Source organism: Streptomyces sp. FIT100 (assembly GCF_024584805.1).
Lineage (GTDB): Bacteria > Actinomycetota > Actinomycetes > Streptomycetales > Streptomycetaceae > Streptomyces.
Map to the genome: position 1 here is coordinate 6,038,868 of NZ_CP075715.1, position 55,285 is coordinate 6,094,152.

Consider the following 55,285-nt stretch of genomic DNA (forward strand, 5'->3'; position numbering starts at 1 on the left):
AGTACGCGTACTCGAGGAAGGAGCCCTGCATTTCGTCGACGACGTCGATGTCGAGGATCCTCTCCTCGAAGTCGTCGGGCGGCGGCGTCTTCGTGCTGCGGCGGGCCATCGCTGCTGCGGCTCCTTCACCAACATGAACCATGAACGTGATCTGACGCCGACCATTGTGGACCGTCCCGCTGACATCGCCGACCCCGACCCGATCCCACCGGGCCGAACGCCCCGGAACCGGCAGGTGGCGACGGCCCCGACGACCGGGCGGAACCGGCGGGAACTTCGCCAGGTGTCGGCGGCCTTGCATACAGTGGCAGAACATCCAGCAACGCGATCGAAGGGACCACATGCCCATGGGTCACACGGCCACAGCGCAGGCCGGCTCCGGCGGCCTGACAGCGACCGAGCACCGCCTGGCCAACGGTCTGCGCGTGGTGCTCTCCGAGGACCACCTGACCCCGGTCGCCGCGGTCTGCCTCTGGTACGACGTCGGCTCGCGCCACGAGGTCAAGGGGCGTACGGGCCTGGCTCACCTCTTCGAGCACCTGATGTTCCAGGGCTCGGCGCAGGTCTCCGGGAACGGCCACTTCGAGCTCGTGCAGGGAGCGGGCGGCTCGCTCAACGGCACCACCAGCTTCGAGCGCACCAACTACTTCGAGACGATGCCCGCCCACCAGCTGGAGCTCGCGCTCTGGCTGGAGGCCGACCGCATGGGCTCGCTGCTCACCGCGCTCGACGACGAGTCCATGGAGAACCAGCGGGACGTCGTGAAGAACGAGCGCCGCCAGCGCTACGACAACGTTCCGTACGGCACGGCCTTCGAGAAGCTCACCGCGCTCGCCTACCCCGAGGGCCACCCGTACCACCACACCCCGATCGGCTCCATGGCCGACCTGGACGCGGCGACGCTGGAGGACGCGCGGAGCTTCTTCCGCACGTACTACGCGCCGAACAACGCGGTGCTCTCGGTCGTCGGCGACATCGACCCCCGGCAGACGCTCGCCTGGATCGAGAAGTACTTCGGCACGATCCCCTCCCACGACGGCAAGCAGCCGCCGCGCGACGGCAGCCTCCCCGACACCATCGGCGAGCAGCTGCGCGAGGTCGTGGTGGAGGAGGTGCCCGCCCGTGCGCTGATGGCCGCCTACCGGCTGCCGCACGACGGCACCCGCGAGTGCGACGCCGCCGACCTGGCGCTGACCGTCCTCGGCGGCGGCGAGTCGTCCCGGCTGCACAACCGCCTGGTGCGCCACGACCGTACGGCCGTCGCCGCCGGCTTCGGGCTGCTGCGGCTCGCCGGGGCGCCCTCGCTCGGCTGGCTGGACGTGAAGACCTCCGGCGGGGTCGAGGTGCCCGGCATCGAGGCCGCGGTCGACGACGAGCTGGAGCGGTTCGCCGCCGAGGGCCCTACACCCGAGGAGATGGAGCGGGCCCAGGCGCAGCTGGAGCGCGAATGGCTGGACAGGCTCGGCACGGTCGCGGGCCGCGCGGACGAACTGTGCCGGTACGCCGTGCTGTTCGGCGACCCGATGCTGGCGTTCAGCGCCGTGTCGCGGGTCCTCGACGTCACCGCCGAGGAGGTGCGGGCCGTCGCCCGGGCCCGGCTGCGCCCGGACAACAGGGCGGTGCTGGTGTACGAACCCGTCCAGGCCGCCGAGGGCACCGAGGGCACCGAGGACAACGACGACGCAGAGGGGGCGGACCAGTGACCGACGCTGCCGCGACCACCATGGAGTTCCACCCGCAGCCGACGGCCGGCGAGGCGAAGCCGTGGGCCTTCCCCGCCCCCGAGCGCGGCACGCTCGACAACGGGCTGACCGTGCTGCGCTGCCACCGCCCCGGCCAGCAGGTGATCGCCGTCGAGATCTTCCTCGACGCCCCGCTGGACGCGGAGCCCCAAGGGCTCGACGGTGTCGCCACGATCATGGCCCGCGCCCTCTCCGAGGGCACCGACAAGCACACGGCGGAGGAGTTCGCGGCCGAGCTGGAGCGCTGCGGCGCCACGCTCGACTCGCACGCCGACCACCCCGGCGTGCGGGTCTCCCTGGAGGTGCCGGTCTCCCGGCTGCCGAAGGGGCTCGGCCTGCTCGCCGAGGCCCTGCGCGCGCCCCTGTTCGCGGACAGCGAGGTCGAGCGGCTCGTACAGAACCGGCTGGACGAGATCCCGCACGAGACCGCCAACCCCGCACGCCGCGCCGCCAAGGAGCTCTCCAAGCAGCTCTTCCCGGCCACTTCCCGGATGTCCCGGCCCCGCCAGGGCAGCGAGGAGACCGTGGAGCGCATCGACTCCGCGGCCGTGCGCGCCTTCTACGAGGCCCACATCCGGCCCGCCACCGCCACCGCCGTCATCGTCGGCGACCTCACCGGTGTCGACGTGGACACCGTGCTGGCCGACACCCTCGGCGACTGGTCCGGCGGCGCCGCCCAGCGCCGCCCCGCGCCGCCGATCACCGCCGACGACACGGGCCGCGTCGTCATCGTCGACCGCCCCGGCGCGGTCCAGACGCAGCTGCTCATCGGGCGTATCGGCCCGGACCGCCACGACCGCGTCTGGCCGGCCCAGGTCCTCGGCACGTACTGCCTGGGCGGCACCCTCACCTCCCGCCTGGACCGTGTCCTGCGCGAGGAGAAGGGCTACACGTACGGGGTCCGGGCCTTCGGCCAGGTCCTGCGCTCCGCTGCGCCTTCTTCCCCGGGAGGGGCTACGGGCGCGGCGATGCTCGCCATCAGCGGCTCCGTCGACACCCCGAACACGGGGCCGGCTCTGGACGACCTGTGGAAGGTGCTGCGCACCCTCGCGGCGGAGGGTCTGACGGACGCCGAGCGCGATGTCGCCGTGCAGAACCTGGTGGGCGTGGCCCCGCTCAAGTACGAGACGGCGGCGTCCGTCGCGGGCACGCTGGCCGACCAGGTCGAGCAGCACCTCCCGGACGACTTCCAGGCGGAGCTCTACGCCCGGCTGGCCGAGACCGGCACCGTCGAGGCGACGGCCGCGGCCGTCAACGCCTTCCCGGTGGACCGGCTCGTCACCGTCCTCGTCGGTGACGCCTCCCAGATCGCGGAGCCGGTGCGGGCGCTCGGCATCGGACAAGTGACGGTCGTCACGGGCTGATTGTCCGAGGAGTGGATCCCGGCTGACCGGGGAGCGGCTCCCGAGCAGAGGGAAGGGCCCCGTTGGCGGTGCGCCAACGGGGCCCTTCCGTATGTCCGTTTTGTTGGCGAGACGGCGTGTCTGCCCTGTGGCATGAACAACAATTCCGGGTGTCCGTTTGGTGATTGAAAGATGACCGGCTTAGCGTCATCTGCGCTGTCCGCCGGTTGCACCAGCCGCGCCCGCGGCATCGGGCAGCCATCGCCGAGTCCCCGTCGGGCGCGAGCCTGGGGAACCGGGGACCCACATGTCCCCCTTGGGGTGAATCGGACGCCTTCGTCTGTGCGGAGGGGCCCGTAGGAGACCTTCCTGCTCCGAACCCGTCAGCTAACCCGGTAGGCGAGAAGGAAGGAAAGGATCAGCCTCTTCATGGCGTTCACCCGTGCCACCGGGAAGCATCGTGGTCCGAGCCGGCTGGCGCGCAAGCGCGCGGGCATCGCCGGAGCGGCGGCCATCGCCACCACCGGCGTCATCGGAACCCTCGCCTCCCCGGCGCTCGCCGCCGACACGGACACCTTCGCCGTCGAGGACACCGGCCTGCTCCAGGCCGTCGTCGCCGACGACACCACCCTCGCCGACCGGATCGACGCCCAGGCCGACGCCCAGCAGCAGGAGGCCGATCTGGCCGCCGCCCGCGCCAAGGCCGAGGCCGAGGCGAAGCGCAAGGCGGAGGCCCGCGCCAAGGCGGCGCGTGCCGCCAAGGAGCGCGCCGCCCGTGAGGCCGAGCGCAAGCGCCTGATGTCCTACACGCTCCCGGTCGCCGGCTCCTACGTCTCCACGGGTTACCAGGCCGGCGGCGCCGTCTGGTCCTCCGGTACCCACACCGGTGTCGACTTCCACGCCGCCTCCGGGACCCCGGTCGTCGCCGTCGGCATGGGCGAGGTCGTGGAGGCCGGCTGGGGCGGTGCGTACGGCAACAACATCGTGATCCGTATGAAGGACGGCACGTACACCCAGTACGGCCACCTGTCCTCCATCGGCGTCTCGGTCGGCCAGACCGTCACCCCGGGCCAGCGGATCGGACTCTCCGGGGCGACCGGCAACACGACCGGACCGCACCTCCACTTCGAGGCCCGCACGAGCCCCGAATACGGCTCGGACATCGACCCGGTCGCGTACCTGCGCGGCCACGGCGTCAGGGTCTGACGGCCGCTCCGGGCGGCACTGACACCAGCGGGGCCCCGGGTCCGGTCACGCCGACCGGACCCGGGGCCTTCGCCTTCGGTCCACCCCGGGGCCTTCTCCTTCGTCGTCTTCCGGCCAAAAGATATCCATGCATTACCGTGAACCGCCGTAGACCATCGGAAATTCCGGTCCGCTGCAATAGAGTCACCGAACAGACAACCCTTCGGCTGGGTTTCGCGCGGATAAAAGGCGGAGGTTCGGTATGCGCATTCCTGCGCGCTCGGTATGCACGGCGATCCGCGACGACATCGTCTCCGGCGTCTTCGAGCGCGGCAGCCGGCTCACCGAGGAGCAGCTGGCGCGCCGCTACGGCGTCTCGCGTGTCCCGGTGCGCGAAGCGCTGCGCACCCTGGAGTCGGAGGGGTTCGTCACCACCCGGCGGCATGCCGGCGCGTGTGTGGCCGAGCCCACCGAGCAGGAGGCGGCCGACCTGCTGGAGATCCGGCTGCTGCTGGAGCCCCTCGGCGCCGCACGCGCTGCCCAGCGACGCACGGACGCGCATCTCAAGGTCCTGCGTGGCCTGGTCAGACTGGGTCAGGAGCGGGCCCGGCGCGGCCAGGGCGAGGATCTGCGCTCGCTGGGCGGCTGGTTCCACGAGACGCTCGCGCAGGCGTCCGGCAGCCCAGGACTGATCGCGCTGCTCACCCAGCTCCGCCACAAGATCGCATGGATGTACACCGTCGAGGCGCCCGCCCAGCCGGTCGAGTCCTGGGGCGAGCACGGCGCCATCGTGGACGCGGTCGCGCGGGGCGACGTGGAGCGGGCACGGGCGCTCACCACCCTGCACGCGGAGCGCACGACGGCGGCGCACCGGCTGCGAATTGCGCCGCAGAGGGCCGTGAGGACTTCGCAACATGCCGTAAACACGGCGAGCGTCCGCTATTAACAAAGGCGCCGTATACAAAGGTCGGCGCTTTTGTTTCTTCGTTTTCCCGGGGCTTTTGCCGAGCGCATAGGGACGAGCGCATAGGGACGAGCGCATACGGACGAGCGTGTACCGCCGAGCGCATACGACGGAGCCGCGGTCACCGGTGAATTCCGGTGCCGCGGCTCAGTCGTGTGCATGCCTTGGCCGGCCGATGGCCGGGCGACCGTCTCAGACGGTCTCGGGAAGCTCCTCAAGACCCTCGGCGACCAGCTTCGCCAGACGGTCGAGAGCGGCTTCGGCGCCGTCCGCGTCCGAGGCGAGGACGATCTCCTCGCCGCCCTCCGCGCCGAGGCCGAGCACCGCGAGCATCGAGGCGGCGTTCACCGGGGTGCCGTCGGCCTTGGCGATCGTGACGGGAACGCCGGAGGCCGTGGCGGCACGGACGAAGATGGAGGCGGGGCGGGCGTGGAGGCCCTCGGCCCAGCCGACATTGACGCGGCGCTCAGCCATGGTGATGCCCTTCAAGTGCTAGGGGTTGTCTAGACCATTGTGTCATGTGTTGCGGAGTGCTCGTACCGGCCTACGGCCGTGCCGCGAATCCGTGGACCCAGCGTGCACCTGCACTTCGGGCTTCGCGACCCGTGTCCGGGTCGTAACCTTGCCCCATGCAGACCCCGTCGGACCACGCGTACCCCGACCACTGGGAAGCAGACGTGGTGCTGCGCGACGGCGGCACGGCCCGGATCAGGCCCATCACCACCGAGGACGCCGAGCGGCTCGTCAGCTTCTACGAGCAGGTCTCCGACGAGTCCAAGTACTACCGCTTCTTCGCGCCGTACCCGCGGCTCTCCGCGAAGGACGTGCACCGCTTCACGCACCACGACTACGTGGACCGGGTGGGGCTCGCGGTGACGGTCGGCGGGGAGTTCATCGCGACCGTGCGCTACGACCGGATCGACGGCACCGGAAGGGCGGCGTCCGCGCCCGCGGACGAGGCGGAGGTCGCCTTCCTGGTGCAGGACGCGCACCAGGGGAGAGGTGTGGCGTCCACACTGCTCGAGCACATCGCGGCGGTCGCGCGGGAGCGGGGGATCAGGCGGTTCGCGGCGGAGGTGCTGCCCGCCAACAGCAAGATGATCAAGGTCTTCACGGACGCCGGATACACCCAGCGGCGCAGCTTCGAGGACGGCTCCGTCCATCTCACGCTCGACCTGGAGCCGACCGCCAGGTCCCTCGCGGTGCAGCGCGCCCGGGAGCAGCGGGCCGAGGCGCGCTCCGTGCAGCGGCTCCTCGCGCCCCGGTCGGTCGCGGTGATCGGGACGGGGCGGGCGCCGGGCGGGGTCGGCCGCACCGTGCTGCGCAATCTCCTGGCTTCCGGATACACGGGGCGTATCCGTGCGGTGAACCGCGCCCTCGGTCCTGAGGCGCGGGAGCTGGACGGCGTGCCCGCGTACCGCTCGGTCGCCGAGATCGTCGCGGAGACCGGGGAGCCCGTGGACCTCGCTGTCCTCGCCGTCCCCGCCGACCGGGTGCCGGACGCCGTCGCCGACTGCGGCGAGCACGGGGTGCAGGGGCTGGTCGTCCTGGCCGCGGGCTACGCGGAGAGCGGCGAGGACGGACGCGGCCGGCAGCGCGAACTGGTGCGCCAGGCGCGTTCGTACGGGATGCGGATCATCGGCCCCAACGCCTTCGGGATCATCAACACCGCCGAGGGGGTCCGGCTGAACGCCTCGCTCGCGCCCGAGAGCCCGGCCCCCGGGCGGATCGGGCTCTTCACCCAGTCGGGCGCGATCGGCATCGCGCTGCTGAGCGGGCTGCACCGACGGGGCGCGGGGCTCTCGTCGTTCATCTCGGCGGGCAACCGGGCGGATGTCTCCGGCAACGACTTCCTCCAGTACTGGTACGAGGACGAGGGCACCGACGTCGTCCTGCTGTACCTCGAATCGATCGGCAACCCGCGGAAGTTCACGCGTCTCGCCCGGCGCACGGCGGCGGTCAAGCCCGTCGTGGTGGTGCGGGGCGCGCGGCACAGCGGCAGCGCGCCCCCGGGGCACGCGGTCCCGACCACGCGCGTGCCGTACGCGACGGTCTCCGAGCTGCTGGCACAGGCGGGCGTGATCCGCGTCGACACCGTCACGGAGCTCGTCGACGCGGGGCTGCTGCTCGCGGGGCAGCCGCTGCCGGCGGGGCCGCGGGTCGCGATCCTCGGGAACTCCGAGTCGCTCGGGCTCCTCACCTACGACGCCTGCCTGACGGAGGGGCTGCGGCCGCTGCGGCCGCGCGACCTGACGACGGCGGCGACACCGGACGCCTTCAGGGCGGCGCTGGCGGAGGCGTTGCGGAACGACGCGTGCGACGCGGTGGTCGTCAACGCCATCCCGTGGGTCGGGGACGGCGGAGTCACCGAGTCCGGCGACGGCGAGATCCTGGCGGAGGCCCTCCGCGACGCGGCGGCCTCGTCCCCGCCGAAGCCGGTCCTGGTGGTCCACGTCGAACTCGGCGGCCTGGCGGAGGCCCTCGCCGCGGCGACGAGCTCGGCCCCGGCTCCTGCAACGGCTCCGGCTCCGCCGACTGCCCCTCCCCCTCCCCCTGCCTCTGCTCCGGCTCCGGCTCCGGCTCCGGCTCCGGGCCCGGGCCCGGGCCCGACGGCTCCCGCAACGGCCCCGGCTCCGGCGACTGCCCCTGCCCCTGCCCCGGCTCCGGCTCCGGCTTCGTCTCCGGGCCCGACGGCTCCCGACACGCCCGGCCGGTCCGGCCCGTCCGCGGCCGGTCCCGGCGAAGGCGCCCGCGCCGGCGCGCGGATTCCCGCGTACCCCGCGGCCGAGCGGGCCGTTCGGGCGCTGGCCGAGGCGGTGCGGTACGCGCAGTGGCGGCGGGAGGCGGCCGAGCCCGGGAAGGTGCCGGAGTACGAGGACATCGACGAGGCCGGCGCGGCCGCCCTCGTCGGACGGGTGCTGGAAGGCGTTCCGGGCGAGCGGGGCGTCACGCTCCACCAGGAGGACGCGCGCGAGCTGCTCGCACGGTACGGGATCCCTGTGCGGCCCACCCTTCCCGCACCCGCCCCGGACGCCGCCGCCCACGCCGCCGCGCGCCTCGGCTACCCCGTCGCCCTCAAGACCACGGCCCCGCACCTGCGCCACCGCCCCGACCTCGGCGGCGTCCGCCTCGACCTCGCCGACGAGCAGCAAGTGCGCCAGGCGTACGCCGAGTTGACGGAGGCGCTCGGGAAGGCGGAGGAGCTCCAGCCGGTCGTGCAGGCCATGGTGCCCCGCGGTGTGGACACCGTCGTACGCGCCGCCATCGACCCGGCCGTCGGCGCCGTGCTGTCCTTCGGGCTCGCGGGGCCCGCCACGGAGCTGCTCGGCGACACGGCCCACCGCCTCGTCCCCGCGACCGACCGCGACGCCGCCGCGATCGTCCGATCCATCCGGACCGCACCGCTCCTCTTCGGCTGGCGCGGCTCCGCGCCCGTCGACACCCGCGCCCTCGAAGAACTGCTCCTGCGCGTCTCCCGGCTGGTCGACGACCACCCCGAGGTGGTCGCGATCAGCCTCGAACCGGTCGTCGTCGCCCAGCACGGCCTCTCCGTGCTCGGCGCGTCCGTACGCCTGGCGCCGCCCCCGCCCCGTACCGACCTGGGCCCGCGCACGCTGCCCAGCTACTGAGCCGCCCGCCACGCGCCGGTCACGAGCGCACCACGAGCGGACTCCCAGGGTCCCGCGGGCCCGTAGGATGGAGCCCATGGCGAAGACCGGTACGACGACCCAGGGGCTGCGCGCGGCGATCGAGCGCAGCGGCTACTACCCGGCTCTCGTGGCCGAGGCGGTGGAGGCCGCCGTCGGCGGCGAGCCGATCGCGTCGTACCTGGTGCACCAGGAGACCACGTTCGACGCGAACGAGGTCCGCCGCCATGTCACCGTCCTCGTCCTGACCGGCACCCGGTTCATCGTCAGCCACACCGACGAGCAGGCCGCCGACACCAGCTCCCCGACGCCGTACGCCACGACCTCCACCGAGTCGGTCAAGCTCGGCCGGATCTCCTCCGTCGTCGTCAGCCGCGTCGTGGCCAACCCCGAGTCGTACACGCCGGGCACCCTGCCCCGCGAGGTCGTCCTCACCATCGGCTGGGGCGCCGTCTCCCGGATCGACCTGGAGCCTGCCGCCTGCGGCGACCCCAACTGCGACGCGGACCACGGCTACACCGGAAACTCCACCGCCGACGACCTCAGCCTCCGTGTCAGCGAGGCCGGCGACGGCCCCGACGCCGTCCGGCAGACGCTCGCCTTCGCACAGTCGCTCTCCGAGGCCACGGTCGCGACCGCCGCACCGGCGGCCGGCCACTGATGACCTTGCCCGACTGGCCCGACGACCTCGTCCCGCTCGCCCTCGACACCGCCCCCGCGCCGGCGTACGGCTCCGCCTCGCTCTGCGACCTGCTGCCGACGATCGCCGCAGGGCAGGGCGTGCCCGGACTGCACACGACCCTCACGGGGCTCGCCCCGGCCGACCGGAACTGCGTCTTCCTTGTCGACGGCCTCGGCTGGGAGCAGCTCAGGGCCCACCCCGAGGACGCGCCGTACCTCACGTCGCTGCTCGCCACCTCCCACGGCGGCACGGGCGCACCGATCACCGTCGGCTTCCCCGCCACCACGGCGACCTCCCTCGCCTCCTTCGGCACCGGACTGCCGCCCGGAGCCCACGGCCTGCCGGGCTACACGGCCCGCAACCCGGAGACCGGCGAGCTGATGAACCAGCTGCGCTGGAAGCCGTGGACCTCGCCGCGCGTCTGGCAGCCGTACCCAACGGTCTTCCAGCTCGCCGACGAGGCCGGGGTGCACACCGCGCAAGTCTCCTCCCCGGCGTTCGCCGACACCCCGCTCACCAAGATCGCACTGAGCGGCGGAACGTTTCACGGGCGTCTCACCGGCGAGGAGCGTATGGACTTCGCCGCGGAGCAGCTCGCCGCCGCCGACCGCTCGCTGGTCTACACGTACTACAGCGAGCTCGATGGCAAGGGCCACCGCTTCGGTGTCGACTCCGACGCCTGGCGCGGCCAGCTGATGTACGTCGACCGGCTCGTCCAGCGCCTCGCCGAGCAGCTCCCGCCCCGCACCGCGCTCTATGTGACCGCCGACCACGGCATGATCGACATCCCCTTCGACGAGGAGTCGCGGATCGACTTCGACGAGGACTGGGAGCTGCGCGCCGGCGTCGCCCTGCTGGGCGGCGAGGGCCGGGCCCGCCATGTGTACGCCGTCCCGGGCGCCGAGTCCGATGTGCTCGCCGTCTGGCGCGAGGTCCTCGGCGACCGCTTCTGGGTGGCGAGCCGGGAGGAGGCGATCGCGGCGGGCTGGTTCGGCCCGCGGGTCGACGAGCGCGTCCACCGACGCATCGGCGACGTCGTCGCCGCGGCCCACGCCGACGTCGTGATCACCGCCTCCGTCAACGAGCCGAACGAGTCCGCCATGGTCGGCATGCACGGCTCGATGACCCCCGTCGAGCAGCTCGTCCCCCTCATCGAAGTCCGCTCGTAACACATCTCCCAACACATCTCCCAACACATCTCCCACAACAACTGAAAGGCCGTCACATCCCCATGTCCGAGCTGGTGTTCTTCTCCGGAACGATGGACTGCGGAAAGAGCACCCTGGCGCTGCAGATCGAGCACAACCGTGCGGCGCGTGGCCTGCAAGGTGTCATCTTCACCCGTGACGACCGGGCGGGCGAGGGCAAGCTCTCCTCCCGGCTGGGGCTGGTCAGGGAGGCGGTCGAGCTCGTCGAGGGCATGGACGTCTACACGTATCTGGTCGACCGGATGACCAGGGGCGGCCGGGCGGACTACGTCATCGTCGACGAGGCCCAGTTCCTCGCGCCCGAGCAGATCGACCAGCTCGCCCGGATCGTCGACGACCTGGAGCTGGACGTCTTCGCCTTCGGGATCACCACGGACTTCCGGACCAAGCTCTTCCCCGGCTCGCAGCGGCTGATCGAACTGGCGGACCGGATAGAGGCGCTCCAGGTCGAGGCCATGTGCTGGTGCGGCGCCCGCGCCACCCACAACGCGCGCACGGTCGGCGGCGAGATGGTCGTCGAGGGCGCCCAGGTCGTGGTCGGCGACGTCAACAGGCCCGCGGAGGAGATCGGCTACGAGGTGCTGTGCCGGCGCCACCACCGCCGCCGGATGACGAGCGCGACCGCCCGCGCAGGGGTGCTGTCCCCCGACGTGCTGCCCGTGACATCCGGCTGAGCCCGTGATGTCCGGCTGAGGCCACAGCTTCCGGCTGAGCTGCAGCCCGGGCCAGGGGACGGCCGGGCTGCTACAGGTCGGTCGCCGTCCGTACGATCGTGAAGACCGCGCCCTCCGGGTCCGACACCGTCGCGAGCCGGCCGCTCGAACCCTCCCGCGGCGCGTGGAGCACATGCCCGCCGAGGTCCATCAGCCGGGCCGCGGTCTCGTCCGGGTCCTCGACCTCGAAGTACGTCATCCAGTGCGAACCGCGGTCGCGGGGCAGGGCATGGCCCACACCGTGCAGGGAGGCCACCGGGCGCCCGTCCAGGTGCAGGGTCAGATAGTCGAAGTCGGCCGAGACGACCGGCTCGAGCTCGTACCCGAAGACCGACTGGTAGAACTTGCTGACCGAGGAGGTCTCCCGCGTCACCAGCTCGTTCCAGACCGGGGTGCCGTGCGTCCCCAGCAGGGCGGTGCCGTGGTGGGCCGCGGCCTGCCAGATGCCGAAGACGGCGCCTTCCGGGTCCGCGGCGATCGCCAGCCGCCCCGCGTCCGCCGCGTCGAGCGGCCCGACGCCGACGGTGCCGCCGCACATTCTGATCTGCTCGGCGGTCGCGTCGGCGTCGTCGGTGGCCAGATAGGTGGTCCAGGCGATCGGCAGATGACGTTCGGGAGGAAGCCGGCCGATCCCCGCGACTTCCTTGCCGTCGATCAGCGCGCGGACGTACGGACCGAGCTGCTGGGGGCCCGGGACGAAGTCCCAGCCGAACAGCGCCTTGTAGAAGTCCTGCGTCGCGGCGAGTCCGTGCACCATCAGGCTCACCCAGCAGGGCGTGCCGGGCCTGCGGCGGGTCGCCTCGGTCATCGTGACACTCTCCTCGGACCATCGTCGTGGCCGTGCGGCGGGGGACCGGATCCGGACCGTGTGCGGCGGCTGCCCGGCGCCCCGTGCAGATGCTTGCACCACCCGGCGTGCGGCGCGGCCCGCCCGCGCCGAGTGTCCGGGGATCCCACAGGAGGATGCCCGTTCTGGCGATGTCCATCCGTGCCGCCTCCCAGGACTCCGCCCTGGGGACCCTCAGCCGTCGCGGGCCCGTCGCGGGCCGCACTTGCGCGAGGATGGCTGCTATGACCCCCATCATCACCGCAACAGAACTCGCGAGCGAGTCGGCCGGTCGGCGGCCGCCGGTCCTGCTCGACGTGCGCTGGCAGCTCAGTCTGGCCAAGGCGGCCGGCGCCGCGCCCTTCGACGGGCGGGCGGAGTACGAGGCCGGGCACATCCCCGGCGCCGTCTACGTCGACCTCGACACGGAGCTTGCGGGACCGCCCGGTCCGGGCGGCCGGCATCCGCTCCCGGACATGGCCGTCTTCGGCGCGGCGATGCGGCGCGCCGGTGTCTCGTGCTCCGTACCGGTCGTCGTCCACGACGGCGGCCAGGGATGGGCCGCGGCACGGGCGTGGTGGCTGCTGCGGTGGGCGGGCCACCCGGACGTCCGGGTCCTGGACGGCGGTCTCGCGGCGTGGGACGGCCCGCTGACGACCGAGATCCCCGCACCGCAGCCGGGCGACTTCACCCCGGAGCCGGGCGGCCTTCCGCTGCTCGATGCCGACGGCGCCGCGGCGCTGGCCCGCTCCGGACTGCTGCTCGACGCGCGGGCCGCCGAGCGCTACCGGGGCGACGTCGAGCCCATCGACCGGGTCGGCGGGCACATCCCCGGTGCGGTCTCGGCGCCGACGACGGATAACGTCGCACCGGGAGCCACCACCTTCCTCCCCGCGGAGGAACTGGCCGAGCGCTTCAAGCACCTCGGCGCCGTGGACGCCTCCGAGGTCGGCGTCTACTGCGGCTCGGGCGTCTCCGGCGCGCACGAAGTGCTCGCCCTGGCGGTCGCCGGCGTACCCGCGGCCCTGTACGCCGGCTCGTGGTCGGAATGGTCCTCCGACCCGGCACGCCCGGTGGCGACGGGCCCCGACCCCAGCTGAGCGGCGCGCGGGGGCCGAGCCTCGGCACAACGGGCCCGCACAGGAGGACGCGCCCGCAAGCACGACGGGCCCGCACAGCACGACGGGCTCGTACGGAAATCCCGTACGAGCCCGTCGTGCTGTGCGAGCAGAGCGCGTCAGTCCTGCTTCTTGCGGCGCGTCCCGAACACGATCTCGTCCCAGCTCGGCACCGCCGCACGCCGCCCGGGCCGCACCCCGTCCGCCTCGGCCTGGCGGTCCGTCGTGCCGACGAGCCGGTCGCGGTGGCCGCTGACCGAGCGCGGCATGAGGACATCGGCGTACGCGGATCCGGCGCCCGCCGATGCCGCAGGGGCCGGGGGCTCCTCGGCGTCGGGCTCCTGCGCCGGCTCGGAGGTGGCCGGCGGGTCCACCGGAGCGGGCCGCTCCGGGACGACCATGTCGCCACGGAAGCTCGGCACCGCCTCCAGCAGGCTGGTCAGCGAGTCCCGCTCGCTCTCGTCGGTCTCCGCAGCCGGAGGCGGGGCGGGCGCCGGCAGGGCCGCCCGGTCGAGCGGGCGGTCGCGCGGCAGCCGCGCGATCCTCGGAACGAACGGGAAGCTCGGCTCCTGCGCGACGGCGATGGCGTCGTCGGTCTCACCGATCAGCGCGCGTGCCTCGTCGTCGACGGCCTGCACGAGCCGCCGCGGCGGGTCGTACGTCCAGCTCGCCGAGTGCGGCTCGCCCGCCACCCGGTAGACCAGCAGTACCTCCCAGGTGCCGTCGTCGCGGCGCCAGGAGTCCCACTGGACGGTGTCCTTCTCGGCGCCGCGCAGCAGCAGCCGCTCCTGCACCGCCTCGCCGAGCTGCGGGCCCGCGTTCTCGCCGGGGCGCCGTACGGGAGTCTTGCGCGCACGCTCGGCCATGAACGCCCGCTCCGCGAGCACCGGGCCCTCGAAGCGCCGCACCCGGTCGACGGGGATCCCGGCGAGCTGCGCGACCTCCTCGGCGGAGGCGCCTGCCCGTATACGTGCCTGGATGTCGCGGGGGCGGAGGTGGCTCTCCACCTCGATCTCGATCTGGCCGAGGCGGGCACGGTCATTGCGCACGGCAGCGCGCAGCCGCTCGTCAATCGGAAGCGTGTACTCCGTGCTGTCCGCAGCCTTCAGCACCAGTCGTGTGCCGTCGTTGGAGACGGCCACGACACGCAGTTCGGGCATGGGGACCTCCCGGGTGGTGCCTGCCGACGTCACGTGCGTCGCTGCTTCCGCTAGTCGAGTGTGGCCTGCCCGGGTGCAGCCTGCCACAACCTTGCCGAGTTGCCCGGCGTGTCGGGCATGGGCCCTGGATCGCCGTTATGGCACGGTTACCTGTTTGCAACGCAGCGTGACGAGCTTCGTCACGCTGTGCAGCAGGCGCCCGTGCGGTGCCGCGGCGCCGCCGGTTCGAGTGCCGCTTTCGGCCCCCTCCCGTAGTCCGGACACCCGTGAGGGAGGCCGGTCCCAGGGCTCGCCACAGTACTCCATTCGGGCCACGGGGGTGGACCGGCGCGCCGCCGAACTTCTCGTGGGGGGTGGGAGTTGGACGCCTGTACCCACCATCGGGGAGTGTCAAGCTTCACAGAATCCCCTGAATCGGAACTATTCGCTTTGCCTATATGTCCCTTCCTGGTGCATGGCTGGACAAGTAGGCAAACAGGGGCAGGAGATGCAGCAAAAGGAGCAGCGGCTCGATCTGAGCCTTCCCCAGGTTGCGGGCAGCGCGCTCGCGGCGGTCGCGGCGGCGGTGCTCGCCTCGCAGCTCGGTGTCTACGGAACGTTCATCGGCGCGGGCGTGGTCAGCATCGTCGTGACCTGTGGCGGCCCGGTTCTCCAGCAGTTGTTCCGGCGCACGGGCCAACAGCTCCGCGTCGCCGCGCAGTCGCGCGATCCTGCGGCGCGTACGCCGCAGGAGGCGTCCACCGAAGGGGAGTTCGGCGAGTCCACGACGTACGGCACGCGCGTCCGCGGATGGAAGCGGTCCGCTCTCGCGGCCGCCGTCGTCTTCGCCGTGGCGATGGCCGGTATCACGGCGTACGAGCTCGCCTCCGGCAGGGATCTGAGCGGTGGCACGGGGACGACGGTCGGCTCGGTCGTACGCGGGGGCGGGGGCGGGGGCGGCGGTGACTCCTCGCCGTCCGGGACGAACCCGCAGGAGGACCAGGTCGACGAGCCGAACCGCACACCGGGCGGCGGCTCCGTCGGCCAGAGCCCCGACGGCGAAGAAGGCGGTCAAGGGTCCGCCGGCAAGGACACGGATCCCGGAACGGGCGGGGGTACGGGCACCGGAGGGGAGTCGGACGGCGGCCAGGGTGACGGCCGGGGCGACGGCGGCGGTGCCACCGAGCCGCCGTCCGGGACAACGTCGTCCTCCGACGGCGAAGCCGCGACGCCGACGTCCACACCCACGCCGCCCGCCACATCCACGCCGACTCCGCCCGCCCGCGAGGACGCGGCGGATAACGACGCGGACACCCCCTAGGAGGTGTCCCCCTAGAAGGCTGCTGAAAATCTCGTGTTCTGGCCCCGGCTCGGTGGAGTCGGGGCCAGTCTTGTAGGCATGCAGGGGGAATGGGCCGGGGAGATGGTCGGGCCGGATGTGTGGGAGACCTGCCGGGAGTTGATCCCGGTGGGGACTGTGTTCGCGTTCCTGGCCGAGCATCGTGAGGTGCTGTTCGAGCCAGGGATGTTCGCCGACATGTATCCCTCGCCCAACGGCCGTCCGAGCCTGCCACCGCAGGTGCTGGCCGCGACCGTGGTGCTGCAGAGTCTGTACGGGTTGTCGGACTTCGAGACGGTCCAGGAACTGCGGTGTGACCTGCGATGGAAGGCGGCCTGCGGGCTCGGCCTGTATGACACGGCGTTCGACCCGTCGCTGCTGACGTACTTCCGGCGCCGACTGCGTCACTCGGCCGATCCGACGCGGATCTTCACCAAGGTCAAAGAGGTCGTGGCCGCGACCGGCGTGCTCAAGGGCAAGCAGCGGCGGGCTCTGGACTCCACCGTGCTCGATGACGCGGTGGCCACCCAGGACACCGTTACCCAGATCATCTCCGCGGTCCGCCGGGTAATCCGCGAGGTCCCCGGAGGCGGGGAGACCGTGGAGCAGTGGTGCACGGCGCACGATTACACCGACCCGGGCAAGCCGAGGATCGCCTGGGACGACGAGCAAGCGCGTGCCGCGTTGGTCGACGCGCTGGTCGCCGACGCCCTCAACCTGCTCGGACGCCTGCCTGAACAGGAACTCGGCGAGAGGGCGGCGAACGCGGTCGGTTTGCTGGCCCTGGTCGCGGGCCAGGACGTGGAGCCGGCCGATGACTCCGACGGGCGTGACGGCCGCTGGCGCATCGCGAAGCGCACGGTGGCGGACCGGACGGTGTCCACCGTCGATCCCGACGCACGGCACATCCACAAGAACCGAACCCGCCACCAGGACGGCTTCAAAGGACATGCGTCCGTCGAGCCGGAGACTGGACTGTTCACCGCGGTTGCCCTCACCAGCGGCAACGGCCCCGACAACCACGAGGCCGCTGTCGCCTGCGATCTGCTGGCCGACGAGGACGAGGGCCAGGAGTTAACCGTGCTCGGCGATTCCGCCTACGGCACCGGCCATCTGCGCGCACAGTTGCAGGCCGACGGCCACACCCTGGTGATCAAGCCGCCACCGCTGCGGCAGGCCGTCCCCGGCGGCTTCACCATCGACGACTTCCACATCGACACAGCGGCCGGCACCGCGACCTGCCCGGCCGGCCACACCGCCAACCTCGGACAGGTCAAAGCAGACGGTGCCCGCACCGCCCAATTCAAACGCCTCTGCACCGACTGCCCGCTGCGCGGACGCTGCACCACATCCAAGACCGGACGCACCCTCAACGTCCACCCCAAGCACGAACTGCTGGCCACCGCCCGGACACAGGCTGCCACCGATGTGGCCTGGCAGGACGAATACCGCAGATGGCGGCCACCAGTTGAACGCGCCATCGCCTGGCTGGTCGCCAAAGGCAACCGCCGCGTCCCGCACCGGGGCGTCATCGCCAACAACATCTGGCTCCATCACCGCGCTGCCGCCCTCAACCTCCGCCGACTGATCAACCTCGGACTCACCCGAGCCAACGGCAACTGGCACCTCACCCCGGCCACCGCATAACGAAAGAGCCGCCCGGCCCACAGCCGAGCAGCCCCTCAACCAAGATTTTCAGCAGCCTTCTAGGCCCCCAGCACCCGCCGCAGGTAGTCGTTCCCGAACACCCGATCGGGATCGAGCCGGTCGCGCAGTGCCGTGAACTCGCCGAAGCGCGGATACACCCGATCGAAGTACTCCGCGTCGCGTGTGTGCACCTTGCCCCAGTGCGGACGCCCCTCATGCGCGGTCATGATCCGCTCGACCGCGGTGAAGTACGAGCGGTACGGCGTCCCTTTGTACATGTGCACCGCGATGTACGCGCTCTCGCGGCCCGAGGCCGTCGACAGTGTGATGTCGTCCGCAGGGGCGGTCCGCACCTCGACCGGGAAACTGATCCGCAGCGGCGAGCGCTCGATCATCGTCTTCAGTTCGCGCAGCGCGCCGACCGCGGCCTCCCTCGGAAGCGCGTATTCCATCTCGACGAAGCGCACCCTGCGGGGACTTGTGAAGACCTTGTAGGGAATATCCGTGTACGTGCGGGCGGAGAGCGCGCGGCTGGAGAGCCGCGCGATCGCGGGGATCGAGGCCGGCACCGCACGGCCGACCGAATTGACCACCTGGAAAAGACCGTTGGAGAGCAGCTCGTCCTCGATCCAGCCGCTGACCGACCCGGGCGGGGCGAGGGGACCGGTGCTGCGGTTGTTGCGCTTGGTGTTGCAGTTGCCCGTGTGGGGGAACCAGTAGAACTCGAAGTGCTCGTTCTCCGCGTGCAGCTGGTCGAACTCGGCCATGACCCGGTCGAACGGCATCGGCTCCTCGCGGGCCGAGAGCAGGAACAGCGGCTCCACGGCGAAGGTGATCGCGCTGATGACCCCCAGTGCGCCCAGGCCGATCCGGGCCGCCGCGAAGACCTCGCGTTCCTCGGCGGTCCCCTTCTCGGAGCAGCGCAGCAGCGAGCCGTCCGCCGTGATCAGCTCAAGGCCCCTGATCTGCGCGGCGATCGAGCCCGAGTCGCGGCCGGTGCCGTGCGTCCCGGTGCTGGTCGCGCCCGCGGCGGTCTGCTCCATGATGTCGCCCATGTTCGTGAGCGACAGGTCCTCGCGGGCGAGCGCGGCGTTGAGCCGCTTCAGGGGTGTGCCCGCCTCGACGGTCACCGTCATCGCCGTACGGTCGATCTCGCGGATGCCGGTGAGCAGGTCCGGGCGGATCAGGACGCCGTCGGTCGCGGCGATCGACGTGAACGAGTGCCCCGTGCCGACCGTCTTCACCCGCAGGCCGTCCTCGGCCGCGCGGCGTACGGCGTCGGCCAGTTCACCGGCGCTGGCGGGGAACACCTCCCGCATCGGACGGGCGGACACCGTACCCGCCCAGTTACGCCACGCGTTCCCCGCCCTGGTGCTGGTCCTGGATGTGCCCGTCATCCTGCCCCTCCCGCGTCGGCACCGGCCTGCGCAGCCGGCGGTACCCCAGGAACGCCACGACCGCCGCGAGCGCTCCCGCCACCGCGGGCACCGCGTACGCCGCACCGGCGCCGTGCGCGTCCACCACCCAGCCGGCGGCCGACGAGCCGAGCGCCACGCCGACCGCGAGCCCGGTACCCGTCCAGGTCATGCCCTCGGTCAGCTTGGTGCGCGGTACGTGCGCTTCGACAAGGGCCATGGTCGTCACCATCGTCGGTGCGATGGCCAGGCCGGCGACGAAGAGCGCCACGGCCAGGATCGGCAGGTTCCCGGCCAGTTGGAGGGGGATCATACTCACGGCCATCGCACAGACACCCAGGACCCACCTGCGCGACGCCTCGCCCTTGAGATGGAGCAGCCCGAAGACCGCTCCGGCGAGGCAGGAGCCCAGCGCGTACACCGCGAGGACCAGGCTCGCGGCCGCCTTGTGGCCCTGCTCCTCGGCGAAGGCGACCGTCACCACGTCCACCGCACCGAAGATCGCTCCCGTCGCCACGAACGTCGCCACCAGGACCTGCAGACCGGGGGAGCGGAGCGCCGAGCCGCTCGTGTGCTGCTCGCGCGGGTGCGGCACGGGCTCGGTGGCGCGCTGTGCCGTCAGCCACACCACGCCGACGACGAGGAACGCGGTGGCGATCAGCGGCCCCGCCTCCGGGAACCAGATCGTCGACAGCCCGATCGAGATGATCGGGCCCACGATGAAGCACACCTCGTCGGCGATCGACTCGAATGCGTACGCGGTGTGCAGCTCGCGCGGCGAGCCCCGGTAGATCTCCGCCCAGCGCGCCCTGGTCATCGCGCCGACGGCCGGGATGCAGCCCGCACAGGCGGTGAACGCGAACAGCGTCCAGTCCGGGGCGCCCTGCTGCGCGCAGACGAGCAGCCCCGAGACCGCTGCCACCGACACCAGCAGCGCCGGCCGCATCACCCTGCGCTGACCGTGCCGGTCGACCAGCCGGGAGACCTGGGGGCCGAGCACCGCCGCCGAGAGCGCGAGCGTCGCGGAGAGCGCGCCGGCCAGGCCGTAGCGGCCCGTCAGCTGGGAAATCATGGTCACGATGCCGATGCCCATCATGGACAGCGGCATCCGGCCGAAGAAGCCCGCTGCGGTGAACGCGAGGGTGCCGGGCGCGGCGAATATCGCGCGGTAGGGACTGGCCAAGGGGGGCGCTCCGTAGATCCATGTGGCGCGGGCGCGGAAGAGCGCTCCGTAAGGCGTGTGACGTGCGCGTACAGCTTACGGGTTAGGCAACCCTTACTCCAGTGCGGTTTCCTGCCTGTCAGCGGCGGGTGGGAGGATCGCACCATGGCCGAACAGCTCGATCCCGCTCCGTGCGACCCAGCTCCCTATGACGCCCTGCTGCTGCTCTCCTTCGGCGGACCCGAAGGCCCGGACGATGTGGTTCCGTTCCTGGAGAACGTGACGCGGGGCCGGGGCATCCCCAAAGAGCGGCTGAAAGAGGTCGGCCGGCACTACTTCCTGTTCGGCGGGGTCAGCCCGATCAACGACCAGAACCGGGCCCTGCTCGAAGCCCTCCGGAAGGACTTCGCGGGCGCCGGTCTCGAGCTGCCGGTCTACTGGGGCAACCGGAACTGGACGCCGTATCTCACCGACACCCTGCGGGAGATGGTGCTCGACGGGCGCCGCCGCGTCGCGGTCCTCGCGACCAGCGCCTACGCCTCGTACTCGGGCTGCAGGCAGTACCGGGAGAATCTCGCCGACGCGCTCTCCGTCCTGGAGGCCGAAGGGCTCCCGCTGCCGCGCGTCGACAAGCTGCGGCACTACTTCAACCACCCCGGATTCGTCGGGCCCATGGTCGAGGGCGTGCTGAAGTCCCTCGCGGACCTGCCCGCAGAGGTGCGGGCCGGGGCGCACCTCGCCTTCACCACCCACTCCATCCCGGACGACGCCGCCGACGCCTCGGGTCCCGTCGCGGAGCACGGCGAGGGCGGGGCGTACGTGAAGCAGCACCTCGACGTCGCACGGGTCATCGCCCGGGCCGTGCGGGAGGAGACGGGGACCGAGCACCCCTGGCAGCTCGTCTACCAGTCGCGCAGCGGGGCCCCGCACATCCCCTGGCTGGAGCCGGACATCTGCGACCACCTGGAGGAGCTGCACGGGGCAGGGGTCCCGGCGGTCGTGATGGTGCCGATCGGCTTCGTGTCGGACCACATGGAGGTCCTGTACGACCTGGACACGGAGGCCGCCGCCAAGGCCGCCGAGCTGGGGCTGCCGGTGCGGCGCTCCGCGACGGTGGGCGCGGACCCGCGGTTCGCGGCGGCGGTGCGGGAGCTGGTCCTGGAGCGCGCCGCGACCGAGCGTGGCGCCGTCGTCGAGCGGTGTGCGCTGGGGGCGCTCGGGCCCTCGCACGACCTGTGTCCGATCGGCTGCTGCCCGGCCCGCAGCGAGCGGCCCGCCGCGGCGGGCGCCGACAGTCCGTACGCCTGAGGAGTCCTTCCCATGACCGACCCGCTGTTGGGTGAGCTGCTGTCCCTGGCCCTGGAAGCCGGCGGCAGGGCCGGGGCGCTGCTGCGTGACGGCAGGCCGGACGATCTGGCCGTGGCGGCGACCAAGTCCAGTCCGATCGACGTCGTCACCGAGATGGACATCGCCGCGGAGAAACTGATCACCGGCTTCCTGTCGGACGCCCGGCCGGACGACGGCTTCCTCGGCGAGGAGGGCGCGTCGGCGGAGGGCACCAGCGGTGTCCGGTGGGTGATCGATCCGCTCGACGGCACCGTGAACTACCTTTACGGGCTGCCCACATGGGCGGTGTCCATCGCGGCCGAACGGGACGGCGAGACGGTCGCCGGGGTCGTCGTGGTGCCGATGCGGGGCGAGACGTACCACGCGGTGCTCGGCGGCGGCGCGTTCTGCGGGGACCGGCGGCTGCGCTGCCGGCCCGCGCCGCCGCTGGACCAGGCGCTGGTCTCGACCGGTTTCAACTATGTGCAGTCCGTCCGCAGCCACCAGGCGGACGTCGCGCAGCGGCTGATCCCGCGCCTCCGGGACATCCGGCGCGGCGGCTCGGCCGCCGTCGACCTGTGCGATGTCGCGGCAGGCCGGCTCGACGGCTACTACGAGCGGGGTCTGCACCCGTGGGACCTCGCCGCGGGTGACCTCATCGCCCGCGAGGCAGGCGCCCTCACCGGCGCGCGCCCCGGCGAGCCGCCGTCCGGCGATCTGACGATCGCGGCGTCCCCGGGCGTCTTCGAGCCGCTCCAGCGGCTCCTGGACGATTTCGGCGCCTGGCACGACTGACCCTGCGGGGCGGGGCCCGGGGGGTGCGGCTCGGCCCCACGTGCCCGGCACTCCGCGTGCCCAGCACCCCGGTCGGCCCCGGGCCCGGTCGGCCGGTGACTGGTCGGCCCGGTTGCCCGTGCCGGGCGGGCGTGGTGCGGCTGCCGCCGGTGGGGGGCGGGGGCGGGGCCCCTCCGGGCTCGACGTCTCGGCGGCGGCGCGCAGCTCTGCCGGGTTGTGCACCGGCGCAGGCCGCCGCCCGTACGGGGTAGCCCTGCACGGCCCCGCCCCGGGGTGGTCGCCGACTGCGGACCGTGGATCCTCCACCTGTCCGCGGGTATGCGTCCCGCTGCGCGGAAGCCAGGCTTCTTGCACCCAGCGGCGTGCCCCGGGCGCTCCGGGCATGCGGAAGGGCCCGGCGCCACAGGGTGGCGGCGGGCCCTTCCGGAGGTGGTCAGGCGCTCGCGGCGCCGACTTCCACGCCGTGCTCGGCGGCAAGGCGACGCAGGTCGTCCAGCTCGGCCTGCTCGACATCCGCCAGGAAGTCGTCGCCCGTTTCGCGAGCCCTCGTGAGGTCGGTTTCCGTGGCCTTGATGCGCTGCAGAAGACCTGCGGTGAATGCGTCCATGGTTTGCGCCCCCTCGTCGTGGGTCGGTGGCACACGGGGTGTGCCTACGGCGGGTTGATCACGCTCCCTCTCTGGGGGACAGAGAGCGGGCTGTGGCGTGCCACATACATGGCGTGATCGCGGGTGTGCAGTCGTCCTCCCCAGGCACACCCTCAGAGAAACCTCAACTCGAGCGGCAATCCATTCAATTCCCGGTGCCCCCAGGAGGCCTGCATCCGCCTTACATCCGGTTTACGCGCGTAAGGGGCAGGATGGAGACACACAGTCGGTGCCGGCCCGTACGACACGGCTGCCCTGATCACGGCGGCAGCGGGACGGGTCCCAGAGGAAGGATCAACCACGTGCGCGTACTCGTCGTCGAGGACGAGCAACTGCTCGCCGATGCGGTGGCCACCGGGCTGCGCCGGGAGGCCATGGCGGTCGACGTCGTGTACGACGGCGCCGCCGCCCTGGAGCGCATCGGGGTCAACGACTACGACGTGGTCGTACTCGACCGCGACCTCCCGTTCGTCCACGGCGACGACGTCTGCCGCAGGATCGTCGAACTGGGCATGCCCACGCGCGTCCTGATGCTCACCGCCTCCGGTGACGTCAGCGACCGCGTCGAGGGCCTGGAGCTCGGTGCGGACGACTACCTTCCGAAGCCGTTCGCCTTCACCGAGCTCACCGCCCGCGTGCGGGCGCTCGGCCGGCGTACGACCGTGCCGCTGCCGCCCGTCCTCGAGCGCGCCGGCATCAAGCTGGACCCGAACCGCCGCGAGGTCTTCCGCGAGGGCAAGGAGGTCCAGCTCGCCCCGAAGGAGTTCGCCGTGCTGGAGGTCCTCATGCGCAGCGAGGGCGCGGTCGTCTCGGCCGAGCAACTGCTGGAGAAGGCATGGGACGAGAACACGGACCCGTTCACCAACGTCGTACGGGTCACGGTCATGACCCTGCGTCGCAAACTCGGTGAGCCGCCCGTCATCGTGACGGTCCCCGGCTCCGGCTACCGGATCTGATCCCGTGGCCGCGGCACCCGCGCCCCCTCAGGCGCCCCCGAAACCCACCTGGGCCCCCGGCGAGCCGGTGCGGCCCTGGTTCAGGCCCACCATCCGGATACGGCTCACGCTGCTCTACGGCGGCATGTTCCTGATCGCCGGGATCCTGCTGCTCTCGATCATCTATCTGCTCGCCGCCCAGGCCGTGCAGGTGGGCAGCCAGCTGCCGTTCAAGATCGTCGACGGCAGTGTGACCAGCGAGGTGTGCAACTTCCCGGACAAGGCGCCGCCCGCCCAGTTCAACGAGGCGATGAACTCCTGCGTGAACGAGCAGCGCCAGCACGCCCTGGACGAGCTGCTCACCCGCTCCCTCTTCGCCCTCGTCGGCCTCAGCGTCATCGCGTTCGCCTTCGGCTACGCCATGGCGGGCCGCGTCCTCTCCCCGCTCGGACAGATCACCCGCACCGCGCGCCGCGTGGTCGGCTCCGACCTCTCCCGGCGGATCGAGCTGGACGGCCCCGACGACGAGCTGAAGGAGCTCGCCGACACCTTCGACGAGATGCTGGAGCGGCTGGAGCGGGCCTTCACGGCGCAGCAGCGGTTCGTGGCCAACGCCTCGCACGAGCTGCGTACGCCGCTGGCGATCAACCGCACGCTCCTGGAGGTGCATCTCTCCGACCCCGGCGCCCCCGACGAGCTGCGGCAGCTCGGCAAGACCCTGCTCGCCACCAATGAGCGCAGCGAGCAGCTCGTGGAGGGCCTCCTGCTGCTCGCCCGCAGCGAGAACCAGATCGTCGAGCGCAAACCGGTCGACCTCGCCGAGGTCGCCACCCGCGCCGTCGACCAGGCCCGCAGTGAGGCGGAGGCCAAGGGCGTGGAGTTCCGCGGCAGGCGTGCCCCCGTCGTCGTCCAGGGCAACGGCGTCCTGCTGGAGCGGATCGCCCTGAACCTGGTCCAGAACGCCGTGCGCTACAACGTGCGGGAGGGCGGCTGGGTGGAGGTCACCACCGAGCTCTCGCACGGGCAGGCGGTGCTGGTGGTGTCCAACACGGGCCCGGTGGTCCCGGCGTACGAGATCGACAATCTCTTCGAGCCGTTCCGGCGGCTGCGCCAGGAGCGGACCGGCAGCGACAAGGGCGTCGGGCTCGGCCTGTCGATCGCCCGATCCGTCGCGCGCGCCCATGGTGGCCGTATCATCGCGGAGCCGCGCGAGGGCGGCGGTCTCGTGATGCGTGTCTTCCTGCCCGTCTGACGTCGTACGACGTGCTACGACGGGTGACCGGGGGACACGGCAGCGAAGCCGTCGGCAGCCGTCGGCAGCCTTCGGCCGAAAAAACTTCTCTGTTCGCTTTACGCGGAATTTTCGGGACTCGCGCCCGTGAATCCTCTGTGTGATCGATCACAGGAGCGAATTTCCGGCCATCTACTCTCCGTGATCGGAAATCCTGCGGAACGCCGGTAAAAGTCCGGGTTTTCAGGGGTCCGAATCACGGGAAGTACACGGGGTGGCGCCCGTGCAGTGCGACATTCGGACCGTGTACGGTCCCGATCGCCATCCAACCCGATCACTCTTGAGGGGTCCGGTTGGGTGTCGATTGAGTAACAGACCTTGATGTGAGGCAAAATCTCCGCCTCGGGTCGGGCACAAGTCCGGCCTCTCACGCGTTACGTGCGCTGGAGACACCGCAGACACCCAGAGGGGGAGAGCGACATGGCAACGGATTACGACACCCCACGCAAGACCGATGACGACCTCAACGAGGACAGCATCGAAGAGCTCAAGGCTCGTCGGAACGACAAGACGACGTCGACCGTCGACGTCGACGAGTTCGAGGCCGCCGAAGGTCTGGAGCTGCCCGGGGCCGACCTCTCGAACGAGGAGCTGGCCGTCCGGGTGCTGCCCAAGCAGGCCGACGAGTTCACCTGCATGAGCTGCTTCCTCGTGCACCACCGCAGCCAGCTGGCCCGCGAGAAGAACGGCCAGCCGATCTGCCGCGACTGCGACTGAGGTCCGGCCGGCCGTGGCAGGCGAGACACCGCCCGGGAAGCGCTCCAGGAAGCTGGGGTTCCGGCGGAAGGGTTCCCCGGAGCCGGAGGCGCCCCAGGGCGGCTCCGCGCCGTGGGACGGCGCAGAGGTGCCGGACGGATCCGAGCAGGGGCACGCCGGCCGGCCGACCCTGCCCGGCGACGCACGTGACGACGAGCGGGGCCTCCCGGCCTCGCTCGAGGAAGAGACCCGGCCGGGGTCCCCGACCAGGGCCCGGCGCCGGGACAAGGTGCTGCACGGCGTGCGCAAGAGCGGCGACGCCGCCAAGGCGGCGCTCGGATTCGTGGCCGACCGGATGATCGACATCGCTCCGCGCATCCCGGTCCGCGACCTCGAGACGCTGCGCCGGCACTTCCCGGGCCTCGGCCCCGAGGAGATCGCCGACAAGCTCGTCGCGGGCGCCGCCAACGCCAGCTCGACCGTCGGCGCCGGCGTCGGCGCGGCGGCCATGCTGCCCGTCCCGCCGGCGATGCCCGCCGAGCTGGCCACGGAGATCATCGGCGTCGGCGCGATCGAGCTCAAGCTCATCGCCGAGCTGCACGAGGTCTACGGCCTCCGGCCGCCCGGCAATCTCACCGAGCGGGGCACCGCGTATCTGAGCTCCTGGTCGGACGAGCGCGGCATCGACGTGAAGAAACCGGTGACGATCAACGCGGCACTCGGCGGCCACATGAAACGCGAGCTGCGCCAGCAGATCATGAAGCGCACGGTCCGCAACATGCCGACCCTGATGCCGTTCATGGTCGGCGCCGCCGTCGGCGCCCTGATGAACCGGCGGGACACCAGGAAGCTCGCCAAGCGCATCCGCGAGGATCTGCGCCGTCACCAGGTGCCCTGGGACGCGCTGCCCGAGCTGCCCGGCCTGGAGAAGCCCAAGGGCGAGCTGCCGCCGGAGGTTCCGCCCGAGGCCCGCAAGTACCTGGGCCGCTGACACCCCGTGGCCGTTCCGCGCCGCCCCGGTGTCGACCGGCCCCGTGCCGCCCCGGACTAACCGGCCCGCACGGCCTCCAGCGCCGCCGCCAGCGACCGCGGGTCGCGGGTCGAGACGTAGACGTACGGGGTCGGGTCCTGCGGGTCCGTGACCGGCACACGCAGCGCCGTCGGTACGTAGCTGCGCAGGAGCATGTAGGCGCGCGGGTCGGCCTTGTAAGAGCGCCAGGCGCGCGCCTCCTCGGGGGCCAGGACCTCGGGCGCGCCGAGTGCCGAGACCGGGATGCGGGCGTCACCGGCGACCAGGGAGTCCGCGACCACCCTGATCCGCGCCGAGCCGTACGCGCTGACCGCGACCGCCGCCAGTGCGCCCGCGCCGATCAGCCCGGCGAGCATCGCCACCGTGCCCAGCGGAAGCAGCACCAGACCGCCGGAGAGCGCGACCATGACGGCGATCAGCCACCAGGAGCGCGGAGCGGTGAGACGTTCGTCGTAGCGCAGCGCGGACGGCTGGCCGTTGGGCGTCGCGGGAGGCGTGGCGGAGGACGGCATGGAACCAAGCTTGGCACGGCGCGACCTGCCGCAGGCCGCGCGGGTAAGGTCTGCGCCTGTGAGTACTGCACTGACCCCTCCGGCCGGCGCCCTACCGCCGGTACGGCACCCCGACGCGCCCGCCCCAGGCGAGCTCCTCGGCGCCCACTACGAGCACTGCTTCGGCTGCGGCGGCGAACAGCCCCACGGGCTGCACCTGGAGGCACGGGCCGGCGAGGGTGTGAGTCTCACCGCCGAGTTCACCGTCACCGCCGCCCACCAGGGGGCGCCGGGTCTCGCCCACGGCGGCGTACTGGCCACGGCGCTGGACGAGACGCTCGGCTCGCTGAACTGGCTGCTGCGCGTGATCGCGGTGACCGGACGGCTGGAGACCGACTTCGTGCGCCCCGTGCCGGTGGACACGGTGCTGTTCCTGGAGGCCGAGGTCACCGCGGTCAGCGGCCGCAAGATCTACTCCAGGGCGACCGGCCGGATCGGCGGCCCCGACGGCCCGGTCGCCGTGCGCGCCGAGGCCCTCTTCATCGAGGTCAAGGTCGACCACTTCATCGACAACGGCCGCCCGGCGGAGATCCGGGCCGCCATGGCCGACCCCGACCAGGTCAGGCGCGCCCGCGCCTTCGAGGTGAACCCCTGATGCGCACCCCCGTCGACGTACTGATCCGGCGCCTGGACCCGGAGGTGCCACTTCCGGCATACGGACATCCTGGCGATGCCGGTGCCGATCTGGTGACCACCGAGGCCGCCGAGCTCGCCCCCGGCGAACGGGCCGTTCTGCCCACCGGAGTGTCGATCGCGCTCCCCGACGGGTATGCGGCGTTCGTGCATCCCCGTTCCGGTCTGGCGGCCCGCTGCGGAGTCGCCCTCGTGAATGCCCCAGGGACGGTGGATGCCGGGTACCGTGGGGAGATCAAGGTGATCGTGGTCAATCTGGACCCGCGCGAGAGCGTGCGGTTCGAGCGGTTCGACCGGATTGCTCAACTGGTCGTCCAGCAGGTCGAGAAGGTGCGCTTCCACGAGGTGGCGGAGCTTCCCGGCTCGGCTCGGGCCGAGGGGGGCTTCGGGTCCACCGGCGGTCATGCCGCAGTGGGCGACTCGGCCGTGGGCGCACAGGGTGGGAATCGATACGCTTCGGTCGTATCCGACCGGGAAGGACAGTGACGTGTTCGGACGTCGCAAGAAGAGCGGTACCGCCGATGACGTGGCGGGCGAGGCCGAGCAGGTCGTCGACGAGCTCGACACGGAGGACACGGCGGCGGAGCAGGACGCGCCGCGCCGGGTGAACCTCCCGCCGGCGCCCAGGCCCGACGGCCCGTGGGACGTCTCCGAGGTCTCCAAGCCCGGTGAGGGCCGAGTGGACCTGGGCGGACTCTTCGTGCCCGGAGTCGAGGGCATGGAACTGCGCGTGGAGGTCGCCGGCGACGCGATCGTCGCCTCGACGGTCGTGCTGCGGGACAGTGCGATCCAGCTGCAGGCGTTCGCCGCGCCCAAGAAGGAAGGCATCTGGGGCGAGGTCCGCGAGGAGATCGCCTCCGGCATCACCCAGCAGGGCGGCGTCATCGACGAGGTCGAGGGCCCGCTGGGCTGGGAGCTGCGCGCCCAGGTCCCGGTCCAGCTGCCGGACGGCACCGGCGGCGTACAGCTGGTGCGCTTCGTCGGCGTCGACGGGCCGCGCTGGTTCCTGCGCGGAGTGATCTCCGGGCAGGGCGCGGTGCAGCCGCAGGCCGCCGGGCTGCTGGAGCAGATCTTCAAGGACACGGTCGTGGTGCGCGGCGAGGGCCCGATGGCGCCTCGCGACCCGATCGTCCTCAAGCTGCCGAACGACGCCCAGATGGTGCCCGAGGGCGTCCAGCAGGAGGAGCAGGAGTCGTCCCGCTTCTCCGGCGGGATGGGGCAGCTCCAGCGCGGACCGGAGATCACCGAGGTCCGCTGAACCAGTCGGCACAGCGGCACAGAACGTGTGAGCCCGGTGGGCCGCACTCCGGTCACGGGGTGCGGCCCACCGGCGTACGCGCTCGTGCCTGATACGGGGTGCGGGGTGCAGGGCGCGCGCGGCACACGGGCCGTACGAGGCCGGTGGCGCGACCCGCACCGGGCGTTGCCGCATCGAGTGCGGCCTGCACATACTGGCGCCCGCAGCGCTGCGCGCGCCCGCGCGGCTCCACGACGGGGGACGTATGACCGAGAGCACGACCGGACGCTCCACAGGCACCGCCGTCGCCGACGGGCGTCCCGCAGGACCCATGGTCCGGGTCGAGGACGTCCACCGCACGTACGGCGGCGGCGCCGCGGCCGTCCACGCCCTGCGAGGGGTGTCCTTCCAGGTCCCGCGCGGTGAGCTCGTCGCCCTGAAGGGCCGGTCGGGGTCCGGCAAGACCACGCTGCTCAATCTGGTCGGCGGCCTCGACACTCCGGACCAGGGCCGGATCACGGTCGACGGCACGGACCTCGCCGGGCTGGGCGAGGACGGGCTCCTGGAGCTGCGCCGGGACCGCATCGGCTTCATCTTCCAGTCCTTCGGGCTGATCCCGATCCTCAGCGCCGCCGAGAACGTCGGCGTACCGATGCGGCTGCGCAGGACCGACCCGGCCGAGCGCGAGGAGCGGGTCGCGCTGCTGCTCTCGCTCGTCGGCCTGGCCGAGCACGCCGCGCAGCGGCCCGGCGAGCTGTCGGGCGGACAGCAGCAGCGCGTGGCCATCGCCCGCGCGCTCGCCAACCGTCCGGCCCTGCTGATCGCCGACGAACCGACCGGCCAGCTCGATGCGGAGACCGGACTCGCGGTGATGGAGCTGCTGCGCGCGGTGGTCCGCAGCGAGGAGGTGACCGCTCTGGTCGCCACGCACGACGCCCAGCTGCTCGGTCTCGCCGACCGGGTCCTCGAACTGAGCGACGGCGAGATCGTCGAGCACTGATCGTCGAGCAGCAGGGGTGTCCGTTCTCGCCTTGCCCTTGCCCTCGCTCCCGCCCCCGAGTGGGAGGCGCGCGTCAGAATCGCGTCAATACGCCCCTGGCCACCACATCGTGTCCGTTTTGTCGGATTTGCTGGCTGTAGCTTCGACAGAGCGTCCGCACGGGGCGCGGCCACCGTCACCGGACGGTGACTGAAGGACAATGGGGCCATGGCACGCGGCAAGCTACGTATCTACCTGGGCGCGGCACCGGGCGTCGGCAAGACGTACGCGATGCTCTCCGAGGCGCACCGGCGCGTCGAGCGCGGCACGGACTGCGTCGTCGGCTTCGTCGAGCACCACGGCCGCCCGCGCACCGAGGTCATGCTGCACGGCCTGGAGCAGCTCCCGCGGCGTGAGATGGAGTACCGCGGCAGCGTCTTCATGGAGATGGACGTGGACGCCGTACTGGCCCGCAAGCCGGCCGTCGCCCTCGTCGACGAGCTCGCCCACACCAACGTGCCCGGTTCACGCAACGCCAAGCGGTGGCAGGACGTCGAGGAGCTGCTGGCCGCAGGCATCGACGTCGTCTCCACCGTCAACATCCAGCATCTGGAGTCGCTCGGCGACGTGGTCGAGTCGATAACCGGCGTACGGCAGCGGGAGACCGTGCCCGACGAGGTGGTCCGCCGCGCCGACCAGATCGAGCTTGTCGACATGTCGCCCCAGGCGCTGCGCCGCCGTATGGCCCACGGCAACATCTACAAGCCCGACAAGGTCGACGCGGCCCTGTCGAACTATTTCCGGCCAGGAAACCTCACCGCCCTGCGCGAGCTGGCCCTGCTCTGGGTCGCCGACCGGGTCGACGAGTACCTCCAGGAGTACCGGACGGAGCACCGGGTCTCGAAGATCTGGGGTTCGCGCGAGCGGATCGTGGTGGGCCTCACCGGTGGTCCCGAGGGGCGCACCCTCATCCGCAGGGCCGCGCGTCTCGCCGAGAAGGGCGCCGGGGGTGAGGTCCTCGCCGTCTACATCGCCCGCAGCGACGGGCTGACCGCGGCGTCGCCCAAGGAGCTGGCGGTGCAGCGCACGCTTGTCGAGGACCTCGGCGGAACGTTCCACCATGTCATCGGCGACGACATCCCCTCCGCGCTGCTCGACTTCGCCCGCGGCGTCAACGCCACTCAGATCGTGCTCGGCTCCAGCCGGCGCAAGTCCTGGCAGTACATCTTCGGACCGGGCGTCGGCGCCACCGTCGCCCGCGAGTCCGGACCCGACCTGGACGTCCACATCGTCACGCACGAGGAGGTCGCCAAGGGACGCGGGCTGCCCGTCGTCCACGGCGCCCGGCTCGGCCGTCCCCGGATCATCTCCGGCTGGCTCGTCGGTGTGGCCGGCCCCGCCCTGCTCGCCCTGCTGCTGACGAACGTCGACGCGGACCTCGGCCTCGCCAACGACATGCTGCTGTTCCTGGCGCTGACGGTGGCCGCGGCGCTGCTCGGCGGGCTGTCCCCGGCGCTGGCGTCGGCCGCTGTCGGCTCACTCCTGCTGAACTACTACTTCACCCCGCCGCTGCACAAGTTCACGATCGCCGACCCGAAGAACATCGTCGCCATCGTGATCTTCGTGGCGGTCGCGGTGTCGGTCGCCTCCGTGGTGGACATCGCCGCGCGCCGTACGCAGCAGGCCGCCAGACTGCGCGCGGAGTCCGAGATCCTGTCGTTCCTCGCCGGCAGCGTGCTGCGCGGCGAGACGAGCCTGGACGCGCTGCTGGACCGGGTCCGGGAGACCTTCTCCATGGAGTCCGTGGCCCTGCTGGAGCGCGCGAGCGACGTCGAGCCGTGGACCTGCGCGGGCAGCGTCGGACCGGCCCCGGCGGACCGCCCAGAGGAGGCGGACGTGGACATGCCGGTCGGCGAGCACATGGCGCTCGCCCTGTCGGGGCGCCCCCTTCCGGCCGCGGACCGCCGGGTGCTCGGTGCCTTCGCCGCCCAGGCCGCCGTCGTACTCGACCGCCAGCGGCTCGTCGACGAGGCGGAGGAGGCCCGCAAGCTCGCCGAGGGCAACCGGATACGCACCGCGCTGCTCGCCGCCGTCAGCCATGATCTGCGCACCCCGCTCGCGGGCATCAAGGCCGCCGTCACCTCGCTCCGCTCCGACGACGTCGAATGGTCCGAGGAGGACCGGGCGGAACTCCTCGAAGGCATCGAGGACGGCGCCGACCGCCTCGACCACCTCGTCGGCAACCTGCTCGACATGTCCCGGCTGCAGACCGGCACCGTGACCCCGCTCATCCGCGGGATCGACCTCGACGAGGTGGTCCCCATGGCGCTGGTCGGCGTCCCCGACGCCGCCGTCGGGCTCGACATCCCCGAAACGCTGCCGATGGTCGCCGTCGACAAGGGCCTGCTGGAGCGGTCCGTCGCCAACATCGTCGAGAACGCCGTCAAGTACAGCCCGGACTCGACCCCCGTCGTGGTCTCCGCGAGCACGCTCGGCGACCGTGTCGAGGTGCGGGTCGTGGACCGCGGCCGCGGCGTACCGGACGAGGCGAAGGAGCGGATCTTCGAGCCATTCCAGCGGTACGGTGACGCCCCGCGCGGCTCGGGCGTGGGCCTCGGCCTCGCCGTGGCACGCGGCTTCGTCGAGGCGATGGGCGGCACACTGTCCGCCGAGGACACCCCGGGCGGCGGGCTGACGATGGTCCTCACCCTCCAGGCCGCGCCGGGAGCGGTCCCGGCCGGCCCCGAAGTGCCCGCCCGGGCCGTCGGCTGAACCGACGCCCCGGCCGACCGACGACCCGCCCCCCTGCCCGCGCAGCCGCGCACCCCGTATCCCGTATCCCAGAGCCACTTCACGCAGACCCACTGCACCGCCCCGCCCGACGCACGGACGAGAGACGAAAGGAAGGCACTCCATGACCCGAGTGCTCGTGGTCGAGGACGAGCCGCAGATCGTACGCGCCCTCGTGATCAACCTGAAGGCGCGCAAGTACGACGTCGACGCGGCCCCCGACGGGGCGACCGCGCTGCAGCTCGCCGCCGCGCGCCACCCCGACGTCGTCGTCCTCGACCTCGGCCTGCCGGACATGGACGGCGTCGAGGTGATCAAGGGCCTGCGCGGCTGGACCCGCGTGCCGATCCTCGTGCTCTCCGCCCGGCACACCTCCGACGAGAAGGTCGAGGCGTTGGACGCCGGCGCCGACGACTACGTGACCAAGCCGTTCGGGATGGACGAGCTGCTGGCGCGGCTGCGCGCCGCGGTCCGCCGGGCCGAGCCGGCGGGAGGGGGCGACGACGAGATCGTGGTCGTGGAGACCGAGGGCTTCACCGTCGACCTCGCGGCGAAGAAGGTCAACCGGGACGGCAAGGACGTACGCCTCACGCCCACCGAGTGGCATCTGCTGGAGGTGCTGGTCCGCAACACCGGCCGGCTCGTCAGCCAGAAACAATTGCTCCAGGAGGTGTGGGGGCCGTCGTACGGCACCGAGACCAACTATCTGCGGGTCTACATGGCCCAGCTGCGCCGCAAGCTGGAGGCGGATCCCTCGCACCCGAAGCACTTCGTCACCGAGCCCGGCATGGGGTACCGCTTCGAGCGCTGACAGGCGGCCGATCGGAGGCCGGGGAGGGCCCCGGTACGCTTTCTGTATGAGTGCCGAACCTCGATCACCTCGATCAGCTCGATCCGGGAACGCCGGGAGCGCTGGGAACGGCGAGAAGCCGGCCGGCCGGTTCCGGCGGATGCTCGACCGCCTCTCCAGCTCCCAGCAGGACCTCGAGTCGGAGGAGCTCCAGGAGGACTCGCAGGCATCGGGCTGCACCCGGATCTGCGACTGCGGGGACCGCCAGATCGTCAAGGTGACTGGTACCTTGCGCACGGTCACCCTGCGACCGAGGGCCGGTGTGCCGGCTCTGGAGGCGGAGCTCTTCGACGGCTCCGCCGCCCTGGACGTGGTGTGGCTGGGCCGGCGCTCCATCGTGGGCATAGAGCCGGGCCGCAAGATGATCGCCTCGGGCCGGATCGCCATGAGCCACGGCCGACGGGTGCTGTTCAATCCCAAATACGAGCTGCGACCGCTCGGACAGGAGTAGCCGGTGACGTCCCTCGACAAGCCGACCACGCAGGAACAGGAAGACGGCGGCCATGGCGACGGTCACGGCCCGCAGCACTCCAGGGCCGTCACCGAAGCAGCCCTGTTCGAGGCCTTCGGCGGGTTCCGGGGCATGGTGGAGACGGTCCTGCCCGGGCTCCTCTTCGTCACGATCTACACGATCAACAAGGACCTGCACCTCTCGGCGATCGCAGCCCTCGGGGTGTCGCTGCTGCTCGTGGCCGTACGGCTGATCCGCAGGGACACCGTGAAGCACGCGTTCAGCGGTGTCTTCGGAGTGGCCTTCGGTGTCGTCTTCGCGATGATGACCGGCGACGCGAAGGACTTCTATCTGCCGGGCATGCTGTACACGCTGGGCCTGGCGCTCACGTACATCATCACGACGCTGGCCGGTGTCCCGCTGATCGGCCTGATCCTCGGCCCGGTCTTCAAGGAGAACCTCTCCTGGCGCACCCGCAACCCCGGCCGCAAGAAGGCGTACGCCAAGGCGAGCTGGGCGTGGGGGCTCATCCTGCTCGCCAAGTGCGCGATCCTCTTCCCGCTCTACTGGTGGGCGGACACGACGCAGTTCGGGTGGGTGCTCGTCACCCTGAAGATCCCGCCGTTCCTCCTGGCGGTGTACCTGACGTGGCTGTTCCTGGCGAAGGCGCCGCCGCCGATCGACGTCTTCGCCGAGATGGAGGCGAAGGAGCGCGAGGAGGCGGCCCGGGAAGGAGCAGCCCGCGAGGCCGCGACCCGCGAAGGCGAGGCGTAGTCCCCGGAGATCCGGGCAACGGCCGGGCCCCGCTCCGCAATGCGGAGCGGGGCCCGTCGGCGTGGTACGTCGTACGTCTAACGTCGTACGGACCTCAGCTCGTCCCTCAGCTCGTCCCTCAGCTCGTCGTCGGGGTGTCGCGGCGGACCGACAGCAGGTCCTCCAGCTGCTCCTCGCGCGCCTGGGCCGCCACGAACAGCAGCTCGTCGCCCGGCTCCAGCGTCTCCTCGCCGTGCGGGGTGAGCACCCGCGGACCGCGGATGATCGTGACCAGCGAGGTGTCCTCCGGCCAGGCCACGTCCCCGACCTGGGTTCCCGCGAGCGCGGACTCCGGCGGCAGGGTCAGCTCGACGAGGTTCGCGTCGCCGTGGCTGAAGCGCAGCAGCCGGACCAGGTCGCCGACGCTCACCGCCTCCTCGACCAGCGCCGACATCAGACGCGGCGTGGACACGGCGACGTCCACGCCCCACGACTCGCTGAACAGCCACTCGTTCTTGGGGTTGTTCACCCGGGCGACCACGCGCGGGACGCCGTACTCGGTCTTGGCCAGCAGCGAGACGACCAGGTTCACCTTGTCGTCACCGGTGGCCGCGATCACCACGTGGCAGCGCTGGAGCGCCGCCTCGTCCAGCGACGTGATCTCGCAGGCGTCGGCCAGGAGCCACTCCGCCTGTGGCACCCGCTCCACCGAGATGGCGGTGGGCGCCTTGTCGATCAGGAGCACCTCGTGCCCGTTCTCCAGCAGCTCGCCCGCGATGGAACGCCCCACCGCGCCGGCCCCTGCAATCGCGACCCGCATCAGTGACCACCCTCCTCGGGACCCTGGGCGAACGCCGCCTCGACCTTCTCGATCTCGTCCGTGCGCATCATCACGTGGACCAGATCGCCTTCCTGCAGCACCGTCTGCGACGTCGGCAGCACCGCCTCACCGAGCCGGGTGAGGAACGCCACGCGGACGCCCGTCTCGTCCTGCAACTTGCTCACCTTGTGCCCGATCCACGCCGCTGACGTGTGCACCTCGGCGAGTTGCACGGCCCCGCTGGGGTCCCGCCACAGGGGCTCGGCGCCGGACGGCAGGAGCCGCCGCAGCATCTGGTCGGCCGTCCACCGGACCGTGGCCACGGTCGGGATGCCCAGTCGCTGGTACACCTCGGCCCGGCGGGGGTCGTAGATACGCGCCGCCACGTTCTCGATCCCGAACATCTCGCGCGCGACCCGCGCGGCGATGATGTTCGAATTGTCACCGCTGCTGACCGCGGCGAAGGCCCCGGCGTCCTCGATCCCCGCCTCGCGGAGGGTGTCCTGGTCGAAGCCGACGCCGGTGACACGGCGCCCCCCGAAACCGGAGCCCAGCCGACGGAAGGCCGTGGGGTCCTGGTCGACGACCGCGACCGTGTGCCCCTGCTGCTCCAGGGTCTGCGCGAGCGCCGCGCCCACCCGGCCACAGCCCATGATGACGATGTGCACCTATCTACCCCGCAGTCCTGGTTGCCCCGATGACCTGCGCAAACACCCTGCTCACTCTTCTCTCTCGGCTCTGCCGGGCAACGATGGGGCAACAGCGTGCGGAGTTGCCCTTGACGAGCTTATGACGCGACGACGGCGTTGCCCGCATCAGCGGTGTGTATGAACGGTGGCAGGCCCATGACGGGTGGCGGGTGGGCGCCGCCAATACGAAACGCTTACGATCCTCTGCGTGTCCAAACTGACCGACATCCCCAAACGGATCCTGATCGGCCGGGCCCTGCGCAGCGACAGGCTGGGAGAAACACTCCTGCCCAAGCGCATCGCACTCCCCGTCTTCGCCTCCGACCCGCTGTCCTCGGTGGCGTACGCCCCGGGCGAAGTCCTGCTGGTCCTGTCCATCGCGGGAGTGTCGGCGTACCACTTCAGCCCGTGGATCGCCGTGGCCGTCGTGGTGCTGATGTTCACCGTCGTCGCCTCGTACCGGCAGAACGTCCACGCGTACCCCAGCGGCGGCGGCGACTACGAGGTGGCCAACACGAACCTCGGCCCCAAGGCCGGCCTCACCGTCGCCAGCGCGCTGCTCGTCGACTACGTCCTCACCGTCGCCGTGTCGATCTCCTCCGGCGTGGAGAACCTCGGCTCCGCCGTCCCCTTCGTCGTCGAGCACAAGGTCCTCAGCGCGATCGTCATCATCGTGCTGCTCACGCTCATGAACCTGCGCGGCGTGAAGGAGTCCGGAAAGCTCTTCGCCATCCCCACCTACGTCTTCGTCGCCGGTGTCTTCGTCATGGTCGCGTGGGGCGCCTTCAAGGGCCTGGTCCTGGACGAGACCATGCGGGCCCCGACCGCGGGCTTCGAGATCAAGCCGGAACAGCAGGGCCTGGCCGGCTTCGCCCTCGTCTTCCTGCTCCTGCGCGCGTTCTCCTCCGGCTGTGCCGCGCTCACCGGCGTCGAGGCGATCAGCAACGGCGTCCCGGCCTTCCGCAAGCCCAAGAGCAAGAACGCCGCCACCACGCTGCTGCTCATGGGCGCGCTGGCCGTCACCATGTTCTGCGGCATCATCGGCCTCGCCATGGCCTCGAACGTGCGGATGGCCGAGAACCCCGCCCACGACCTGCTCGACAACGGCACCCCGGTCGGCGAGGACTACGTCCAGGACCCGGTGATCTCGCAGGTCGCCGCCGCCGTCTTCGGCGAGCACACGTTCTTCTTCGTCCTCCTCGCCGCGGCCACCGCGCTCGTCCTCTTCCTGGCCGCGAACACCGCGTACAACGGCTTCCCGCTGCTCGGCTCGATCCTCGCGCAGGACCGCTACCTGCCGCGCCAGCTGCACACCCGCGGCGACCGGCTCGCCTTCTCCAACGGCATCGTGCTGCTCGCCGGCGCCGCCATCCTGCTCGTGTGGATCTACGGAGCCGACTCCACCAAGCTGATCCAGCTCTACATCGTCGGCGTCTTCGTCTCCTTCACGCTCAGCCAGACCGGCATGGTGCGGCACTGGAACCGCCACCTCGCGACCGAGCGCGACCCGGCCAAGCGCCGCCACATGCTCCGCTCCCGTGCGATCAACACGTTCGGTGCCTTCTTCACCGGACTGGTGCTGGTCGTCGTGCTGGTCACCAAGTTCACGCACGGGGCCTGGGTCGCCCTGCTCGGCATGGTGATCTTCTACGTGACGATGAGCGCGATCCGCAGGCACTACGACCGGGTCGCGGAGGAGATCGCCGCGCCCGACGAGCCCAGCGACGACACCATCCGCCCCTCGCGCGTCCACTCCATCGTGCTCGTCTCCAAGGTCCACCGGCCGACGCTGCGCGCCGTCGCGTACGCCAAGCTGATGCGCTCCGACAAGCTGGAGGCGGTCAGCATCAACGTGGACCCGGCCGAGACCAAGGCGCTCAGGGAGGAGTGGGACCGGCGCGGCATCAACGTCCCGCTGAAGGTCCTCGACTCGCCCTACCGCGAGATCACCCGGCCGATCGTCGAGTACGTGAAGGGGCTGCGGCGCGAGAGCCCGCGGGACGCGGTCAGCGTGATCATCCCCGAGTACGTGGTCGGCCACTGGTGGGAGCACGTGCTCCACAACCAGAGCGCGCTGCGCCTGAAGGGCCGGCTGCTGTTCACGCCGGGCGTCATGGTCACGTCCGTGCCGTACCAGCTCCAGTCCTCCGAGGCGGCCAAGGCGCGGGCGAAGAAGCGGCAGGACTGGAACGCTCCCGGCTCGGTGCGGCGCGGCCCCGTCAGCGAACGCCCCAAGGAGCCCAGCGCCAAGGGCTGAGAGCCGCCTGCGGCGACGTAGACTGGTGGGCTGTCGTCCGACAGCCCCCTCCCGACCTCCTGGAGCCATCCCGTCATGCAGAACACGTCCGAGTCTTCGCTGGTCGGGGAGGAGTACGAGGTCGAGGTCGGCCCCGTCGCACACGGCGGCCACTGCATCGCCCGCACCGAGGGCGGCCGGGTGCTCTTCGTCCGGCACGCCCTGCCCGGCGAGAAGATCGTCGCCCGGATCACCGAGGGCGAGCAGGACTCCCGCTATCTGCGGGCCGACGCCGTGCGCGTACTGGAGCCGTCGAAGGACCGCGTCGAGGCGCCCTGCCCCTACGCCGGACCCGGCAAGTGCGGCGGCTGCGACTGGCAGCACGCCAAGCCCGGCGCCCAGCGCCGCCTCAAGGGCGAGGTCATCGCGGAGCAGCTCAAGCGGCTCGCCGGCCTCACCCCGGAGGAGGCCGGCTGGGACGGCACGGTCATGCCGGCGGAGGGCGACAAGCTGCCCGCGGGCGAGGTGCCGGCCTGGCGCACCCGCGTCCAGTACGCCGTCGATCCCTCCGGCAGGGCGGGGCTGCGCCGCCACCGCTCGCACGAGGTCGAGCCCGTCGAGCACTGCATGATCGCCGCGCCCGGTGTGAGCGAGCTCGGCATCGAGAAGCGCACCTGGGAGGGGATGGCGTCGATCGAGGCCATCGCCGCCACCGGCTCCGGCGACCGCCAGGTGATCCTCACCCCGCGCCCCGGCGCCCGCCTGCCGATCGTCGAACTCGACAAGCCCGTCTCCGTCCTGCGGATCCACGAGAAGGACGAGAGCGTCCACCGGGTCCACGGCCGCCCCTTCGTCCGCGAGCGCGCCGACGACCGCACCTACCGTGTCGGCATGGGCGGCTTCTGGCAGGTCCACCCGAAGGCCGCCCAGACCTTGGTCCAGGCCGTGATGCAGGGCCTGCTGCCCCGCAAGGGCGACACGGCCCTCGATCTCTACTGCGGCGTCGGCCTGTTCGCGGGCGCCATCGGCCAGCGGGTCGGCGAGAAGGGCGCGGTCCTCGGCATCGAGTCCGGCAAGCGCGCCGTCGAGGACGCCCGCCACAACCTCCAGGACCTCCCGCGCGTCCGCATCGAACAGGGCAAGGTCGAATCCGTCCTCCCCCGCACCGGCATCACCGAGGCCGACCTCGTCGTCCTCGACCCCCCGCGCGCCGGCGCCGGCAAGCAGACGGTCGCGTACGTCTCGGGCCTCGGCGCCCGCCGCATCGCGTACGTGGCGTGCGACCCGGCGGCGCTGGCACGGGACTTGGGGTACTTCCGGGAGCACGGGTACAGGCCGCGGACGCTGAGGGCGTTCGACCTGTTTCCGATGACCCATCATGTGGAGTGCGTCGCGATCCTTGAGCCGGTGGCGAAGGGCGTCTGACCTGCAGGTTTACCGGTGCGCTTTATGTGCGTTGTGGGCGTTACGGGCGATATCTTGACGCTGAAATGACGCTCGTGACGCTCATTTGACGCTCGTTCTGATGGGTCGTCAGGCTTCGGATCGTGCAGGTCAGGGTTTCCGTCAGGCCCGTTCTCCGAGGTCCCGCTTTGCGAAGTCTTGGCGGATCGCTGCCATGGATCGCCTACGCCCATGGCAGCGATGGCCGGCCTTGAGTACCGCTGGGTACTGCGGAAGTAGGCGCTGATGGCCGTTGTCAGTAGCCGGGGCCGTAAGGGCTCAAGCCACGCAGGAACGGCTTCAGATCTTCGGCGCGAGGTTCGGGGATGTCCGGCATGCGTAGCGTCCCGTTGAGCGGGTTCAGGCGTCGTACATGGCTGTCGGCCCAAGCGATCCATGCCTCGGCACCATCCCTCTGCGCTCCGGCCGGAAGGGTCGCTGCGTGGAGGCGGAGAGCGTCGACGTATGCGGCCAGGCCCGCTGCGTGCCGCCATGCCTCTTCTTGCGCTTCGAGACGCTGGACGCGGAATGCCTCTGCGTAGTCGATCTTTGCTTGTTGCATGGCAGCTTCCCATCGCAGCCGCTCCTGGCGTGCTGCCTCCAGGTCGGCCAGTCTCTTGCGGTCGGCGGCTGCCCCTCGGAGCCCTACTTCCTGCACGATTTCGGTCAGCTGGTCTTCAAGCGGCCGCGCGGCCGTGTCGGCCCACTCTCCGGCCCGGTGCCGTACGCCACCACTGACACAGATCCTCAGGCGTTCAGCGGGGGAGTAGTCGTACCGAGGGATCCTGACCCAGGAGTGCTTTTCGGCATCCGCCAGCTCCTTCCTCGTGGGGACGTGATCGGCGCGGTCCTGTTCCTGCACCACGAGGAAATCGCACCTTTGACCCTGGGCTGTGATGGTGAAGTGTGGAGGGCCGTTTTGCCGGCGGTGTGGTGCACCCCGGCCGGAGCCCAGGGCGCTGACATGCCCCAGTGCTTGCGTGGCGGTGAGCAGCGCGTGGATAAGGCGGAAAGCTCGGCCCTGGACGGATTTGGTCAACCCCATGGGCTCGGGATGCCCTTGCAGGGTTTTGACGACCGGGTGCGGGTTGGTGAGCCGTGCGGGTACGGGAATGGGTGGCAGCGTGGCCAAGCGCCAGGCGGGGGTGTCGACGAGCCGGATTTCGTATCCGTCTCGGCACCAGCCTGCATGCAGTTCCTTGGTCTTGGGAATCTTCCCCGACCTGCGCGCCGCGGCCACGCGGATGGGCCACTTCTCAGTCTCCCGGCCACTGACTTCACGCTTGACGATTCGTCCGCCTGCTTCGGCGAGCTCTTCCAGGAGCTGCTCTGTGACGGTCTTGGCTCCCTTCCGTGGAAGGGAGCCGGCTCGCTGCGCCGGCAGGGGGGTGGCCGCCTTTGTCCTGGACTTCGTGTCGCTGGATACGGCAGGTGCCTGGGTTCCACCCCCCTGGGCGGGTGCCGCATCTCTGCCTCGAGGTTGATCGGGCGTGTGGGTTCCATGGTCCAGGTATTGCTGGCCAGCATTGGTGAGAACGACGGACCATTGCCCCTGCCGCTTGGAGACCTTGACCAGGCCCCGGCTTTGCAGGGCTAGGCAGCTGAGCTTGTGCCCGGTTCCTTCCCAGACGCCGTCAGGGCATCCTCGGCCAACCCATTGCAGCACCTGTTGTTGACGTTCGTTTAGCTCTCGCGGCACCTGAACTCCCTTCCGTGCGAAGGCCCGACCGGCATGCTCTCAGTCGTGCCCTCGCTGTGCGGGGCTGGAGGGGTTTCAAGGGGTTGGCCGGCGGCGATTTGGACAGGCGTAGGCATGGCTGCTCGCGGTGAGTACGCTCGCAGGCGTTCATTGGTGGTGCTTGTGGATGCATGGCCGTCTGTGTGCGACTGGTGTTGATTATCTTGCGATCATCCGAGGAGGCGGCCTGCAGGCGTACGAGCGTCCGTACTAGCCTGGGCTTCCGAGCAAAATGTTCCCGTGTCCAGGCCAGGGGAAGGCCGGGTAGATCCATCGCCCCCGGGTCGCGGCCTAGAGGCGCTGGCGAGTGGATCGTGTAAATGTGGGTCGTTCGTGCTTCCGGTGACGGGTGCCTGAAGGTAAGCATGGGCGTGCAGACGTGCCGCAGGCGGGAGCGTCAGTTCGAAACGAGAGCGGGTTGGTCCATGGCGGTCGTGGCACGAGAGCCGATGGATGTCGTCGCGGGTGCCGTGGCTCCCTGTGACCTCGTGCCCCGCGAGGCGAAGCTCGCGCTCGTCGAAGCCTTAGGCACGGAAGCCGTTGTTGCCTACCGGTATGACGTACGAGAGCGTGATCGACGAGCAGCAGATGGGATGCCGCCGCTGACGCGACCTGATGTGCTGAATCTCCTTATGGCGCTTCCCCTCGACGAGCCGGTTCCTGCCAGCTCCTTGAGCGAGAGGGAGCGGCGAGTCCTGAGAACCCTGCCGAAAGGGGCAGCGGTCCGCCGCGACGGGGTGGTTACCCGCCGAGCGTCGCAGCCTGTCCATATCGACATGGCTTTCGTGCCTGGCCGTAGCTGGGAAACGGCGATGGAGAAGGCCGAGCGGTTTACTCCATTCTGCTCGCGCACGGTGGTGGTGGACGGGGTGCTGCGGCGCAAGGACGACGCAGTGATGCGCGCGGACTTCTACGGCATCGGACTGCTCACAGTCCAGGGGGACACCGTGGAAGTGGTGGTGCCACCGCGCCCCTTCGTGCGCAGACGTCATACCGTCGCCGGCTGGAAGTTCCTGGAAGACGTTCACCGCCAGCTTCCCTGAGCGCCCGCAGTGGCTCGCTACGGGGCGACGGGAAGCGTCGCCCACGCCTTGAGCGGCGAGGGCGCTTGGAAACCGGACCTGGGGCTGGCGCCCAGTCCGATGCGCTGGTTCTCCAACGCGTAGCGGTCGACCGCTGCAGCACACTTGTCGCGCCACCATGACTTGCGCGGAGCGCCTGGTCGGTAGCCGGCCATTTCGGTGACCCAGTCGCTCCACGTGAGCACAGTGTGATTGTCGGCCTCGCGCCTGGTCTCGCCGTCGGATAGGCAGAAGCGATCGAGCCCCCGCCCGTCGCACTCCTCGCAGGCGCAGGTCGCGGGATCGGCGTTGCTGTACAGCGTGGCGAGGGACGCTGCGCCCTTGAAGCACATGAGCTCCGGCATCAGCACGTTCGGGTATATGGGGCCCGCAGGCTTGCCGACTTGCGCCTTTTCGCCGGGTGGGATCGCGTGACGGAGCGAACTCTGCACGCCGATGCCGGCGCAGAACGCGCCGTGTGCCATGGCGTCGAGCGCTGCGAGATCCGTGCGCAGGAGCGCCGTGTGCTCGACGCTGGCCAGCAGGCTGCGTAGATTGGCCGGTATGTCCTTGGTCTGCTCCAGCGGGTCGAACTGGCGGAAGAGGATGAGGGCCTTCGGGTGCCGGATCTTCGCACAGACCGCTATGAGCTGACCGATGTTCTCGCGGTTCAGCCACGTGACGTCGATGGGGAGCGTCACGATGGTGTCGGCGCGTTCGATCTTGTTGGCTTCGCGCATCACTGACTTGAGCGTCTTGGAGTCCGCCGGTGGAATGTAGCCGGTCGGTGTCAGTGCCGCGCTCGCGCCCCGCACCTTCTGGAAAGCCAGTGAGGTGTCTACGGAGGTGAACAGCTCGTCGGTGGGCACCATGAACGGCTCGTCCGCGGTCGCGACATAGCTTGTGTAGGGGGCGCTGTCGATCAGGAGAGTGCCCTCGTAGCCCGCCGTGCTGCGAAGGTGGAAGGCCCGCTCGTCGGCTTTGGCTCCGGTCATCACCACACCGCTGAAATCGTCGTCCAGTGCGTGGCGCGGCCGCGGAAGGTTGAGGGCGTTTTCATGGAGCAGTACCCGCCCCTGCAGAAGAGGCACGGCGGCAACGGTGTGGTCCAGCGTCTTCAAGGCGGGCGGTCGCCGCCTCGGGGACGGGGTGTTGCTCATGAATCACCTCGCAGAAGAGTCCGGCACATCCTTGTGTCCGGACGGAGAGGAAGCGCACAAGTAGATCTCGTGGAACTCCTCCCGACCCAGCCCCGCCAGGTGGGCGGTCTCGGTCGGACTGAGGTGGAGCTGCTCCTCAAGCCGGGTGACGGCTTGAGCGAGATGGCGCGGGGTTTCGCGCCGGATAGTGGTCGGTTCGTTGGTGCGATAGCCCAGTGCGGACAACTCGACCATGAGCGTGCGATATTGCCATTCGCTGACAACGCCCAGGTCCATGGCTCGTCTGATGAGAGCTGCCATCGATACCCCCCACCGGGCCTTGAGGTCCAGCAGACGGGATACGTCGATGCCTGGCTTCAACTCGGGCAGGACGGCATCGTGGGGCATGAGAAATTCGGCGGCGAACCGATTGGCCTGGTCTTCCTGCACGCGCCCCTCGCCGGGCTCACCGTGCATTACCAGGTGACCCAGCTCGTGCGCGAGACTGAATCGGGAACGGTCGGCGGGAGCACTGGAGTTGAGGAGCACCAGCGGCGCCTTGTCCGCAGGCCACTGGCTCACCGCGTCGAGCGCGGTAGTGCAGAGGTCGCGCACCACGACCAGTGCGCCGGCGCCCTCGAGCAGGGCGACCATGTCATCGACGGGGCCTGCGGGGACACTCCATTCCTCGCGCACCGTCTCCGCCGCGTCGGCCGGGGTGTCGAAGTCGTTGACCTCAATACGCCGGAACTGGATAGGGCGATGGAAGTTTGCTGCCTGGGCCAGGGATTCCACCTGGAGGCGGGTAAGCGCCAACGTCGCATGGATCCGACGCAGGGCAGGTGCCCCCAGGGAGGCGCGCTTACGGTGATGGACCAGCCCTACGCCTGCCCCGGCAGTATCGGAAGTGCGGCACAGTAGTTCGGCGGTGTAGTGGAGTGCGACGGCGAACAGTTGCACGCGCTCATCCCTGACGGGGATGCGGCCGGCTTCGGCTCGGCTCACGTACCCCTGGGTGATGCGGGTGCCTTCAAGGCGTGACAACTCGCCAGCGAGGTCGGACTGTGTCCAGCCACGCGAGTCGCGGGCCAGCGTGAGCATGGTGGGGTCCGCCACCAAGCTGCTCCGGTCGCGCACGGTCCACCTCCAGCCCTGGCGAAGTCAACTCCCCAGAGGGTACACGGTTTTATGCCAAGAAATATTCCGCACGCGATCCGCAGGTTGTCGTGGTTCCAGATATATCAGGGCCCACTGACAGTCCAGCTCTGACCCGAGGTGGTCGCTCATGTCGCCGGACAGCAGGCGTTGGAAAGCAGGAAGCCCCGGTCCCGCCATAGAGCTTGGCGAGGCCGGGGCCGGGTGAAGCTGCCGCGGAGGGCGTCGGCGCGGTCTGCGGTCAGCGGGAGATGAAGTCGCGCAGTTCGCGCTGGAGGGCTGCCTTGGGCTTGGCGCCGACGATGGTCTTGGTGACCCGGCCGCCGACGAAGACGTTCATCGTCGGGATGGACATGACTCCGTACGCGGCGGCTGTCTCCGGGTTCTCGTCGATGTTGAGCTTGACGATCTCGATCCGGTCGCCGTATTCGGCGGCGATGGCTTCCAACGACGGGGTCAGCTGGCGGCAGGGACCGCACCAGGCCGCCCAGAAGTCGACGAGCACCGGCTTGTCGCTCTGCAGGACGTCCTCGATGAAGGACTTGTCGGTGACGTTCTTGAGGGCCATGGTGCGGCCTCCTCTCGCGTGTGGTGGTTATCGCGCGTCGGCTAGGGCGGCGAGGTAGCGCTCGGCGTCGAGGGCGGCGGCGCACCCGGTGCCGGCGGCCGTGATGGCCTGGCGGTAGGTGTGGTCGACGACGTCGCCGGCGGCGAAGACGCCGGGCAGGCTGGTGCGCGTGGACGGGGAGTGCACCTTGAGGTAGCCCTCGGCGTCCAGGTCGAGCTGGTCGGTGAAGAGCTCGGTGCGCGGGTCGTGGCCGATCGCGATGAACAGGCCCGTCACATCGAGGTGTTGGGCCTCTTCCGTGATGACGTTGCGGACCGTGAGGCCGGAGAGCTTGCCGTCCTTGTCCTCCAGTTCGGTGATCTCACTGTCGAAGAGGAAGGAGATCTTGTCGTCCGTGAACGCGCGGTTCTGCATGACCTGGGAGGCCCGCAGGGTGGAGCGCCGGTGGACGATGGTGACCGAGCGGGCAAAGCGGGTGAGGAAGGTGGCTTCTTCCATGGCGGTGTCGCCGCCGCCGACCACGACGATGTCGCGGTCGCGGAAGAAGACCCCGTCGCAGGTGGCGCACCAGCACACTCCGCGGCCGGAGAGGTCGTCCTCCTTGGGGAGGCCGAGCTTGCGGTAGCCGGAGCCAGTCGCGATGATCACGGCCCTCGCGCGGTGGATGGTGCCCTCGGAGTCGGTGACGGTCTTGAGGTCGCCGGTCAGGTCGACCGAGACGATGTCGTCGTCGATCATCTCCGCGCCGAACCGTTCGGCCTGGGCCCGCATGTTCTCCATGAGGACCGGGCCGTCGACCCCCTCGGGGAAGCCGGGGAAGTTCTCGACCTCCGTGGTCGTCGTCAGGGAGCCGCCGACGAAGATTGCACCGCCGAAGACGAGCGGCGCAAGGTTGGCGCGCGCCGTGTAGAGGGCTGCGGTGTACCCGGCGGGGCCGGAGCCTATGACGATGACGTTGCGTACGTCGTCGGTCTCGGTCACGGCGGTCACGCCTGCTTCTTGGCGTCGATCTCGGCGATCAGGCCCTCGATGAGGCCCTTGATCTCGTCGCGGATGGGGCGGACGGCCTCGACGCCCTGGCCGGCCGGGTCCTCGAGCTGCCAGTCGAGGTAGGTCTTGCCGGGGAAGTACGGGCAGGCATCCCCGCAGCCCATGGTGATGATGTAGTCGGACGCCTGAGCGGCCTCCGGGGTGAGGACCTTCGGCTTCTGGTCGGAGATGTCGATGCCCAGCTCGGCCATCGCGGCGACGGCGGACGGGTTGATCTGGTCGCCCGGCATGGAGCCGGCGGAGCGGACCTCGACGCGGTCGCCCGCGAGGTGGCGCAGGAACCCGGCCGCCATCTGGGAGCGGCCCGCGTTGTGGATGCAGACGAACAGGACGGAGGCGGCAGGAGCGGAGGACATCTGTTCTTCCTTGGGGTGAGTCGACTGCGGTGGTGATGTGGGGGTTCAGGATGCGAGCTGCGTGAGCAGTTCGGTGACGTGGGCGTCGATGGCGTCGCGGATTTCGCGGACGACGGCGATGGGCGCGCCGTCGGGGTCTGCGACCGGCCAGTCGAGGTAGCGGCGGCCGGGCACGACGGGGCAAGCGTCTCCGCAGCCCATCGTGATCACGATGTCGGCGGCTTGGACTACCTCTTCCGTCAGCGGCTTGGGGTAGGCGTCGGTGAGGTCGGCGCCCGCCTCGGTGAGGGCCTGGGCGATGTGCGGCTCCACCTCGTCGGCGGGGTGGGTACCCGCGGAGGAGACGGTGACGCGCTCTCCCGCCCGGTGGGCGAGGAGGGCGGCGGCCATCTGCGAGCGGCCGGCGTTCTGGCTGCACACGAAGAGAACCCGCGTCCGGTCGCCCGTGAGCCCCTGGGTGTGGGCGAGGGCGTCCAGACGCTCGGCGGTCAGCCGTTCCGCCAGCACCACCAGGTGCGTACGGATGCGGGCGTGCTCAGCGAGACGTGCGTACGAGTCGGCGAGCAGGCCCAGCGCGGTTTCCGGCGCGAAGCTGCCGGCGTACCGGGAGGCGAGACGGGCAGCCCCCGCGGCCAGACGTTCGTCCGGCAGAAGGGGCGGGAGAGGTGTGGACATGGCGTTCCTGTTCAAAGGAGCCAATAAGGTCAGCTCGGACTGGTGTCAGGCCCAGCTGATGTGACAGTATCAGCACATGATGACGTCAGTCGACACTGATCTGATCCGGGTTCTGGCCGACCCGCTCAGGCTCCAGATCGTGACCCTGCTTGCGCGCGAGACCCTCTGCACCACCCATCTTGTGGAGGAGACGGGTGCCAAGCAGACGAACCTCTCCAACCACTTGAAGGTGCTGCGTGAGGCCGGGGTCGTGGAGACGGAGCCATGCGGGCGGTACATCTACTACCGGCTGCGCCCGGAAGTCATCGAAGCCCTCGCCGGCAAGTTCGCCGACCTCGCTCTGACCGCGCGTGCCACCGCCGAAGCGAACCTCAAGCGGTCCTGCCCGTAGCCCGCTGTCTGCCTCACCTGCCCGAGGAGATCCTGTCTTGACCGCCACCGAGCCCGTCGGCGCCGCCCCCGCAGCGGAGTCCGCCATAGCCGCCGACGTGCCCCAGCCCGCACCCGGCGCCACCCCGCCCCGCACCCCACTCGCCGCCCGCGCCGCCGCCGAGCTCGTGGGCACCGCCGCCCTGGTGGCGATCGTCGTCGGCTCCGGCATCCAGGCCACCGACCTCACCGACGACGTCGCCTTGCAGCTCCTCGCCAACTCCACCGCCACCGTCTTCGGCCTCGGCGTCCTGATCGCCCTCCTCGGCCCGGTCTCCGGTGCCCACTTCAACCCGGCCGTCACCCTGGCCGAGTGGTGGACCGCCCGCCGCGGCGGCGCGGGCGTGAACGCGCGCGAGCTCGCCGTCTACGTGCCCTCCCAGATCGTCGGCGCGATCGCGGGCGCTGTGCTGGCGGACGCGATGTTCGGCGAACCGCTGGTGAAGTGGTCCACCCACGACCGCTCCGCCGGAAACCTGCTCCTCGGCGAGGTCGTCGCCACCGCCGGCCTGATTCTGCTGATCTTCGGCCTGGCCCGCACCGACCGGCTGCGCTTCGCACCCGTCGCGGTCGCCTCGTACATCGGCGCCGCCTACTGGTTCACCTCCTCCACGTCGTTCGCGAACCCGGCGGTGACCATCGGGCGTGCCTTCACGGACACCTTCGCCGGTATCGCCCCGGGCTCCGTGGCCGGCTTCATCGGCATGCAGCTGATCGGTGCGGTGGTGGGCCTGGCCCTGGTGGCGGTCATCTTCATGCGCGGCAAGACGGACGCCGGGACGCCTGCGGCATGAGCCGACGCACGGACGTGGTGGTGATCGGCGGCGGCCAAGCAGGGCTTGCCGCCGGCTACCACCTGCGCCGCCTGGGCATCGAGCACGTCATCCTCGACGCCCAGACGACGCCGGGCGGGGCCTGGCAGCACACCTGGGACTCCCTGCGCCTGTTCTCCCCGGCCGCCTACTCCTCCCTGCCTGGTCGGCTCATGCCGCTCCAGCCCGGGCAGACGTACCCGGACGCCAGGCACGTGGTGGAGTACCTCGCGGACTACGAGAAGCGGTACGAACTCCCGGTCCAGCGCGGCGTCTGGGCCGACGCGGTCCACCGCGACGGCGCCTTCCTGCGCGTCGAGACCGACTGCGGCGACTGGCAGGCCCGCGCCGTCGTCAGCGCCACCGGAACCTGGACGCGCCCGTTCATGCCAGCTGTGCCCGGCCGGCGCGAGTACACCGGCCGCCAGCTGCACACCGTGCAGTACGGCAGCCCTTCGGAATTCGCCGGCCAGCGGGTGATCGTCGTGGGCGGCGGAAACTCCGGTGCCCAGATCGCCGCCGACCTCGCCGGTACCGCCGAGCTGACCTGGGTCACCCAGCGCCCGCCCCGCTACCTCGCCGATGACATCGACGGCCGCGCCCTCTTCGACGCCGCGACCGCCCGCCGCCGCGCCCTCGACGAAGGCCGCACCGACACCGGCGGCGTCGCCTCGCTCGGCGACATCGTCGCCGTCCCACCGGTACGCGCCGCCCGCGACGCCGGACTCCTGTCCGCGAAGCCGATGTTCAGCCGCCTCACCCCGACCGGTGCGGAATGGGCGGACGGTACCCGTGCCGAGGCGGATGCCGTCATCTGGTGCACCGGCTTCCGCCCGGCACTGGCCCACTTCGCCTCCCTTCGCCTGCGCGGCAGCCGCGGTCGTATCGCCACCGCCGGCACCCGCGCGGTGGATGAGCCCCGCCTGCACCTGCTCGGCTACGGCGACTGGACCGGCCCTGCCTCCGCCACCCTCATCGGCGTCGGCCGCCCCGCCCGGGACACGGCCCGGGAGATCGCCGGACTGCTGCGGGCTTGACCTTCGAGTCGGGTTGAAGGTTTACGTTCGAGGTATGAGCACACTGCGCATCTCGCAGCTGGCCGAACGCTCCGGCGTACCGGCCTCGACGCTGCGGTTCTACGAGACGGCCGGGCTGCTGCCCGCCGAGCGGACCTCGTCCGGCTATCGCCAGTACGGGCCGGACGCGGTGGAGCGCCTCGCGTTCATCTCCTCCGCGAAGCTGCTGGGGCTGGCGCTGGAGGACATCCGCGATCTGCTGGACGTACGGGACGCGGGGGTGTGCGCTGCGGTGCGGGCACGGATGGTGCCGCTGGTTTCCCTCGCTTCATACACCGGCAGCCTTCGGACCTACTTGTCTAGAAGGCTGCTGAAAATCTTGGTTGAGGGGCTGCTCGGCTGTGGGCCGGGCGGCTCTTTCGTTATGCGGTGGCCGGGGTGAGGTGCCAGTTGCCGTTGGCTCGGGTGAGTCCGAGGTTGATCAGTCGGCGGAGGTTGAGGGCGGCAGCGCGGTGATGGAGCCAGATGTTGTTGGCGATGACGCCCCGGTGCGGGACGCGGCGGTTGCCTTTGGCGACCAGCCAGGCGATGGCGCGTTCAACTGGTGGCCGCCATCTGCGGTATTCGTCCTGCCAGGCCACATCGGTGGCAGCCTGTGTCCGGGCGGTGGCCAGCAGTTCGTGCTTGGGGTGGACGTTGAGGGTGCGTCCGGTCTTGGATGTGGTGCAGCGTCCGCGCAGCGGGCAGTCGGTGCAGAGGCGTTTGAATTGGGCGGTGCGGGCACCGTCTGCTTTGACCTGTCCGAGGTTGGCGGTGTGGCCGGCCGGGCAGGTCGCGGTGCCGGCCGCTGTGTCGATGTGGAAGTCGTCGATGGTGAAGCCGCCGGGGACGGCCTGCCGCAGCGGTGGCGGCTTGATCACCAGGGTGTGGCCGTCGGCCTGCAACTGTGCGCGCAGATGGCCGGTGCCGTAGGCGGAATCGCCGAGCACGGTTAACTCCTGGCCCTCGTCCTCGTCGGCCAGCAGATCGCAGGCGACAGCGGCCTCGTGGTTGTCGGGGCCGTTGCCGCTGGTGAGGGCAACCGCGGTGAACAGTCCAGTCTCCGGCTCGACGGACGCATGTCCTTTGAAGCCGTCCTGGTGGCGGGTTCGGTTCTTGTGGATGTGCCGTGCGTCGGGATCGACGGTGGACACCGTCCGGTCCGCCACCGTGCGCTTCGCGATGCGCCAGCGGCCGTCACGCCCGTCGGAGTCATCGGCCGGCTCCACGTCCTGGCCCGCGACCAGGGCCAGCAAACCGACCGCGTTCGCCGCCCTCTCGCCGAGTTCCTGTTCAGGCAGGCGTCCGAGCAGGTTGAGGGCGTCGGCGACCAGCGCGTCGACCAACGCGGCACGCGCTTGCTCGTCGTCCCAGGCGATCCTCGGCTTGCCCGGGTCGGTGTAATCGTGCGCCGTGCACCACTGCTCCACGGTCTCCCCGCCTCCGGGGACCTCGCGGATTACCCGGCGGACCGCGGAGATGATCTGGGTAACGGTGTCCTGGGTGGCCACCGCGTCATCGAGCACGGTGGAGTCCAGAGCCCGCCGCTGCTTGCCCTTGAGCACGCCGGTCGCGGCCACGACCTCTTTGACCTTGGTGAAGATCCGCGTCGGATCGGCCGAGTGACGCAGTCGGCGCCGGAAGTACGTCAGCAGCGACGGGTCGAACGCCGTGTCATACAGGCCGAGCCCGCAGGCCGCCTTCCATCGCAGGTCACACCGCAGTTCCTGGACCGTCTCGAAGTCCGACAACCCGTACAGACTCTGCAGCACCACGGTCGCGGCCAGCACCTGCGGTGGCAGGCTCGGACGGCCGTTGGGCGAGGGATACATGTCGGCGAACATCCCTGGCTCGAACAGCACCTCACGATGCTCGGCCAGGAACGCGAACACAGTCCCCACCGGGATCAACTCCCGGCAGGTCTCCCACACATCCGGCCCGACCATCTCCCCGGCCCATTCCCCCTGCATGCCTACAAGACTGGCCCCGACTCCACCGAGCCGGGGCCAGAACACGAGATTTTCAGCAGCCTTCTAGGTCGTGTCCGATGGGTCGTGTGACGCTCCCGCTAGGACCTCGTTCCGTGGGACATGGGGCGGGGAGATCTTTCGGATGAAGAGTGGGCTCGGCTGGAGCCGCACTTGCCAACGAATCGCGGGCGGGGCGGACGGTGGCAATGCCACCGTCGTGTGATCAACGGGATTCTGTTCCGGCAGCGGACCGGCCTGCCCTGGCGGGACCTGCCTCCCTGCTTCGGTAGCTGGAAGACGGTTCACGACCGTCATCGCAGGTGGTCGGCGGACGGCACGTGGGAGAAAATTCTGCGGGCCGTCCAGGCCAACACTGATGCCGAGGGCCTAATCGACTGGAGCATGGTCAGCGTCGATTCCACGACCTGCCGCGCTCATCAGCACGCGGCTGGCGCCTCCACCCACGCCCCGAAGATCAAGGGACGGGGCAAGAGCCCGGCGCGCCACCGCTCCGATGAGGCCCTGGGACGCTCGCGAGGTGGGCTGACAAGCAAGATCCACCTTGCGGGAGAGGGCGGGCTCCGCCCGCTCGGGTTCGTCATCACGCCCGGACAGTGGGGGGACGCACCGCAGATGCTTCCCGTCCTGGAAGAGATCCGTGTGCCCCGGCATGCTGGTGGACGACCGCGCACCCGGCCCGACCACGTCGGGGGAGATAAGGCGTACTCGTCACGTAGTAACCGGCGCCACCTGCGCAGACGCCAGATCAAGCACACCATCCCCGAACCGAGGGACCAACGGGCCAACCGCCGGCGCCGCGGCAGCCAAGGCGGCCGACCCGCAGGATTCGACAAGACGATCTACCGCCGCCGCAACGAAGTCGAGCGGACCATCAACCGGCTCAAGAACTTCCGAGCCGTCGCCACACGCTTCGACAAGCGGGCGTACATCTTCCACGGGACGGTCACCGTGGCTGCTATCCACCTATGGCTCCGCCCGCAGTAGAGCGCCCCGTTCAGAGATCCTCGGCACCCGGGCAGTCGTGGCGCAGGTCGCTGAGCACGCGCGCGCCGACAGCCCTGTCGAACTCGGTCTACCAGGGTGGGCGGGTGTCGCGGCGTGCTTCCGGGGTCTGCTCGGGCAGAGCCGTGCCTTGGTCGGTGCGCAGCAGCATGCCCGGGTCGGGTTCGAAGTCCTCATTGGGCGGTGCCGGCTGGTGGAAACGCTCGGTGCGCGGAATGGTGACTTCCACCAGCCGGTCTTCATGGAACATCCATAGCCCGAAGCAGTCGTCGTCCTGGTCGCGGAGCAAAACTTGCACCGTATGCGGATGCGGCCACGGCAGCGACTCCAGGTGCTTGAGCAGGCCCTTGCGGGCACGCATTTTCTCGAACTCCAGGGCCCATCCGAACTCGTAGCCCCACTGCCCCGCTATCGGGACGAAGCGGCCTCGCCACGTGCGTTCTGGATCTTCCTGGGTCAGCGGTTCCATGACCTCGTCCGACCAGCGGGCGAGCACGATGGCCTCGGCATCTCTACTCATGCCGGAGTATCACCGCATCCGCCTAATCCACCGCAACCAAATTCCTCAACCGGCCGACGCGGGCAACGGTTGGCGGATTGGTGAAGAGCTCTCAGTGCCAGCGAGCCCGGCGACGGAGCCTTCTGAGAAGCCCATCTGCGCTTACGCCACGGCCCTGATCAGCTCACACGACTCATCGGACAGCCCCTAGTGGTCGTGGTCGGCCCGCCGAGCACGTTCCTCGTGACCATGGTGTGCGCGCCGGGTGAGCCGATGCTCAAGTTCGTCGACGAGGAGGAGCTGAGGCAGCGGGCGCATCTGCGCGCCCCACGTCCCTCCGAAGGCTGACCGTACGGTTCGAAGCCGTCCGCCGGCCGACTGGACGCGCATGGTGTGGAGTGTCGCCCGGCGCGGCCGCCCGCTTCTTTGACAGCCATCCCTTGATCTGTCGGGGAGCCGCTGACTCACATGCGGGCGTGGCAATGCCTCGCATCCACTCCCACGGGAAATCGCGGCTATGATTTGAAGAGTTCTTCAATTTGCTAGTTGTCATGGTGTGCAGGTCATGAGAAGGGTCGCAGGTGGCCGGGTTCATCGAAGCAGCACTGGAGCGGGTCCGGGCAGCGCGGGCAGCTCTTCAGGCGGCCCTGGAAGCGAAGGACGCGTTCGGCGTGGCAGTGGCGCAGGACGAGCTGGACGATGCGCTCCAGCTGGCGGACAGCTATGGGATCGACGTGGAGGCGGAGGAGGGTGACCCGGATGCCGGTACCGCTCTATGAGGCGAAGGCGGAGTTCTTCCGGATGCTGGGCCATCCTGTGCGCATCCGGGTGCTGGAGCTGCTGCAGGACGGACCGATGCCGGTCCGGGACCTGCTCGCGGCGATCGAGATCGAGGCGTCGAGTCTGTCCCAGCAGCTCGCCGTGCTCCGCCGCTCGGGGATCGTGACCGCGACCCGGGAGGGGTCCACGGTGGTGTACGAGCTTGCGGGCGGGGACGTGGCGGACCTGCTCGCCGCCGCGCGGCGCATCCTCTCCGTGCTGCTGGCCGGGCAGCAGGAACTCCTGGACGAGCTACGTGCGGCGCAGTCGGCACCGTGACGAGCGCGGGCCGCTCCCGGCCGTGGGGTCGCAGGAAGCCTGCGGCTGGTGTCGAGCACACCAGGCCGCACCGTTCAGCGACACACATACGAGGGCGAGGTCGGTGCGGAGCCGGCTGTCGTCCACGACGGCAAGATCATGCTCGTCCGGTTCCGCATTCCTGCACAGAGAGAGTCAAGGGAGAAGGCAGGCTGTGAGCGTTGACAGGTCCGAGAACGCGGCCAGGAACGGGAGGGATGCGGAACGATGGAAGGAGCGCGGCGTCATGCTGCGCGTCTTCGTGTACGTCTTCGCGACCCACCTCTTCGCAGGCTTCGTGTGGCTGCTCTTCTACGTGGGCGAGCACGCCCCCAAATAGTGGGCGAACTGCAGCGTG

The 55,285-nt window shown here is 70.6% G+C and carries 55 protein-coding genes, 1 pseudogene and 1 riboswitch (1 of these 57 running past the window's edge); of the genes and pseudogenes, 37 read left to right on the top strand and 19 right to left on the bottom strand.

Features of this window, described 5'->3' with window-relative positions; all coding sequences use genetic code 11:
• Window positions 1-109 carry the start of a DNA topoisomerase (ATP-hydrolyzing) subunit A gene (locus tag KK483_RS27200; RefSeq protein ID WP_262007845.1) on the bottom strand. 2,342 nt of this gene lie to the left of the window's left edge, so 109 of the gene's 2,451 nt are visible here — the first part of the coding sequence; the start codon lies at window positions 107-109; the stop codon falls past the left edge of the window.
• Between the two features lie 232 nt (window positions 110-341).
• Between KK483_RS27200 and KK483_RS27205 the strand changes: the two genes are divergently transcribed.
• The 4 genes from KK483_RS27205 to KK483_RS27220 all read left to right on the top strand — a co-directional run bounded on the left by KK483_RS27205 (window position 342) and on the right by KK483_RS27220 (window position 5,216).
• The gene (locus KK483_RS27205) at window positions 342-1,703 is read left to right on the top strand and encodes a pitrilysin family protein (RefSeq protein WP_262007846.1); all 1,362 of its coding nucleotides are present in this window, start codon (window positions 342-344) and stop codon (window positions 1,701-1,703) included.
• A 20-nt stretch (window positions 1,704-1,723) separates the two neighbouring features.
• Window positions 1,724-3,106: a pitrilysin family protein gene (locus KK483_RS27210; RefSeq protein ID WP_262009708.1), complete on the top strand. Its 1,383-nt coding sequence runs from the start codon at window positions 1,724-1,726 to the stop codon at window positions 3,104-3,106.
• 231 nt (window positions 3,107-3,337) lie between these two features.
• Window positions 3,338-3,502, top strand: a riboswitch (cyclic di-AMP (ydaO/yuaA leader).
• Between the two features lie 12 nt (window positions 3,503-3,514).
• Window positions 3,515-4,291 carry a M23 family metallopeptidase gene (locus KK483_RS27215; protein ID WP_262007847.1) on the top strand — a complete coding sequence of 259 codons (777 nt, stop codon included), beginning with the start codon at window positions 3,515-3,517 and terminating at the stop codon, window positions 4,289-4,291.
• Between the two features lie 241 nt (window positions 4,292-4,532).
• A complete protein-coding gene (locus KK483_RS27220; RefSeq protein ID WP_262007848.1) occupies window positions 4,533-5,216 on the top strand; it encodes a GntR family transcriptional regulator in 684 nt (227 codons plus the stop codon).
• Between the two features lie 210 nt (window positions 5,217-5,426).
• On the opposite strand, the gene KK483_RS27225 is transcribed toward KK483_RS27220, so the two are convergent.
• Window positions 5,427-5,708 carry an HPr family phosphocarrier protein gene (locus tag KK483_RS27225; protein WP_242330306.1) on the bottom strand — a complete coding sequence of 94 codons (282 nt, stop codon included), beginning with the start codon at window positions 5,706-5,708 and terminating at the stop codon, window positions 5,427-5,429.
• Between the two features lie 155 nt (window positions 5,709-5,863).
• Here KK483_RS27225 and KK483_RS27230 point away from each other — a divergent pair, with 155 nt between their 5' ends.
• The 4 genes from KK483_RS27230 (at window position 5,864) to KK483_RS27245 (ending at window position 11,445) form a co-directional block, all read left to right on the top strand.
• Complete coding sequence (locus KK483_RS27230) at window positions 5,864-8,863, top strand: bifunctional GNAT family N-acetyltransferase/acetate--CoA ligase family protein (protein WP_262007849.1); 3,000 nt, start codon at window positions 5,864-5,866, stop codon at window positions 8,861-8,863.
• Window positions 8,864-8,939: 76 nt separating this feature from the next.
• Window positions 8,940-9,542 (top strand): DUF5998 family protein, encoded by a 603-nt coding sequence (locus KK483_RS27235; RefSeq protein ID WP_262007850.1) that lies wholly within the window; start codon window positions 8,940-8,942, stop codon window positions 9,540-9,542.
• Window positions 9,542-10,732: an alkaline phosphatase family protein gene (locus tag KK483_RS27240; protein ID WP_262007851.1), complete on the top strand. Its 1,191-nt coding sequence runs from the start codon at window positions 9,542-9,544 to the stop codon at window positions 10,730-10,732. Before KK483_RS27235 ends, KK483_RS27240 begins: the two co-directional genes overlap by 1 nt.
• A gap of 62 nt (window positions 10,733-10,794) precedes the next feature.
• Window positions 10,795-11,445 carry a thymidine kinase gene (locus KK483_RS27245; protein WP_262007852.1) on the top strand — a complete coding sequence of 217 codons (651 nt, stop codon included), beginning with the start codon at window positions 10,795-10,797 and terminating at the stop codon, window positions 11,443-11,445.
• A gap of 70 nt (window positions 11,446-11,515) precedes the next feature.
• Here the strand turns inward: KK483_RS27245 and KK483_RS27250 are convergent, their stop codons facing one another.
• Window positions 11,516-12,292: a VOC family protein gene (locus tag KK483_RS27250; RefSeq protein WP_262007853.1), complete on the bottom strand. Its 777-nt coding sequence runs from the start codon at window positions 12,290-12,292 to the stop codon at window positions 11,516-11,518.
• A 263-nt stretch (window positions 12,293-12,555) separates the two neighbouring features.
• On the opposite strand from KK483_RS27250, the gene KK483_RS27255 reads away from it, so the two are divergent.
• Window positions 12,556-13,410 carry a sulfurtransferase gene (locus KK483_RS27255; protein ID WP_262007854.1) on the top strand — a complete coding sequence of 285 codons (855 nt, stop codon included), beginning with the start codon at window positions 12,556-12,558 and terminating at the stop codon, window positions 13,408-13,410.
• A gap of 137 nt (window positions 13,411-13,547) precedes the next feature.
• Here KK483_RS27255 and sepH read toward each other — a convergent pair whose 3' ends face one another.
• Window positions 13,548-14,588, bottom strand: a complete 1,041-nt coding sequence (gene sepH, locus KK483_RS27260) for a septation protein SepH (RefSeq protein ID WP_262007855.1) — start codon at window positions 14,586-14,588, stop codon at window positions 13,548-13,550.
• Between the two features lie 487 nt (window positions 14,589-15,075).
• Between sepH and KK483_RS27265 the strand changes: the two genes are divergently transcribed.
• Both KK483_RS27265 and KK483_RS27270 read left to right on the top strand, forming a co-directional pair.
• Window positions 15,076-15,888: a hypothetical protein gene (locus KK483_RS27265; RefSeq protein WP_262007856.1), complete on the top strand. Its 813-nt coding sequence runs from the start codon at window positions 15,076-15,078 to the stop codon at window positions 15,886-15,888.
• Window positions 15,889-15,966: 78 nt separating this feature from the next.
• A complete protein-coding gene (locus KK483_RS27270; RefSeq protein WP_399013025.1) occupies window positions 15,967-17,553 on the top strand; it encodes an IS1182 family transposase in 1,587 nt (528 codons plus the stop codon).
• A 59-nt stretch (window positions 17,554-17,612) separates the two neighbouring features.
• Here KK483_RS27270 and KK483_RS27275 read toward each other — a convergent pair whose 3' ends face one another.
• Both KK483_RS27275 and KK483_RS27280 read right to left on the bottom strand, forming a co-directional pair.
• Window positions 17,613-18,950 (bottom strand): D-arabinono-1,4-lactone oxidase, encoded by a 1,338-nt coding sequence (locus tag KK483_RS27275; protein WP_262007857.1) that lies wholly within the window; start codon window positions 18,948-18,950, stop codon window positions 17,613-17,615.
• Complete coding sequence (locus KK483_RS27280) at window positions 18,901-20,151, bottom strand: MFS transporter (protein ID WP_262007858.1); 1,251 nt, start codon at window positions 20,149-20,151, stop codon at window positions 18,901-18,903. Before KK483_RS27280 ends, KK483_RS27275 begins: the two co-directional genes overlap by 50 nt.
• A 144-nt stretch (window positions 20,152-20,295) precedes the next feature.
• Here KK483_RS27280 and KK483_RS27285 point away from each other — a divergent pair, with 144 nt between their 5' ends.
• Window positions 20,296-21,438, top strand: a complete 1,143-nt coding sequence (locus KK483_RS27285; RefSeq protein ID WP_262007859.1) for a ferrochelatase — start codon at window positions 20,296-20,298, stop codon at window positions 21,436-21,438.
• Window positions 21,439-21,450: 12 nt separating this feature from the next.
• Window positions 21,451-22,251: an inositol monophosphatase family protein gene (locus tag KK483_RS27290; protein WP_262007860.1), complete on the top strand. Its 801-nt coding sequence runs from the start codon at window positions 21,451-21,453 to the stop codon at window positions 22,249-22,251.
• A gap of 433 nt (window positions 22,252-22,684) precedes the next feature.
• On the opposite strand, the gene KK483_RS27295 is transcribed toward KK483_RS27290, so the two are convergent.
• A complete protein-coding gene (locus KK483_RS27295; protein ID WP_262007861.1) occupies window positions 22,685-22,858 on the bottom strand; it encodes a hypothetical protein in 174 nt (57 codons plus the stop codon).
• A gap of 341 nt (window positions 22,859-23,199) precedes the next feature.
• Between KK483_RS27295 and KK483_RS27300 the strand changes: the two genes are divergently transcribed.
• The 4 genes from KK483_RS27300 (at window position 23,200) to KK483_RS27315 (ending at window position 26,810) form a co-directional block, all read left to right on the top strand.
• Window positions 23,200-23,853 (top strand): response regulator transcription factor, encoded by a 654-nt coding sequence (locus KK483_RS27300; protein ID WP_262007862.1) that lies wholly within the window; start codon window positions 23,200-23,202, stop codon window positions 23,851-23,853.
• A 4-nt stretch (window positions 23,854-23,857) separates the two neighbouring features.
• Entirely contained in the window at window positions 23,858-25,084 is a 1,227-nt protein-coding gene (locus KK483_RS27305; protein WP_262007863.1) for a HAMP domain-containing sensor histidine kinase, read from the top strand.
• Window positions 25,085-25,543: 459 nt separating this feature from the next.
• The gene (locus KK483_RS27310) at window positions 25,544-25,840 is read left to right on the top strand and encodes a DUF4193 domain-containing protein (protein ID WP_166632484.1); all 297 of its coding nucleotides are present in this window, start codon (window positions 25,544-25,546) and stop codon (window positions 25,838-25,840) included.
• A gap of 13 nt (window positions 25,841-25,853) precedes the next feature.
• A complete protein-coding gene (locus KK483_RS27315) occupies window positions 25,854-26,810 on the top strand; it encodes a hypothetical protein (protein ID WP_262007864.1) in 957 nt (318 codons plus the stop codon).
• A 56-nt stretch (window positions 26,811-26,866) separates the two neighbouring features.
• On the opposite strand, the gene KK483_RS27320 is transcribed toward KK483_RS27315, so the two are convergent.
• A complete protein-coding gene (locus KK483_RS27320; RefSeq protein WP_262007865.1) occupies window positions 26,867-27,361 on the bottom strand; it encodes a DUF3093 domain-containing protein in 495 nt (164 codons plus the stop codon).
• A gap of 58 nt (window positions 27,362-27,419) precedes the next feature.
• On the opposite strand from KK483_RS27320, the gene KK483_RS27325 reads away from it, so the two are divergent.
• From KK483_RS27325 to KK483_RS27360, 8 genes are all read left to right on the top strand, one after another.
• Window positions 27,420-27,995, top strand: a complete 576-nt coding sequence (locus tag KK483_RS27325; protein ID WP_262007866.1) for a PaaI family thioesterase — start codon at window positions 27,420-27,422, stop codon at window positions 27,993-27,995.
• A complete protein-coding gene (gene dut, locus KK483_RS27330) occupies window positions 27,995-28,519 on the top strand; it encodes a dUTP diphosphatase (RefSeq protein WP_262007867.1) in 525 nt (174 codons plus the stop codon). Before KK483_RS27325 ends, dut begins: the two co-directional genes overlap by 1 nt.
• 1 nt (window position 28,520) lies before the next feature.
• Window positions 28,521-29,291, top strand: coding sequence for a DUF3710 domain-containing protein (locus tag KK483_RS27335; protein ID WP_262007868.1), 771 nt, complete (start codon window positions 28,521-28,523; stop codon window positions 29,289-29,291).
• A gap of 244 nt (window positions 29,292-29,535) precedes the next feature.
• Window positions 29,536-30,270: an ABC transporter ATP-binding protein gene (locus tag KK483_RS27340; RefSeq protein WP_262007869.1), complete on the top strand. Its 735-nt coding sequence runs from the start codon at window positions 29,536-29,538 to the stop codon at window positions 30,268-30,270.
• A 207-nt stretch (window positions 30,271-30,477) separates the two neighbouring features.
• A complete protein-coding gene (locus KK483_RS27345; protein ID WP_262007870.1) occupies window positions 30,478-33,021 on the top strand; it encodes a sensor histidine kinase KdpD in 2,544 nt (847 codons plus the stop codon).
• A gap of 142 nt (window positions 33,022-33,163) precedes the next feature.
• The gene (locus tag KK483_RS27350; RefSeq protein WP_262007871.1) at window positions 33,164-33,850 is read left to right on the top strand and encodes a response regulator; all 687 of its coding nucleotides are present in this window, start codon (window positions 33,164-33,166) and stop codon (window positions 33,848-33,850) included.
• 139 nt (window positions 33,851-33,989) lie between these two features.
• Complete coding sequence (locus tag KK483_RS27355) at window positions 33,990-34,340, top strand: OB-fold nucleic acid binding domain-containing protein (RefSeq protein WP_242339070.1); 351 nt, start codon at window positions 33,990-33,992, stop codon at window positions 34,338-34,340.
• Between the two features lie 3 nt (window positions 34,341-34,343).
• A complete protein-coding gene (locus tag KK483_RS27360; protein WP_262007872.1) occupies window positions 34,344-35,114 on the top strand; it encodes a DUF3159 domain-containing protein in 771 nt (256 codons plus the stop codon).
• A 118-nt stretch (window positions 35,115-35,232) separates the two neighbouring features.
• On the opposite strand, the gene KK483_RS27365 is transcribed toward KK483_RS27360, so the two are convergent.
• Window positions 35,233-35,913 (bottom strand): TrkA family potassium uptake protein, encoded by a 681-nt coding sequence (locus tag KK483_RS27365; RefSeq protein ID WP_262007873.1) that lies wholly within the window; start codon window positions 35,911-35,913, stop codon window positions 35,233-35,235.
• Entirely contained in the window at window positions 35,913-36,581 is a 669-nt protein-coding gene (locus tag KK483_RS27370) for a TrkA family potassium uptake protein (RefSeq protein ID WP_262007874.1), read from the bottom strand. The genes KK483_RS27365 and KK483_RS27370 overlap by 1 nt, the downstream gene beginning before the upstream one ends.
• 229 nt (window positions 36,582-36,810) lie before the next feature.
• Between KK483_RS27370 and KK483_RS27375 the strand changes: the two genes are divergently transcribed.
• Window positions 36,811-38,859, top strand: a complete 2,049-nt coding sequence (locus KK483_RS27375) for an APC family permease (RefSeq protein ID WP_262007875.1) — start codon at window positions 36,811-36,813, stop codon at window positions 38,857-38,859.
• Between the two features lie 75 nt (window positions 38,860-38,934).
• A complete protein-coding gene (locus KK483_RS27380) occupies window positions 38,935-40,263 on the top strand; it encodes a class I SAM-dependent RNA methyltransferase (RefSeq protein WP_262007876.1) in 1,329 nt (442 codons plus the stop codon).
• 274 nt (window positions 40,264-40,537) lie between these two features.
• Here the strand turns inward: KK483_RS27380 and KK483_RS27385 are convergent, their stop codons facing one another.
• Window positions 40,538-41,980: a hypothetical protein gene (locus KK483_RS27385; RefSeq protein WP_262007877.1), complete on the bottom strand. Its 1,443-nt coding sequence runs from the start codon at window positions 41,978-41,980 to the stop codon at window positions 40,538-40,540.
• Window positions 41,981-42,468: 488 nt separating this feature from the next.
• On the opposite strand from KK483_RS27385, the gene KK483_RS27390 reads away from it, so the two are divergent.
• Window positions 42,469-43,062 carry a hypothetical protein gene (locus tag KK483_RS27390; protein ID WP_262007878.1) on the top strand — a complete coding sequence of 198 codons (594 nt, stop codon included), beginning with the start codon at window positions 42,469-42,471 and terminating at the stop codon, window positions 43,060-43,062.
• 17 nt (window positions 43,063-43,079) lie between these two features.
• Here KK483_RS27390 and KK483_RS27395 read toward each other — a convergent pair whose 3' ends face one another.
• From KK483_RS27395 to KK483_RS27420, 6 genes are all read right to left on the bottom strand, one after another.
• Window positions 43,080-44,240, bottom strand: a complete 1,161-nt coding sequence (locus tag KK483_RS27395; protein WP_262007879.1) for a hypothetical protein — start codon at window positions 44,238-44,240, stop codon at window positions 43,080-43,082.
• 3 nt (window positions 44,241-44,243) lie between these two features.
• Entirely contained in the window at window positions 44,244-45,335 is a 1,092-nt protein-coding gene (locus KK483_RS27400; protein ID WP_262007880.1) for an ImmA/IrrE family metallo-endopeptidase, read from the bottom strand.
• Window positions 45,336-45,615: 280 nt separating this feature from the next.
• Window positions 45,616-45,942 carry a thioredoxin gene (gene trxA, locus KK483_RS27405; RefSeq protein WP_262007881.1) on the bottom strand — a complete coding sequence of 109 codons (327 nt, stop codon included), beginning with the start codon at window positions 45,940-45,942 and terminating at the stop codon, window positions 45,616-45,618.
• Between the two features lie 27 nt (window positions 45,943-45,969).
• Window positions 45,970-46,923, bottom strand: coding sequence for a thioredoxin-disulfide reductase (trxB, locus tag KK483_RS27410; protein WP_262009709.1), 954 nt, complete (start codon window positions 46,921-46,923; stop codon window positions 45,970-45,972).
• Between the two features lie 5 nt (window positions 46,924-46,928).
• Window positions 46,929-47,348, bottom strand: coding sequence for an arsenate reductase ArsC (locus KK483_RS27415; RefSeq protein WP_262007882.1), 420 nt, complete (start codon window positions 47,346-47,348; stop codon window positions 46,929-46,931).
• A gap of 45 nt (window positions 47,349-47,393) precedes the next feature.
• On the bottom strand, window positions 47,394-48,023 hold the full coding sequence (locus KK483_RS27420) for a low molecular weight phosphatase family protein (protein WP_262007883.1): 630 nt from the start codon (window positions 48,021-48,023) through the stop codon (window positions 47,394-47,396).
• Window positions 48,024-48,099: 76 nt separating this feature from the next.
• Between KK483_RS27420 and KK483_RS27425 the strand changes: the two genes are divergently transcribed.
• Genes KK483_RS27425 through KK483_RS27440 form a run of 4 tightly spaced genes read left to right on the top strand, consistent with a single transcriptional unit; the run spans window position 48,100 to window position 50,722 of the window.
• Window positions 48,100-48,414, top strand: coding sequence for a helix-turn-helix transcriptional regulator (locus KK483_RS27425; RefSeq protein ID WP_262007884.1), 315 nt, complete (start codon window positions 48,100-48,102; stop codon window positions 48,412-48,414).
• Between the two features lie 37 nt (window positions 48,415-48,451).
• Window positions 48,452-49,246, top strand: a complete 795-nt coding sequence (locus KK483_RS27430; RefSeq protein WP_262007885.1) for an MIP/aquaporin family protein — start codon at window positions 48,452-48,454, stop codon at window positions 49,244-49,246.
• Complete coding sequence (locus KK483_RS27435) at window positions 49,243-50,301, top strand: ArsO family NAD(P)H-dependent flavin-containing monooxygenase (RefSeq protein ID WP_262007886.1); 1,059 nt, start codon at window positions 49,243-49,245, stop codon at window positions 50,299-50,301. Before KK483_RS27430 ends, KK483_RS27435 begins: the two co-directional genes overlap by 4 nt.
• Before the next feature lie 34 nt (window positions 50,302-50,335).
• On the top strand, window positions 50,336-50,722 hold the full coding sequence (locus KK483_RS27440; RefSeq protein WP_262007887.1) for a MerR family transcriptional regulator: 387 nt from the start codon (window positions 50,336-50,338) through the stop codon (window positions 50,720-50,722).
• On the opposite strand, the gene KK483_RS27445 is transcribed toward KK483_RS27440, so the two are convergent.
• Entirely contained in the window at window positions 50,703-52,289 is a 1,587-nt protein-coding gene (locus KK483_RS27445) for an IS1182 family transposase (protein WP_399013025.1), read from the bottom strand. The genes KK483_RS27440 and KK483_RS27445 overlap by 20 nt on opposite strands.
• A 120-nt stretch (window positions 52,290-52,409) precedes the next feature.
• Between KK483_RS27445 and KK483_RS27450 the strand changes: the two genes are divergently transcribed.
• Complete coding sequence (locus tag KK483_RS27450) at window positions 52,410-53,294, top strand: IS5 family transposase (RefSeq protein WP_262007888.1); 885 nt, start codon at window positions 52,410-52,412, stop codon at window positions 53,292-53,294.
• Window positions 53,295-53,382: 88 nt separating this feature from the next.
• Here the strand turns inward: KK483_RS27450 and KK483_RS27455 are convergent, their stop codons facing one another.
• Window positions 53,383-53,832, bottom strand: a complete 450-nt coding sequence (locus tag KK483_RS27455; RefSeq protein ID WP_262007889.1) for a hypothetical protein — start codon at window positions 53,830-53,832, stop codon at window positions 53,383-53,385.
• A 216-nt stretch (window positions 53,833-54,048) separates the two neighbouring features.
• Here KK483_RS27455 and KK483_RS27460 point away from each other — a divergent pair.
• The 4 genes and pseudogenes from KK483_RS27460 to KK483_RS27475 form a co-directional block, all read left to right on the top strand.
• A pseudogene (locus tag KK483_RS27460) lies at window positions 54,049-54,159 on the top strand (cupin domain-containing protein); the annotation flags it as partial.
• Window positions 54,160-54,392: 233 nt separating this feature from the next.
• The gene (locus tag KK483_RS27465) at window positions 54,393-54,590 is read left to right on the top strand and encodes a hypothetical protein (RefSeq protein ID WP_262007890.1); all 198 of its coding nucleotides are present in this window, start codon (window positions 54,393-54,395) and stop codon (window positions 54,588-54,590) included.
• Window positions 54,571-54,909: a helix-turn-helix transcriptional regulator gene (locus KK483_RS27470; protein WP_262007891.1), complete on the top strand. Its 339-nt coding sequence runs from the start codon at window positions 54,571-54,573 to the stop codon at window positions 54,907-54,909. The genes KK483_RS27465 and KK483_RS27470 overlap by 20 nt, the downstream gene beginning before the upstream one ends.
• 193 nt (window positions 54,910-55,102) lie before the next feature.
• Window positions 55,103-55,267: a DUF6126 family protein gene (locus KK483_RS27475; protein WP_262007892.1), complete on the top strand. Its 165-nt coding sequence runs from the start codon at window positions 55,103-55,105 to the stop codon at window positions 55,265-55,267.
• Window positions 55,268-55,285: the final 18 nt, after the last annotated feature.

What these genes read in the sequence shown, in the direction of transcription:
- KK483_RS27205 (WP_262007846.1), top strand. Translation starts at nt 342, where the DNA reads ATGCCCATGGGTCACACGGCCACAGCGCAGGCCGGCTCCGGCGGCCTG.
- KK483_RS27210 (WP_262009708.1), top strand. Translation starts at nt 1,724, where the DNA reads ATGGAGTTCCACCCGCAGCCGACGGCCGGCGAGGCGAAGCCGTGGGCC.
- KK483_RS27215 (WP_262007847.1), top strand. Translation starts at nt 3,515, where the DNA reads ATGGCGTTCACCCGTGCCACCGGGAAGCATCGTGGTCCGAGCCGGCTG.
- KK483_RS27220 (WP_262007848.1), top strand. Translation starts at nt 4,533, where the DNA reads ATGCGCATTCCTGCGCGCTCGGTATGCACGGCGATCCGCGACGACATC.
- KK483_RS27225 (WP_242330306.1), bottom strand. Translation starts at nt 5,708, where the DNA reads ATGGCTGAGCGCCGCGTCAATGTCGGCTGGGCCGAGGGCCTCCACGCC.
- KK483_RS27230 (WP_262007849.1), top strand. Translation starts at nt 5,864, where the DNA reads ATGCAGACCCCGTCGGACCACGCGTACCCCGACCACTGGGAAGCAGAC.
- KK483_RS27235 (WP_262007850.1), top strand. Translation starts at nt 8,940, where the DNA reads ATGGCGAAGACCGGTACGACGACCCAGGGGCTGCGCGCGGCGATCGAG.
- KK483_RS27240 (WP_262007851.1), top strand. Translation starts at nt 9,542, where the DNA reads ATGACCTTGCCCGACTGGCCCGACGACCTCGTCCCGCTCGCCCTCGAC.
- KK483_RS27245 (WP_262007852.1), top strand. Translation starts at nt 10,795, where the DNA reads ATGTCCGAGCTGGTGTTCTTCTCCGGAACGATGGACTGCGGAAAGAGC.
- KK483_RS27250 (WP_262007853.1), bottom strand. Translation starts at nt 12,292, where the DNA reads ATGACCGAGGCGACCCGCCGCAGGCCCGGCACGCCCTGCTGGGTGAGC.
- KK483_RS27255 (WP_262007854.1), top strand. Translation starts at nt 12,556, where the DNA reads ATGACCCCCATCATCACCGCAACAGAACTCGCGAGCGAGTCGGCCGGT.
- sepH (WP_262007855.1), bottom strand. Translation starts at nt 14,588, where the DNA reads ATGCCCGAACTGCGTGTCGTGGCCGTCTCCAACGACGGCACACGACTG.
- KK483_RS27265 (WP_262007856.1), top strand. Translation starts at nt 15,076, where the DNA reads ATGCAGCAAAAGGAGCAGCGGCTCGATCTGAGCCTTCCCCAGGTTGCG.
- KK483_RS27270 (WP_399013025.1), top strand. Translation starts at nt 15,967, where the DNA reads ATGCAGGGGGAATGGGCCGGGGAGATGGTCGGGCCGGATGTGTGGGAG.
- KK483_RS27275 (WP_262007857.1), bottom strand. Translation starts at nt 18,950, where the DNA reads ATGACGGGCACATCCAGGACCAGCACCAGGGCGGGGAACGCGTGGCGT.
- KK483_RS27285 (WP_262007859.1), top strand. Translation starts at nt 20,296, where the DNA reads ATGGCCGAACAGCTCGATCCCGCTCCGTGCGACCCAGCTCCCTATGAC.
- KK483_RS27290 (WP_262007860.1), top strand. Translation starts at nt 21,451, where the DNA reads ATGACCGACCCGCTGTTGGGTGAGCTGCTGTCCCTGGCCCTGGAAGCC.
- KK483_RS27295 (WP_262007861.1), bottom strand. Translation starts at nt 22,858, where the DNA reads ATGGACGCATTCACCGCAGGTCTTCTGCAGCGCATCAAGGCCACGGAA.
- KK483_RS27310 (WP_166632484.1), top strand. Translation starts at nt 25,544, where the DNA reads ATGGCAACGGATTACGACACCCCACGCAAGACCGATGACGACCTCAAC.
- KK483_RS27320 (WP_262007865.1), bottom strand. Translation starts at nt 27,361, where the DNA reads ATGCCGTCCTCCGCCACGCCTCCCGCGACGCCCAACGGCCAGCCGTCC.
- dut (WP_262007867.1), top strand. Translation starts at nt 27,995, where the DNA reads ATGCGCACCCCCGTCGACGTACTGATCCGGCGCCTGGACCCGGAGGTG.
- KK483_RS27340 (WP_262007869.1), top strand. Translation starts at nt 29,536, where the DNA reads ATGACCGAGAGCACGACCGGACGCTCCACAGGCACCGCCGTCGCCGAC.
- KK483_RS27345 (WP_262007870.1), top strand. Translation starts at nt 30,478, where the DNA reads ATGGCACGCGGCAAGCTACGTATCTACCTGGGCGCGGCACCGGGCGTC.
- KK483_RS27350 (WP_262007871.1), top strand. Translation starts at nt 33,164, where the DNA reads ATGACCCGAGTGCTCGTGGTCGAGGACGAGCCGCAGATCGTACGCGCC.
- KK483_RS27355 (WP_242339070.1), top strand. Translation starts at nt 33,990, where the DNA reads ATGCTCGACCGCCTCTCCAGCTCCCAGCAGGACCTCGAGTCGGAGGAG.
- KK483_RS27365 (WP_262007873.1), bottom strand. Translation starts at nt 35,913, where the DNA reads ATGCGGGTCGCGATTGCAGGGGCCGGCGCGGTGGGGCGTTCCATCGCG.
- KK483_RS27380 (WP_262007876.1), top strand. Translation starts at nt 38,935, where the DNA reads ATGCAGAACACGTCCGAGTCTTCGCTGGTCGGGGAGGAGTACGAGGTC.
- KK483_RS27390 (WP_262007878.1), top strand. Translation starts at nt 42,469, where the DNA reads ATGGATGTCGTCGCGGGTGCCGTGGCTCCCTGTGACCTCGTGCCCCGC.
- KK483_RS27395 (WP_262007879.1), bottom strand. Translation starts at nt 44,240, where the DNA reads ATGAGCAACACCCCGTCCCCGAGGCGGCGACCGCCCGCCTTGAAGACG.
- trxA (WP_262007881.1), bottom strand. Translation starts at nt 45,942, where the DNA reads ATGGCCCTCAAGAACGTCACCGACAAGTCCTTCATCGAGGACGTCCTG.
- KK483_RS27415 (WP_262007882.1), bottom strand. Translation starts at nt 47,348, where the DNA reads ATGTCCTCCGCTCCTGCCGCCTCCGTCCTGTTCGTCTGCATCCACAAC.
- KK483_RS27420 (WP_262007883.1), bottom strand. Translation starts at nt 48,023, where the DNA reads ATGTCCACACCTCTCCCGCCCCTTCTGCCGGACGAACGTCTGGCCGCG.
- KK483_RS27425 (WP_262007884.1), top strand. Translation starts at nt 48,100, where the DNA reads ATGATGACGTCAGTCGACACTGATCTGATCCGGGTTCTGGCCGACCCG.
- KK483_RS27435 (WP_262007886.1), top strand. Translation starts at nt 49,243, where the DNA reads ATGAGCCGACGCACGGACGTGGTGGTGATCGGCGGCGGCCAAGCAGGG.
- KK483_RS27440 (WP_262007887.1), top strand. Translation starts at nt 50,336, where the DNA reads ATGAGCACACTGCGCATCTCGCAGCTGGCCGAACGCTCCGGCGTACCG.
- KK483_RS27445 (WP_399013025.1), bottom strand. Translation starts at nt 52,289, where the DNA reads ATGCAGGGGGAATGGGCCGGGGAGATGGTCGGGCCGGATGTGTGGGAG.
- KK483_RS27450 (WP_262007888.1), top strand. Translation starts at nt 52,410, where the DNA reads ATGGGGCGGGGAGATCTTTCGGATGAAGAGTGGGCTCGGCTGGAGCCG.
- KK483_RS27455 (WP_262007889.1), bottom strand. Translation starts at nt 53,832, where the DNA reads ATGAGTAGAGATGCCGAGGCCATCGTGCTCGCCCGCTGGTCGGACGAG.
- KK483_RS27470 (WP_262007891.1), top strand. Translation starts at nt 54,571, where the DNA reads ATGCCGGTACCGCTCTATGAGGCGAAGGCGGAGTTCTTCCGGATGCTG.